43 protein-coding genes and 1 riboswitch are annotated in these 48,450 nt (G+C 40.8%); of the genes, 20 read left to right on the top strand and 23 right to left on the bottom strand.

Annotation, left to right across the window (positions count from 1 at the left end; all coding sequences use genetic code 11):
• Nucleotides 1-117: 117 nt before the first annotated feature.
• Nucleotides 118-396, bottom strand: a complete 279-nt coding sequence (gene purS, locus G1O98_RS11985; protein ID WP_012412776.1) for a phosphoribosylformylglycinamidine synthase subunit PurS — start codon at nt 394-396, stop codon at nt 118-120.
• 143 nt (nt 397-539) lie between these two features.
• On the opposite strand from purS, the gene G1O98_RS11990 reads away from it, so the two are divergent.
• A complete protein-coding gene (locus tag G1O98_RS11990; RefSeq protein ID WP_163929027.1) occupies nt 540-944 on the top strand; it encodes a Fur family transcriptional regulator in 405 nt (134 codons plus the stop codon).
• Between the two features lie 256 nt (nt 945-1,200).
• On the opposite strand, the gene G1O98_RS11995 is transcribed toward G1O98_RS11990, so the two are convergent.
• Both G1O98_RS11995 and G1O98_RS12000 read right to left on the bottom strand, forming a co-directional pair.
• A complete protein-coding gene (locus G1O98_RS11995; RefSeq protein ID WP_163929028.1) occupies nt 1,201-2,208 on the bottom strand; it encodes an SPFH domain-containing protein in 1,008 nt (335 codons plus the stop codon).
• Between the two features lie 120 nt (nt 2,209-2,328).
• Entirely contained in the window at nt 2,329-2,763 is a 435-nt protein-coding gene (locus tag G1O98_RS12000; RefSeq protein ID WP_163929029.1) for an NfeD family protein, read from the bottom strand.
• Between the two features lie 232 nt (nt 2,764-2,995).
• On the opposite strand from G1O98_RS12000, the gene G1O98_RS12005 reads away from it, so the two are divergent.
• Nucleotides 2,996-5,032 (top strand): protein phosphatase 2C domain-containing protein, encoded by a 2,037-nt coding sequence (locus G1O98_RS12005; RefSeq protein WP_163929030.1) that lies wholly within the window; start codon nt 2,996-2,998, stop codon nt 5,030-5,032.
• A 247-nt stretch (nt 5,033-5,279) separates the two neighbouring features.
• On the opposite strand, the gene G1O98_RS12010 is transcribed toward G1O98_RS12005, so the two are convergent.
• The 7 genes from G1O98_RS12010 to G1O98_RS12040 form a co-directional block, all read right to left on the bottom strand.
• Nucleotides 5,280-5,993 (bottom strand): rubrerythrin family protein, encoded by a 714-nt coding sequence (locus G1O98_RS12010; RefSeq protein WP_163929031.1) that lies wholly within the window; start codon nt 5,991-5,993, stop codon nt 5,280-5,282.
• A gap of 402 nt (nt 5,994-6,395) precedes the next feature.
• A complete protein-coding gene (locus G1O98_RS12015) occupies nt 6,396-7,136 on the bottom strand; it encodes an SDR family oxidoreductase (protein ID WP_163929032.1) in 741 nt (246 codons plus the stop codon).
• A gap of 181 nt (nt 7,137-7,317) precedes the next feature.
• Nucleotides 7,318-8,628, bottom strand: a complete 1,311-nt coding sequence (locus G1O98_RS12020) for an efflux RND transporter periplasmic adaptor subunit (RefSeq protein ID WP_163929033.1) — start codon at nt 8,626-8,628, stop codon at nt 7,318-7,320.
• 337 nt (nt 8,629-8,965) lie between these two features.
• The gene (locus tag G1O98_RS12025) at nt 8,966-11,062 is read right to left on the bottom strand and encodes a family 10 glycosylhydrolase (protein ID WP_163929034.1); all 2,097 of its coding nucleotides are present in this window, start codon (nt 11,060-11,062) and stop codon (nt 8,966-8,968) included.
• 181 nt (nt 11,063-11,243) lie between these two features.
• Entirely contained in the window at nt 11,244-11,816 is a 573-nt protein-coding gene (locus G1O98_RS12030; RefSeq protein WP_163929035.1) for an HdeD family acid-resistance protein, read from the bottom strand.
• A 104-nt stretch (nt 11,817-11,920) separates the two neighbouring features.
• A complete protein-coding gene (locus G1O98_RS12035) occupies nt 11,921-12,472 on the bottom strand; it encodes an alpha/beta hydrolase (protein WP_163929036.1) in 552 nt (183 codons plus the stop codon).
• A gap of 146 nt (nt 12,473-12,618) precedes the next feature.
• Nucleotides 12,619-12,810 carry a hypothetical protein gene (locus G1O98_RS12040; RefSeq protein ID WP_041565802.1) on the bottom strand — a complete coding sequence of 64 codons (192 nt, stop codon included), beginning with the start codon at nt 12,808-12,810 and terminating at the stop codon, nt 12,619-12,621.
• 285 nt (nt 12,811-13,095) lie between these two features.
• Here G1O98_RS12040 and G1O98_RS12045 point away from each other — a divergent pair, with 285 nt between their 5' ends.
• Together G1O98_RS12045 and G1O98_RS12050 are read left to right on the top strand one after the other, a co-directional pair.
• Nucleotides 13,096-13,338, top strand: a complete 243-nt coding sequence (locus G1O98_RS12045) for a DUF2281 domain-containing protein (protein WP_175586646.1) — start codon at nt 13,096-13,098, stop codon at nt 13,336-13,338.
• A 90-nt stretch (nt 13,339-13,428) separates the two neighbouring features.
• Nucleotides 13,429-13,647 (top strand): hypothetical protein, encoded by a 219-nt coding sequence (locus G1O98_RS12050; protein ID WP_243458415.1) that lies wholly within the window; start codon nt 13,429-13,431, stop codon nt 13,645-13,647.
• Between the two features lie 50 nt (nt 13,648-13,697).
• Here the strand turns inward: G1O98_RS12050 and G1O98_RS39920 are convergent, their stop codons facing one another.
• Nucleotides 13,698-15,935 (bottom strand): caspase family protein, encoded by a 2,238-nt coding sequence (locus tag G1O98_RS39920; RefSeq protein ID WP_243458416.1) that lies wholly within the window; start codon nt 15,933-15,935, stop codon nt 13,698-13,700.
• A 10-nt stretch (nt 15,936-15,945) separates the two neighbouring features.
• The gene (locus G1O98_RS12065; protein ID WP_163929037.1) at nt 15,946-16,323 is read right to left on the bottom strand and encodes a hypothetical protein; all 378 of its coding nucleotides are present in this window, start codon (nt 16,321-16,323) and stop codon (nt 15,946-15,948) included.
• A 1,353-nt stretch (nt 16,324-17,676) separates the two neighbouring features.
• Here G1O98_RS12065 and G1O98_RS12070 point away from each other — a divergent pair.
• The 3 genes from G1O98_RS12070 (at nt 17,677) to G1O98_RS12080 (ending at nt 19,223) form a co-directional block, all read left to right on the top strand.
• The gene (locus G1O98_RS12070) at nt 17,677-18,120 is read left to right on the top strand and encodes a pyridoxamine 5'-phosphate oxidase family protein (RefSeq protein WP_163929038.1); all 444 of its coding nucleotides are present in this window, start codon (nt 17,677-17,679) and stop codon (nt 18,118-18,120) included.
• Nucleotides 18,121-18,420: 300 nt separating this feature from the next.
• On the top strand, nt 18,421-18,624 hold the full coding sequence (locus G1O98_RS12075; protein WP_163929039.1) for a ChaB family protein: 204 nt from the start codon (nt 18,421-18,423) through the stop codon (nt 18,622-18,624).
• 65 nt (nt 18,625-18,689) lie between these two features.
• Nucleotides 18,690-19,223: a hypothetical protein gene (locus G1O98_RS12080; RefSeq protein ID WP_163929040.1), complete on the top strand. Its 534-nt coding sequence runs from the start codon at nt 18,690-18,692 to the stop codon at nt 19,221-19,223.
• Here the strand turns inward: G1O98_RS12080 and G1O98_RS12085 are convergent.
• The 3 genes from G1O98_RS12085 to G1O98_RS12095 all read right to left on the bottom strand — a co-directional run bounded on the left by G1O98_RS12085 (nt 19,220) and on the right by G1O98_RS12095 (nt 21,944).
• Nucleotides 19,220-20,011, bottom strand: coding sequence for a Uma2 family endonuclease (locus G1O98_RS12085; protein WP_163929062.1), 792 nt, complete (start codon nt 20,009-20,011; stop codon nt 19,220-19,222). The genes G1O98_RS12080 and G1O98_RS12085 overlap by 4 nt on opposite strands.
• A gap of 64 nt (nt 20,012-20,075) precedes the next feature.
• The gene (locus G1O98_RS12090) at nt 20,076-20,951 is read right to left on the bottom strand and encodes a GNAT family N-acetyltransferase (RefSeq protein WP_163929041.1); all 876 of its coding nucleotides are present in this window, start codon (nt 20,949-20,951) and stop codon (nt 20,076-20,078) included.
• Between the two features lie 120 nt (nt 20,952-21,071).
• Nucleotides 21,072-21,944: a GNAT family N-acetyltransferase gene (locus G1O98_RS12095; RefSeq protein ID WP_167306189.1), complete on the bottom strand. Its 873-nt coding sequence runs from the start codon at nt 21,942-21,944 to the stop codon at nt 21,072-21,074.
• Nucleotides 21,945-22,703: 759 nt separating this feature from the next.
• Between G1O98_RS12095 and G1O98_RS12100 the strand changes: the two genes are divergently transcribed.
• The 5 genes from G1O98_RS12100 (at nt 22,704) to G1O98_RS12120 (ending at nt 27,265) form a co-directional block, all read left to right on the top strand.
• On the top strand, nt 22,704-24,119 hold the full coding sequence (locus G1O98_RS12100; protein ID WP_163929042.1) for a hypothetical protein: 1,416 nt from the start codon (nt 22,704-22,706) through the stop codon (nt 24,117-24,119).
• A 261-nt stretch (nt 24,120-24,380) separates the two neighbouring features.
• Nucleotides 24,381-25,163, top strand: a complete 783-nt coding sequence (locus G1O98_RS12105; protein ID WP_163929043.1) for a nucleoside phosphorylase — start codon at nt 24,381-24,383, stop codon at nt 25,161-25,163.
• A gap of 268 nt (nt 25,164-25,431) precedes the next feature.
• Nucleotides 25,432-25,980 (top strand): retropepsin-like aspartic protease, encoded by a 549-nt coding sequence (locus tag G1O98_RS12110; protein WP_243458417.1) that lies wholly within the window; start codon nt 25,432-25,434, stop codon nt 25,978-25,980.
• Nucleotides 25,981-26,005: 25 nt separating this feature from the next.
• Complete coding sequence (locus tag G1O98_RS12115) at nt 26,006-26,398, top strand: carboxymuconolactone decarboxylase family protein (RefSeq protein WP_012412753.1); 393 nt, start codon at nt 26,006-26,008, stop codon at nt 26,396-26,398.
• A 54-nt stretch (nt 26,399-26,452) separates the two neighbouring features.
• Nucleotides 26,453-27,265 carry an alpha/beta hydrolase gene (locus G1O98_RS12120; RefSeq protein ID WP_163929045.1) on the top strand — a complete coding sequence of 271 codons (813 nt, stop codon included), beginning with the start codon at nt 26,453-26,455 and terminating at the stop codon, nt 27,263-27,265.
• 404 nt (nt 27,266-27,669) lie between these two features.
• Here the strand turns inward: G1O98_RS12120 and G1O98_RS12125 are convergent, their stop codons facing one another.
• The gene (locus G1O98_RS12125; RefSeq protein WP_163929046.1) at nt 27,670-30,111 is read right to left on the bottom strand and encodes a dynamin-like GTPase family protein; all 2,442 of its coding nucleotides are present in this window, start codon (nt 30,109-30,111) and stop codon (nt 27,670-27,672) included.
• A 553-nt stretch (nt 30,112-30,664) separates the two neighbouring features.
• Here G1O98_RS12125 and G1O98_RS12130 point away from each other — a divergent pair.
• Entirely contained in the window at nt 30,665-31,222 is a 558-nt protein-coding gene (locus G1O98_RS12130; protein WP_163929047.1) for an HPP family protein, read from the top strand.
• Between the two features lie 81 nt (nt 31,223-31,303).
• On the opposite strand, the gene G1O98_RS12135 is transcribed toward G1O98_RS12130, so the two are convergent.
• Nucleotides 31,304-33,526 (bottom strand): ATP-binding protein, encoded by a 2,223-nt coding sequence (locus G1O98_RS12135; protein ID WP_163929048.1) that lies wholly within the window; start codon nt 33,524-33,526, stop codon nt 31,304-31,306.
• 460 nt (nt 33,527-33,986) lie between these two features.
• Between G1O98_RS12135 and G1O98_RS12140 the strand changes: the two genes are divergently transcribed.
• Both G1O98_RS12140 and G1O98_RS12145 read left to right on the top strand, forming a co-directional pair.
• On the top strand, nt 33,987-34,718 hold the full coding sequence (locus tag G1O98_RS12140) for a DUF3865 domain-containing protein (protein WP_163929049.1): 732 nt from the start codon (nt 33,987-33,989) through the stop codon (nt 34,716-34,718).
• 19 nt (nt 34,719-34,737) lie between these two features.
• On the top strand, nt 34,738-35,841 hold the full coding sequence (locus G1O98_RS12145; RefSeq protein WP_163929050.1) for an aromatic ring-hydroxylating dioxygenase subunit alpha: 1,104 nt from the start codon (nt 34,738-34,740) through the stop codon (nt 35,839-35,841).
• 83 nt (nt 35,842-35,924) lie between these two features.
• On the opposite strand, the gene sppA is transcribed toward G1O98_RS12145, so the two are convergent.
• Nucleotides 35,925-37,760, bottom strand: coding sequence for a signal peptide peptidase SppA (gene sppA, locus G1O98_RS12150; protein ID WP_163929051.1), 1,836 nt, complete (start codon nt 37,758-37,760; stop codon nt 35,925-35,927).
• Nucleotides 37,761-37,815: 55 nt separating this feature from the next.
• Nucleotides 37,816-38,865, bottom strand: a complete 1,050-nt coding sequence (gene fni, locus G1O98_RS12155) for a type 2 isopentenyl-diphosphate Delta-isomerase (protein ID WP_163929052.1) — start codon at nt 38,863-38,865, stop codon at nt 37,816-37,818.
• Between the two features lie 153 nt (nt 38,866-39,018).
• Between fni and G1O98_RS12160 the strand changes: the two genes are divergently transcribed.
• Nucleotides 39,019-39,606: a Uma2 family endonuclease gene (locus G1O98_RS12160; RefSeq protein ID WP_163929053.1), complete on the top strand. Its 588-nt coding sequence runs from the start codon at nt 39,019-39,021 to the stop codon at nt 39,604-39,606.
• A 54-nt stretch (nt 39,607-39,660) separates the two neighbouring features.
• On the opposite strand, the gene G1O98_RS12165 is transcribed toward G1O98_RS12160, so the two are convergent.
• From G1O98_RS12165 to G1O98_RS12175, 3 genes are all read right to left on the bottom strand, one after another.
• Nucleotides 39,661-40,041, bottom strand: a complete 381-nt coding sequence (locus G1O98_RS12165) for a DUF6632 domain-containing protein (protein WP_163929054.1) — start codon at nt 40,039-40,041, stop codon at nt 39,661-39,663.
• 222 nt (nt 40,042-40,263) lie between these two features.
• Nucleotides 40,264-40,638: a group 1 truncated hemoglobin gene (locus G1O98_RS12170; RefSeq protein WP_163929055.1), complete on the bottom strand. Its 375-nt coding sequence runs from the start codon at nt 40,636-40,638 to the stop codon at nt 40,264-40,266.
• Nucleotides 40,639-41,005: 367 nt separating this feature from the next.
• Complete coding sequence (locus G1O98_RS12175; protein WP_163929026.1) at nt 41,006-41,236, bottom strand: hypothetical protein; 231 nt, start codon at nt 41,234-41,236, stop codon at nt 41,006-41,008.
• Between the two features lie 209 nt (nt 41,237-41,445).
• Nucleotides 41,446-41,521: riboswitch (Fluoride riboswitch) on the top strand.
• A gap of 71 nt (nt 41,522-41,592) precedes the next feature.
• On the opposite strand from G1O98_RS12175, the gene G1O98_RS12180 reads away from it, so the two are divergent.
• Both G1O98_RS12180 and G1O98_RS12185 read left to right on the top strand, forming a co-directional pair.
• Complete coding sequence (locus G1O98_RS12180) at nt 41,593-42,132, top strand: hypothetical protein (protein WP_163929056.1); 540 nt, start codon at nt 41,593-41,595, stop codon at nt 42,130-42,132.
• A 69-nt stretch (nt 42,133-42,201) separates the two neighbouring features.
• Nucleotides 42,202-43,926, top strand: coding sequence for a voltage-gated chloride channel family protein (locus G1O98_RS12185; protein ID WP_163929057.1), 1,725 nt, complete (start codon nt 42,202-42,204; stop codon nt 43,924-43,926).
• A gap of 68 nt (nt 43,927-43,994) precedes the next feature.
• On the opposite strand, the gene G1O98_RS12190 is transcribed toward G1O98_RS12185, so the two are convergent.
• Nucleotides 43,995-45,509 carry a phenylacetate--CoA ligase family protein gene (locus G1O98_RS12190; protein WP_163929058.1) on the bottom strand — a complete coding sequence of 505 codons (1,515 nt, stop codon included), beginning with the start codon at nt 45,507-45,509 and terminating at the stop codon, nt 43,995-43,997.
• Nucleotides 45,510-45,719: 210 nt separating this feature from the next.
• Between G1O98_RS12190 and G1O98_RS12195 the strand changes: the two genes are divergently transcribed.
• Nucleotides 45,720-47,414: a serine/threonine-protein kinase gene (locus G1O98_RS12195; RefSeq protein WP_163929059.1), complete on the top strand. Its 1,695-nt coding sequence runs from the start codon at nt 45,720-45,722 to the stop codon at nt 47,412-47,414.
• A gap of 57 nt (nt 47,415-47,471) precedes the next feature.
• Nucleotides 47,472-48,450 (top strand): serine/threonine-protein kinase (locus tag G1O98_RS12200; RefSeq protein ID WP_163929060.1); only part of this gene is annotated, 979 nt, incomplete at its 3' end.

Raw genomic sequence — 48,450 nt, forward strand, 5'->3', positions numbered from 1 at the left:
GATGGGGAATGGGGAATGGAGAATTATTGAACAAGTCTTCCCCCTCTGACTTGTCTCTTCTTTATTCCCAATGCTTAATGCCCCATGCCCAATGCCCAATGCCCTATTCCCAATGCCCTAAAAGACTCCCGTTTGGGTTTCGACTTCAATCAACTCAAAGCGGTAATTTTCAATTACGGGATTTGCTAGCATTTGGTCACAAATGCGATCAAGGTCTTGACGAGCTTTCTTTTCCTCAGTCGAGGTGATGGTGAGTTCAATGTACTTGCCAATCCGCACCTGGTCAACGTTATCGTATCCCAGTTGCTGAAGACCGGATTGTACAGCCACACCAGCAGGGTCTAAGACTGAAGGACGAAGTGTCACAAAAATTTTGGCTAGATACTTGGTTTGCACGGCTTTTGCTGAATGCTGCGATCGCTATACTATAACTTTCTGTTCCAACTGAGTGAAAATAAGATTACGAAGCAGTTAAAGTTAATTGATCAATTAGCCCATCTAACAGCTTCAACTACAGTGGCATATTTAAATAATTGTCTATGAGAGCTATACGCACCCGCAGTCAAGAGCGTATTTTCAACCTGCTGAAAACTATCAAAAAAGGCATTTCTGCCCAGGATATTTACGTAGAATTACGTAATACAAATCAGAGTATGGGTTTAGCAACAGTTTACCGTTCTTTAGAAGCCTTAAAACTCGAAGGCATAGTACAAGTACGGAATTTGGCTAATGGTGAAGCCCTCTATAGCCTAGCCCAGCAAGACAAACATCACCTTACCTGCTTGCAATGCGGTGTCTCAATTCCAATTCATCAATGCCCCGTGCATGATTTAGAAGAGCAGTTAGAATCTAGCCATAAGTTTAAAGTTTTTTACCACACCCTAGAGTTTTTTGGGTTGTGCAGCCAATGCCAAGTAAATCAAGCTACTGGGATTGGTCAATAATCATACCAATTCTATGAGAGGAATAAAGCGTATTTTACTTCCATCCTCATTATTGACCTTAGTGGTGCTATTTTGAGGAACGACTTCGATAATGCCGATTTTAGCGAAGTTAACCTCTATGGGGGAATTATCAGTCAGAATAGCTGAAAAAGGTTGTCAGTAGATAATTGTGATTGTCTCGTTCCCAGTCTGAGACTGGAAACGAAGTTTGAAAAGGGTTTTAAACTGAAGTTGACACCAATGCCACTCCTCACTCCTAACCAGGGCGGTTATTTTCTAATCCTGGTATTTGCTTAGAAAACAACTCGTTAGAGTCAACCTGACCATTTGAGATAACGGAACGCATACCTTCAAAAGCAGCAGGAATAGTACGCGGATCTATAAACAATACCTTGCTGCTATCGCTTCTACCAATTGTCGCGCCCATATCGAGATAGCCCAAAGCAAACAGAACTTCCACTGCTTTATTAGCATTGGGATTAGTCTGGAGTTTTTGGGCAATAATGTCTGCTGATTCTGCGATCGCCTGCGCTTTCAAAACTTGCTGCTGACGTTCCGCTTGAGCCTTCAAAATGATCGCCTTTTGTTCAGCTTCCGCTTGCAGAATTGTCGATTTTTGACGAGCTTCCGCATCCAGGAGTTGCGCGTCAGCTTTACCTCTGGCGCTATTGACAGCAGCTTCGCGTTCACCCTCAGAAGTTAAAATTGCTGCGCGTTTGCGTCGTTCTGCCGACATTTGCAATTCCATCGATTCTCGCACTGCCTGAGATGGAATAATATCTCGCAGTTCTACCCGTGTAACTTTCACTCCCCAAGGATCGGTAGCAACGTCCAAATCCCGTAGCAAAAGTTCACTAATGTGAGAACGAGCAGTAAAAGTTTGATCCAACTCCAGTTGCCCCATTTCAGCGCGAATTTGAGTTAGCACCATATTTATCATTGCAGCCTGGAGATTTTCTACCTTGTACCAGGCTTTTTCCATATCCACGATGCGCCAGTAAAACACTGCATCTACCTCAATGCCAACATTGTCGCGGGTGATACACTGTTGTGGAGGAATATCTAAGACTTTTTCGCGGATAGTTTCTTTGTAGACAATTTTATCTATGAAAGGAAAGATCACGTTTAGTCCTGGTTCCAGTTTTTTGTTATAACTACCCAATCTTTCCACCAAAGCTTCATTGCCCTGATTGACGACTTTCACAGATCCCGCGACGGCAGAACCACCAAGGGCTAAAAGTACGAGCAAAAAAAACTGTTCCATTGTGAATCTCCTGATTTTTTAAGTATTAAATGTCAAAGAGAGTAGGAAATGGACGAGATGGGGAAATAAAGAAAATAACCAATGCCCCATTCCCAATTCCCAATTCCCCATTCCCAATAATTAAGAATTCAACAAATTTTCTGGTATCACAATCAAAGTAGTACCCTCTCTCCTAACCACATAAACTCTTTGATGGGGTGCTACAGTAAATTTGTCATCGTCACATCGTGCTTGCCAGGAATTTCCCTCATACAACACCCGCCCTGTTTTACCAGGCAGAATTTCGGTTAAAGTTTCGGCTATGACTGCATCCTGAATTTTCGATTTGCGTCGTCGTGGTTGCAAAAACCGACGAGAAAGCATGATTAGAAATGTGGAAAGTAATAGCCAAACTACAACTTGCAACCATACATTTCCCAAACCCACTCCAGACAGCAGCGCCACCACAAAAGCGCTAATTCCCATCATGAAGGCGACAAACGCCGATGGTAAGAACAGTTCCATGAGACACAAAACTGCTCCCGCCAGAAGCCAGATTAAGGTCAAACTTGGCATAGTGCCATCCTAGACTCTACATTGACGTAAATCCATTTCTACGATTAGATACAGCCAGACGTAAGTTATTTACAGAAAGCAAAACTTGGTCTTTTTACCAATAATTTTGATTACTTTCAGTAACCAGATGTAGCTAGCGGTACACAAATCCAGTCTATTCTAGCCTTCAAGCCATTGCCAGCTAAATGTAATCGAAATTCATGAGTTGATTGGTTTTTAAATTTATACTTTTATGATTTCTACTCAACTGACAATTTATTGTATAAATCCAGGCTGTAATAGCCCCATTAATCCTATTGGAGATCGTGTTTGTGCAAGTTGCCAAACTCCCTTGGTTCACCGTTATCTTTGGGCTACTGGCTCATTGTCTGCTCAAATTACACCAGGCACAAAAGTAGCAGACAGATATGGAGTAATTACTCGCCAGATTTGGCTGGATACTCAACCAGGACTACCACCAGATGTCCCTGAAGAATTACCGAAGGAAGTAATTCCTTATCTACGGTTATATCAAGAACGGTTACATCTGCCCCAAGCTTATGGGTTTGCTAGTGATGGTGAGGAAGATACAACTGATATCTTGTTATTAGAAAATGTGCCGATAGATGACACAGGAAATATCTATCCAACTATTGTTGAGGCTTGGGAGCAAGCAACGGCGGTACGACAAGTTTATTGGCTGTGGCAAATTCTCCAACTTTGGACACCTTTATCAGAATTAGGACTTAGCCGCAGTTTACTGGTAGTAGACAACTTGAGAGTCCAAGGTTGGTGTGTGCGACTGTTGGAACTCTACCAAACATCAGAAGATGAGAAGCTGAGTTTAAAAAATCTGGGGGAGTGTTGGCAGTTTTGGGTAGCTTCTGCAAAGACATCAGTAGCTAAAGGGTTGCAGAACATAGTCCAGGAGATGTGTGAAACGGAAATTGAGTTGGATGATGTTGCTACTCAACTCAATGGTTTATTACTAGCATCTGCGGCAGAATTACCACTAGTTTTTAAAGTGGCAGGCTCTACAGATATTGGGCCGATTATGGCGCAAAATGAAGATGCTTGCTACCCGAATACTTTGAATGACTTAGATGAGCCTTTATTGTCCCACTTGTCAATTGTTTGTGATGGCATTGGTGGGCACGAAGGCGGCGAGGTTGCCAGTAAATTGGCAGTGCAGTCTGTAAAGTTGCAAATTCGCGCCTTACTAGCGGAGGTTACAGAACAAGCTGCACTTGTATCACCAGAGTTATTGCAAGAACAATTAGAAGCAAGCTTACGGGTGGTAAATAATGTGATTTGTGCCCGCAATAACGAACAAAAACGTCAAGGTAAAGAACGTATGGCTACAACCATTGTCATGGCGTTGCAAGTTCCACAACGAGTACAGACAAGTACTGGGTGGCAATCAAATAATACCCATGAACTTTACTTGGCTAATGTTGGCGATAGCCGTGCCTATTGGATTACTCGCAACTATTGTCAGCTACTCACAGTAGATGATGATGTGGCGACGCGAGAAGTCCGCTTTGCCAAAAGTTTGTATCGAAAAGCATTAATAAGAACAGATGCTACTGCCTTAACTCAAGCGTTGGGGACAAGAAATGCAGAATCTTTACGTCTCAAGATTCAGCGATTTATTGTGGAAGAAGATGGCATATTACTACTGTGTTCTGATGGTTTAAGTGATAATAACAGGGTGGAACAATATTGGCAAGATTACGCAATACCCGTGTTAAAAGGCCAGATGACAGTTGAAGATGCTGTCCGCAACTGGATTAACTTGGCAAACGAAAAAAATGGGCGTGATAATACGTCAGTTGTTCTCACTTATTGCCGTGTTTCTCCCGAATATTTAGTACCTGTGACTCCGGCGTTGCCAGAAGAGATTATAGAAGCAGAGATAAAAGAAGAACAAGAGGAATTAGAGGAATTAGAGGAACAACAGGAATTAGAGGAACAACAGGAATTAGAGGAACAACAGGAATTAATTTCCTTCACAGAAAGTTCGCAAACTTTGCTAGATTTGGATCTAGATTTGGATCTAGATTTAGATACTTCAGAGGAATCAGTTACAAGCCCAGAAATTCCACCAACCTTAATTACAAAACCTAATCGGGGTAAACGCTTGGTAATGCTGGGGGGAATTTTTGCGTTGCTTGTAGGGGGTACAAGTTTAGGATTATTTGCTTGGTGGCAAATTAATCCTCAAGGATTCCAGCAAATGTGTCGGCAACTTCCTCAAAAAGTGCAGCAATTGTGTCCACCTGGTAATTAGCTTGCTAATTTGAGAACATTGAAGAAGACTTCAGAAGTCAGAATTAATGAGTCAGAATTAAGATGCTCGTAAGCGTTGCAATATAATCTTTTTCGGTCACAATCCATTCTGTTAGCGGTGGCGGGGAATTTAACCCATTCTGAATCCTGACTCCTGAATTCTGTTGCGATAAATAATCGAAAACGCGAAGTATGCTTAAGACGCTTCGCGTTTATATGCTAAAAAGAGTGCCTAATTAATTGTCGTCCTAAGCTGCAACTTTTTCCTCAAATGGCTTAAAAGTTTTTTTGCTAGCGCCGCAAATTGGACATTTCCAATCATCAGGAATTTCTTCAAAAGGTGTACCAGGTGCAATCCCAGAATCGGGATCGCCAGCAACGGGATCGTAAATCATGCTGCATTGTCTACAAATCCATTTACGAGTTTTAGGATCTTCAGCTGCAACTCTGGTTGCTGTTTGTCCTCCATTTAATACTTCTAGAGCTTCAGCATAGCGATCGGCGTGGTAATTTTCGATGAATTTTAGCAAGCCAAAACGGTGTGCAGCTTCTCGAAATGTGTTGGCATGATCGGTAGATTCTTTAACTTGTTTGAGAAATTCTTCAGCCGCAGGATTGTCGCGATCGCGTTGAGCATCGGCAGCAAACTCTGGATACATTGTAGTATATTCATAAGTCTCGCCTTCAATTGCCAAAGATAAACAGCGAGATATAATTTCCCGCTTTTGTTCATCAGTTAAAGCAGCCGCATTTTCTACCACTAGTTCTGGATGCAGCAACTTAAAATGTGCAAAAGCGTGTTCAGTTTCTTGGTCTGCTGTTTCTTTAAAAAGTTTTGCCAAGTCTGGAAACCCAAGTTGACGCGCTACGTCAGCAAAAAACAAATACTTGCGATTTGCCATCGATTCACCACCGAAGGCAGCTTCTAAGTTTTGAAGTGTAGTAAAGTTGGACAAATCCATAATTTTGGATGACAGGGAAGTGATATTTAGTACGAAAACACAGACTCTACAACCGGATAAACGAGCCGTTCTTTGTATAAGCTAGAAACGGTTTATACAAACTTTTTCAGCCCATATTTAGCAATCCGTTTTGTTAGCTGCTCTTGGACAATTATATTCGAGTAAAAAGCTCGAATGAATCGGAGTAGCAGTCTCATTTTCGCCTACCCTAACAGGACTAGCAATGCCCAGGTTACTAGCTAAGGTTTTGAAACGGAGAATATCGCGTTTATGAGGCAATACGCTTGGGTTAAGGGCTACTGGCAAAAATTTTGGGTTTTTGAGACGCGATAAATCGCCGTCCAGACAAGTGTTTTGGTCTTATCTGAACTGTATTGGTTTATGAGGAGAACTTTAATTATCTCAGGCGATTCCACCGTTTACACGGATGTTTTGCCCAGTAATCCATCTGGCTTCGTCGCTAGCGAGAAACGCTACGACATCGGCGATTTCTTGCACATCTCCCAGTTTGCCAAAAGCAGCCATTTGAGCTAAACGATCTATTTGTTCTTGGGTTTTGCCTTCTCGGAATAGTTCTGTATCGGTAGGGCCAGGAGAAATAACATTAACTGCGATCGCTTTTGCACCCAATTCTTTAGCTAATACCCGCGTGATTTGTTCAACAGCACCCTTAGTTCCGACATAAGCGCTATAAGTTGGCAGCATCATCACCGTAGTTGATGACGAAAAGTTGATAATCCTTCCGCCTTCTGATAGGTGTTGCGCGGCTTGTTGACAAGTAAAAAAAGTACCTTTGACGTTAATAGCAAAAATCGCATCGAAATCTTCTTCACTCACCTGAGTAATTGGTTTATAGAAGGCGATTCCGGCATTGTTGACCAAAATATCGACTTTACCAAAACGCTCAAGTGTTTGCTCAAACAGGCGTTGGATGTCGGGTACTTTGCTAATATCGGCTTGGATAGCGATCGCTTCTACTCCCAACTTTTCAATTTCTGCAACAACTTCCTCTGCTTTGGCTGCATTACCCGCATAGTTGACGACAATAGATGCGCCGTTACCAGCTAATTTTAGTGCGATCGCTCGTCCAATTCCCCGCGATGAACCAGTGATAATTGCAACTTTCCCTGATAAAGATGCCATAGATTAATCTAGTTTTATTTTGCTTCACCAAGGTGATTATCTGCTGTTAAAGTACTGTACTAAGGTTAAATTTTGTCATTTGTCTTTTGTCTTTTGTCATTCGGTTATTAATCTCATGTCCTCCACTTGCCAAATGCTTAGTAGAGACTCGATTAATCGCGTCTCTACCCACTCCCCTTAATTAAGATTCTGGAACGATCGCAGCGCCATCTCTAAGATTGAGCAACCCTGAGATAATAACTTTATCTTCTGGTTGTAATCCTTCAAGAACTTGGTAATTATTACCTTTGATTTCGCCTAGCTTCACGCGCTTTTGTCGAGCTACTTGTTGAGATACACCTTGGGGAGATGTTTCGGTTTCAACTACATACACGAAAGTGTCGCCACCTACACGAGTCATTGCAGTTGTGGGGATTAAAATTCCGGGGCGCTGATTCCAAAACACTCTAGCCCTTACCAATTGATCTGCACGTAGCTGACCGTTAGGATTGTCAAAAAGTGCTTTAATCAGTATCCCTTGTGTTTCGTTATTAGCAGTAGGCGCAATGAAAAATACTCTACTTCTACCCAGCTTTTGACCTTGTGTATTCATTACTTCCACTGGCATTCCCTTACGCAATTGCGGCCCTTGCTGTAGTGGCACAGAGATGTTGACTTCTAAAGGTCGATTTTGCGTGAGATTAACTAATTGTGTGGAAGTATTAACTAAATCACCTACTTTCACAGCCATGTTGCCAACAGTGCCGCTAAAGGGAGCGGTAATTTTGTCAGATTGGATTTGTTGTGTTTGAGTATTTACATTAGCTTGCTGTAAGGTTTTTTCAGCCTGCAATATATTGGCTCTTTGGGCTTGAATCCTGGAATCAATTGCATCAAGACTCGTTTTAGCATTGGCAAGTCGATCGGCAAACTGATTGCGAGTCTGTTGAGACACGGCTCCTTGTTCAGCTAGGATGGAATACTTTTCGTAGGTCTGTTGATACAATTGCACATTCGCAACGTAGGATGCTCGTTGGGCTTCTAGAGATTTGAGTACAGTGCGGGCAGTTTCCAGTTGCAATAAAAATCCTTGAGGCGCAGCATTGTTAGGAGCGATCGCTGCTTGTGATGTACGATCTACTTGGATAATTGCCGCCCCTTCGGCTACTGGATCTCCCGATTTCACAAATATTTGGGTAACTTGGCCCTGAATCCTCGGCTGGAGGATGACTGAGCGCTGGGATTTTAGGCTAGCAATAAAATCTGAACTTTCCTCAATTATGCCGCTTTGTACTGTGGATACTTTGACTCTTACCCCTTGAGGTTGAGCGTTAGTAGTTGAAGGCGCTGAATTTTGCGGAGTGAGCAAACGCCAAACGAGGGCTGTTCCGCCCCCTAACAATAGTAGTGCCGCTAAAAATAACCAAGGCCACCGCCGTTTTCCAGAAGGTGGCTCAAATGAGGTTTGTGGAGCTTTTTCTCCAAAATCAGTTTGAGGCTCAGGGGATGTCATGGCTTATGAGGATAAGGAACAAATTAACTAGAATTCAATCAAAATTTCATCTGTTTATCTTGAAATTACTGATTTAGCATGAGGTTTTGTGGCAAATTATGTGTTACCCCATCCAAATATACAGTTTTGATGATTCTGTCTTAATCTACCGAAAGGTTAATCCGTTCCTTAAAACCTATGCAAATCTCAATTGTTCCTCAAAAAGATAGATATCGCTATGCCTAAACTATGCAGATAGACTTGCACATAAGGGAACTCCAACAAATAAATTCTCGATAGGCACAATTGATGAATTGTGCCTACATCATTTTTTGAGATGTCTAAGCAGCACCTTTGTTCAACTCACTGTAATCACTGTTCCCGCACTCTCATTGGCCAATCTATCCACCGCACATACGGCATAAGTTCCCGCTTGTTGAACGGTAGCGAAGGTTGTGCCAGCAGACAAAATTCGCTGAATTGTCCAAGTATCCCCAGTTTGCCGATAAAGTGTCCAAGAACGAACTGGCTGATTATCTCCAGGCTGCCAACTCAGTTTGCGGTTATTGACTTGTAATCCAATGGGTGGAGGGGGTGGCGTTGTATCTTGCCAAGGCAAAGTTGGTGGTAGCGCAGGTTTGTTATAAAGCAGACTTTGGAATTTATCAGCAATGCCCTGACTATTTTGCGTCAAAACACCGAGATTAAAGAAGATATTGCCCAGCGATAACCGTCCTGCTTGGCTACGACTAATTTTCACCTGCTTTTCAATCTCATCACTCTCTCGACTCTTGTTGCTTGGTTCTGTCAAATTGTTACCAGCGTAAACGTGTCTTTGCTTTGTGTTTACCTGTGTCCACCACTGTAGCAATGCTGAATAACTTTGTTGTGTTTGATCTGTGCGCCAGTAAAGTTGAGGTGCAATATAATCAATCCACCCTTCTTCTAACCATTTTTTCGAGTCGGCATACAACACATTGTAAGCATCTAACCCAGTAATGCCAGCAGGTTGTCCGGGGCGATAAATCCCAAAGGGGCTGATACCAAATTTCACGTCGGGTTTAGCTGCTTTAATTCCCTGCCAGAGACGCTGTACCATTTTGTTAACATTGTCCCGTCGCCAGTCACCAAGGTTGAGTGAACCACCAGCTGCTTGATATGCAGCATAAGTTTTGTTATCGGGGAAAGGTTGCCCCTCGATGGGATATGGATAAAAATAATCATCTAAGTGAATGCCATCAACATCGTAGCGCTTCACTACATCAAGAATTACGTTGTAAGCTCTATCTTGAACTATTTTCAATCCTGGGTCCATCCAGCGTTGAGTTTTCCATAAATAAACGCTTTCTGGATTAGTCGCTGCTATGTGGGGACGTACTGTTTTAGCTGGGTCGGTGGAAGTGCTGGCGCGGTAAGGGTTGAACCAAGCATGGAGTTCAATATTACGCTTGTGACATTCTGCGATCGCAAACGCTAAAGGATCGTAAAATGGTTCTGGTGCTTTTCCCTGAGTTCCTGTAATCCAGGCACTCCAAGGCTCTAATTGCGATTCATATAAAGCGTCTCCCTCCGGCCGCACCTGAAAGATAAGGGCATTGAAGTTTAGCGCTTGTAATTTAGTAATAATCTCAGTGAGTTCAGCTTTCTGTTGAGCAACAGAAAGTCCCGCCTTAGAAGGCCAATCACCATTCCACACAGATACTACCCACGCCCCTCGGAATTCCCGACTATGATTTACCCTAACGCTACCGACAGGTGTGGGTGTCGGTATTGGAGTGGGTGTCGGTATTGGTGTGGGCGTTGGTATTGGTGTCGGTATTGGTGTGGGCGTAGGCGTTAGTGTTGGCGGCTGCACTAAGTAACTAGAGGCAATTTTTTCTGCTTTGCCTAAATACACCAAAGCTTGATAAATAATTACTGCTACATCTGCACGAGTAGCTGCAAGATTGGGATTGAGTAATTTGATATTTGGGAAACTAACCACTAATCCAGCACTAGTGGCAATAGCTACCTGATTTCTCCCATACGCAGGAATCTGAATAGAATCTTGATAAATTTGTGGGAGTGTTGAGAGGAGGTCTGGTTTTATCTTGGTGGCAATTTCTAAGCCCGCTACCAAAGAAATTAAAACTTCCGCCCTAGTAATTCGCTCGGCGGGGCGGAAACTTTTATCAGGAAACCCGCTAATAAATGCTTTTTCGTAAGCTGTTTGAATGGCAGCTGCTGCCCAATAATTTATGGGTACATCCACAAAAGGTACGTATTGCCGCTTCTTAGTAACTGTGCCAAATGCGTTGGCGATGATGGCGGCAAATTCAGCGCGAGTGAGTGAGTTATCGGGACGATATGTGCCATTCGGCGACCCACTGACAATACCACGTTGAGCTAAGGCTGTAATAAATAAGCGTGCCCAATGGTTTTGAATATCCGAGAAGGGAGTAGCAATAGATACCATCGTAGATTGCAGCTAGCTGGCCTTGATTTTGATTTCCTTAGTTAATTTAGCAATTTTCTTGGCGTAGGCGTAGCCCAACCTAGGCATCGCTGCTACAATCTCTTATTAAACTTTCACTACTCAACAAGTTTGGGAATGGGTCATTAGTAATCGTTTTTCCCCATTCCCCATACTCTATCTACTAAGTAGGATTTGCTGCTTGGTCAGGAGGATTTGAGGTAGAACGCGCATTCAATGACAGCATTACGCGTGAAATTCCAGTGAAAATAATGCTGACACCAACTAGTGTGCCAAGAAGCCAGGGCGCATTGAAGGGCCACTGGAACCAAATCATTGCACCTAAGACCAGTGTAATAATGCCATCACCTAGTATCCACGTCCAGTTCTCTTGGGGACGTAACCGGAATGCCAGAATTAACTCGAATGTGCCTTCAGTTACCAAAAAGGTACCAAGCAACAGAGTCAGTGTGAGAATACCTGTAAAAGGATAAACAAACAGCATTATACCCGTTGCGATATAGAGTCCGCTCAATAGAAGTTTCCAAATAAAACCTCCTTCGTGGCGGGTTTGAGTGGCATAAACTAGTTTTGTAAATCCAGCGAAAATCAAAATCACCGCAATCCAAGTCTCGGCGAATAGGGTGGTGAAATTAGGCGCTGCGATCGCAATCACCCCGAAAACACTTAGGAGAACACCACTTATCAGCGCTCCATTAACATCCTTGTTAATATTTCTAGAAACGTCAGTCGTCATATAAACTTTTCCCTAACTCTACAATTACGTTAGGGAATTTCTCAGTCACAGAATAGAACCCTAAGATAGACTCATGGGTATTAAATTTCAGCAGGAACTAGCTATCATAAGAGTTCTGCAAGACTGCTTAGGCGTTCATAAACAGAGATGAGGCGATCGCCTTCAAGTTCAACAGAAGTATTAGGATAATTCTGAATGGCTCCAAGGAGTGTAACTTCACCATTTTGTTGAATAGATGTACTTAAAGCACTTCGCAGCGCTTGCTGATCTAGTTGTCCTGCGGGGGGATGAACTACTTCACCAATTTGGTTAACTAAAATTGGCCCTGCCCAGCTTGACAGTAAGTTATTTAAAAAGGCAGGATCGGCTTTTATTGGTGCTTTCAGTGCTTTACGAGCTACTGCGGGATCTTGTTTGGCTGCCTCTAAATAAGCTTGTAATGTGGGGGTAGTCTTGCCTGTTTCTGTAAACTGACTTAATTCTTGAACAGAAACTTGCCCCTGAAAAGTACCATACTTTAAAACAACTTGCTCGGCGGCATTGGCATTACTAGTTGAGAGGAGAACAAAAGCACTTACGCCTAAAGCTACTGTTTGACTGAGTAACTTAGTAAATTTGCTATTGTTTAATCGATTAAAAATTTGAGAAATCTGCATTTTATCGAACTTCCTAATGGTGTGGAGCGTACATAGTGCTAGAGATACATAATTAGGGGTGTACATCTGTACGCCCCTATAGCCAGTTTATTTGTTGCAAAATCTTTTTTGGAAATGGCGTTATCAACCTTGTTCATTAGAAGAAGCTAATGAGGTAGTATTGACTGATCTTCGTCTATAGTTGGTGCAGGTATACCCAAATGCTTCCTTGCTGATTCTTCAGCTAGCTTTCGGTCTTGCTCGTTCTCGAACTGACTCTCATCTAACAAATGAGGGTTTTTTGCCGCTTCATCTCGGCTTGGTTTATAGCCATTTTTCCACTTATACTTCCAGTCCATAATTTAAAAGGCAGATATACTGCGATTTGATTACCTAGTTCTTCATCGTAGGCGCTTAATGGAACATGACACTCCTACTATAGGTTGAAGAGGCTCATTCTGAGGGTACAAATTTTACATCATCTTAAAGTAAGAATACTCTATAACCTTAATTTTAAAGCAATCAAGAGTTGCGATCGCAAATTTAATAACTATTGTCATCATCTGCGATCGCTATTGGAGTGTCATATAAAATTTTACACTCGCATAATTTGTTTGGTTTTATATTTTAATTCAAAACCCGATATGATAAATATTATTTTAGATATTGCCGAAACACAAAACAAGACAATTATGCTTAAAGAACAGATTACGCAAGAACTAGAGAAATTACCTGAACCTCTGTTACAGGAAATTTTAGATTTTGTTCAGTTTTTGCAAGCCAAGTACCAGAAAGATAAAACTTTAGAAATTACCATTATGAGTGAATCATCACTGCAAAAAGATTGGTTAATACCAGAGGAAGATTCAGCATGGCAGGATTTGTAAAAGGTGATGTTGTTATTGTTCCATTTCCATTTTCAGACTTAACTCAAACAAAACGTAGACCTGCTTTAGTTATTGCTACTCTTCAGGGAGATGATCCTTTGCCAAATTACAAGCCAAGCTGTTGGCGATATTTATGCTATTCAACTAGATAATAGTGATTTTAGTTACGGTCGATTAAATCAATCCAGTAATATCAGACCAAATCGGATTTTTACTGCTGATAAACAAATTGTTTTATATCAAGCAGGTCAAATAAAACTTGAAAAATTAACAGAGGTGATTAATAAAATTATTGAAATTCTACAGTAATCAAGACTGTAGTTATATCGAGTATTTGATTAAGTTGGACTGGTGTCAGCTTATGGAGTAGCTATAGCTGACGGTTGCGTGACGATTGCACATGGATTTGGTACATCTGATTGTAAAACAGAGACTCCAAAGCGTTTTAGTTTGGATAAGTCCATCAATACTATATTAGTTTGAGTTGGTGTACTTTTATTAGCACAGACTCGCATAGACACCAAAAAACTTCCAGAAGCAGGATTTGGATTTGATTTTTTCTCAATAACTTCTAAAAAAGCTCCACGGGGAAGTGATTGGTTGTTTCCCAAAGAGATGTCATTATTGGTTTTAATTACCCAACCAGGAGAAAGATTATCAAGCGATCGCGCTACGGGTGTCGCTTCGGCGGTAGGCTTTTGAGTTGGTGTGGGATTGGGAAGAAATGGAAATAAGCCTGATGGCGATCGCAGTTGCTTCACGAACAATCCTAGAGAACCTGTTGCTACCACAAATATTAGCGGAACTATCAACTGTAGCGGTAATTTAGGAGTTTTGACTGGCTTAGTCTCTGGAATTACCTGAGTTACTCGCTTTGATAAAAACTGAGTTGGTAATTCATCTGCTTTTACCTCTTCTAAAAACTTATCTACATCAATTGAATGTGATTGGTCTACTGGTGGTTCATAAGTATTTGATTGCTGAATTTGAGGTTGATTTGTGTTTCTTTGTCGAATAACTTTTTCTTCAATTTGTGCTACTTCTTCATCCCTAATTTCTAAAACGTGCTGATATCGCCTTAACTCTTCACGAATCTCTTCTGTAAACGGGTACTGATGCTCAATTGCTTGAGTTATTACTTGTTCATACTGCTGCAATTTTTGTTGATAGGCCTCTGCCTCTGCTATGATTCGGGCTGTAATTGGGTGAATATCTTCAGCTTTTAGACCTAAGAGTTGCTGCTGTTGCCACAGTTGATTATGGTTTGCTTGGCTCAAAGGATATTCCTGCTGCACAGCTCTTATAAATGCCTGCTCAAACTGCTGTAACTTTTGTCGATATGCCTCCACCTCTGCTCTAAGGCTATTTTCAATTGCAGCTAAATCCTCATCCTTAAGTTGCCATTCATGCTGCATTTGTTGCAATTGATGGCGAGTAGGTTGACTTAGGGGATACTCTTGTCGCATTGCTTTAGCTAACGACTGCCTGTACAGTTGCAGGTGTTGCTTATATGCTTCAATTCTGGCTTTAACCTGCGCCTCAATTGGCATTGTATCCTCATTCCTCAGCCCCAAAATTTGCTGAAGATTCTGTCGTAGCATATTGAGATCATCTTCACTGAGAGCTACTTGCTGCTGGAGTGCCTCACTAAAGTCCCGCTCATATTGCTGTAACTTTTGTTTAAATTCCTGACGAGCAACTGCTAACATCTCATCTTCAATTGCAGTTGCTTCAATCTCGGATAGTCCCAAGCGGCTTCTGAGGGCATCCAAAGTCTTGCGACCCACAAAAGAAACATCGCCACGGCTACTGTACCGCGCTACTTCTTTGCGATACTTCTGTTTGGGATCACCTTGCGGAACTTTTGTAAGTCGAATCTTAAAGCCTTCTCTACTTGTGTAGATTTCTGGCCTCATCGTCGGCTGTATTTCTCTAACTTTTCTGCTGGCATACTCATGCAGCTCGTCAATTGAGACAACCCCATCTTCATCTAGGTCTGCCGCCCCAGTTGTAATTCCTTCAATCAAATAACGAGTATAAATTGAGAGGTCTGACCCCTGCTGCTCAAAGGAATATTGAGTTGAACTGGATGAAGTGAGAACAGCCCGCCCCTCTCCTCCTAATTGCTCACGGATATTTACATTGCCGTCATCTTTGGCTGATAAACCCTCAGCAAAAGCACCACTAAAGCAACTATCCAAAATGACAACTTGCCGTTTAGAACGGCTGCGGCTCATGCTTTCATGGACAACACTGGCTGCTACTGCCGATGAGCGAATTAAATCACCTCTGGGAGTTTTGCGTGTGGTGCGGGTTGCTAAAAACAGTCTGCCAGTGTCATCCTTAATCCCATGACCAGAGAAAAAGAGAACTAACAGATCATCTTTTTGACGATGGGCAAATAGATTTTCGATAGCTTCCTCCATATCTTGGCGCTGGGGATTTTTTAGCACCATAATATCTGTCTCAGTAAAGCCACCCATTTCTGGGTGTAACAGCACTTGCTGCATCGCCTCAACATCTTTTACAGCACCAGGTAGTGGGTTTAACCCAGGCTCATACTCACTCACCCCAATCAGCAACGCTACCTTAACCATTTGAGATTCTCTATCCTGCTACAAATTTCTGTGCTGCCTCAATTGCTGCTTCTAACTCTTGCCGACTACTGGCTTTGACTTTGAGTTTCTTGCCATTAGACTCGATTTCTAGTTCAATAGTTTTGTTACCAAGGCGATCGCCTAAAAATCCCATCAGTGCTTTAATATTCTTGGCATTCACCTGCGTTGTTAGCCAACCCACAGCTAGCCCTGTAAGTGACTTGCTTCCTTCCGGTGCTTCTGCTTCACGGTAAAGACTAGCATCTTCCACTTCATCCAGTTCCAGCATCTGTTGCAATAGTCTCTGCGTTTGGTCTTGCAGTTCATCGTCATCTAAACCAGGCTCTTGCAAGGCGATAGTAATCTGGACGTTGGATGTACTCGCCATTCTCAACCTCTAATTGTGGTTAATGCTTAAATTATCATAAGTATCTTATACAATCCAACTAGTAATAATTCCGGTCTGGATTATCGTAAATACAAATTTTGCCAAAATGCATAGCGTGCGATGAATAAGAAGAGTACTGCAAAGTAAAAATATATACTATTTTTTGACCACAGCTAGCTAGGTTAGATTTTTATTTCCTTTGTTAATTTTGCAATACGAGAGCGATCGCTATTGCTGTGTCATATAAAATTCCAGACTTGCAGAATTTGTTTAGTTTTATATTTTCATTCAAAAACCGATGTACCCTTCTCTACGGGACGCAAGCTATGGACAACCGTAATTTTTAATCCTTACGTATATTTGCTAATTACTTTATCAAAAAGGCTAATTGCTTTATCAAAAAGCTTGTTTACTTTCTCAAAATACTTAAATGCTTTCTCAAAAGAAGCTTTTGCTTTCTCAAACCCCAGTTTGCTTAATCATTTTGGTGTTTTCCGCAAGTAAAAGAAGCTTTTGCTTTCTCAAACTCCAGTTTGCTTAATCATTTTGGTGTTTTCCGCAAGTAAAAGAAGCTTTTGCTTTCTCAAACCCCAGTTTGCTTAATCATTTTAGTGTTTTCCGCAAGTAAAAGAAGCTCTTGCTTTCTAGTAAGTAATACCATTTACAAAAATTTTTCTACTAAATGAATCGGCTGTAAGAGCGTACAACTGTCATTGGTGTCAACTTAACGTGAAAGCCTTTTCAAATCTCGTTTCCAGCCAGAGAGTAGTAAGGGACTTCCAAAAAAAAATACTTAACTACTTCTTGTGGGGTGGGGTGGGCGACGCGAGCGCCCGTAGCTAAAGGCAGACAAGATATCCACTCCACAAGATTGGATAATTTCTTCGTTAGAAGTCCCTAATGCTGCTACTTGATCTGCTGCCGCCAGTAAGTGAAGCGAAGCCTAGTACGCTACGGCGCAAATAGAGAAACTATTTAAAATCTCTAAAAAGCTGATTCCATAATACTTTTGACTTTTGACTTTTGACTTCCGACTTGCGATACTAGCCTGTTGACTTTGTACCTTTTTATGGGCTAAAAATTCATGCAAAATTTATAAGATTTATGTCTAAAGAAATAAGCGCACAATTCATATTTATATCTCCAAAAGCTATATATGTACATAATAATCACTATCAACCAATCTCTCTAAAGATATAACTAAAAAAGCTAATTTTAGGATAACTCCATCTGTAGGCTCACGCAATTTCAACAAAAAACGTTAATACTGGAAAGTAACTTTACCAGCACGAAACCTGATTGTAATCAAAAATTACAGTCTAGGAAAAGCAAATAGAGAAAATAGTACAAACAATGGCAATTTCTACAGACCGCACTCAAGAGATTCAAAAGCTGCATGAACTAATCAAAAATATTGATTATGGTATGTTTACCACAGTCGATGATGATGGAAGTTTGCATAGTTACCCCATGTCAAAAAGTGGTCAGATTAACTCTGAAGCCACACTCTGGTTCTTTACTTATGCTGGTTCCCATAAGGTTACTGAGATTGAACACCATGAGCAGGTCAATGTTAGTTTCTCGTCACCCGAACAGCAGCGATACGTTTCTATCTCAGGTACATCACAACTCGTAAAAGACCGCAATAAGATGCGAGAGTTATGGAAGCCAGAACTTCAAACCTGGTTTCCTAAAGGATTGGACGAACCCGATATTGCTTTACTCAAGGTGAATATTAACCAGGTCAATTATTGGGATAGTACATCGAGTTTTAAGCCACAAACAATTAGTTTTTAACATCATCACGAATTTAAATAATTTGTAGTTAATAATTACGAATTATTTAAAGTCGTGTAATTGTTGGACGAAATTGGCAAAGACTAAATATTTTAAATTACGAAAAATATAATGACAGATAAAAATAATGATGAATCCGTGCAAAACCATCTGTCTTTAGAGGTAAAGCGGCGGCATTTTTTAAAAGGTACATCATAGCCCCCTCCTAGCTTGCTCTTAGGGGGTTTGGGTTCTTGTACCTTACAAGGGCGGAGAACCGCTATATTTAACATTACTCCATCAAGTAAGGAAAAGAAGTTTATGCCTTACCAAGAGATTGCAGACTTACCTGATTCAGTCAAAACTCACTTACCCAAGCACGCCCAAGAAATTTTTCGGGCTGCATTTAACAATGCTCAAGAAGAATATGATGAAGAGGAGCGTGCCTTTCGTGTTGCTTGGAGTGCTGTGAAACGCGATTACGAAAAAGGCAGTGATGGGCAATGGCATAAAAAGCCAGAATAGCTCGATTCGTATTAAGCAGTTTTATTAATTTTGCACAAAAAATCTTTGTTAAAAAGGAAATCCTTATGAATTACCTTGTTGCAGTTTTACCAGATCGAATACAAGTAGAAGCCGCTTACTCTGCTCTGGAAGAAGCAGGCTTGCCAACTTCACAAGTTAATATTTTAGGCGATGGTTATTTAAGTGCTGATGAATTTGGAATGATTGATCCCGACAAGCAAGCCCGCAAGCAATCAACTCAGCTCTTTTGGTGGCTTGTACCCTTTGGATTTGTTGCAGGTTATGCCTTTAACTATCTCACACAAATTGAAATATTTCCCCAGTTTGCTCGATTTGGCAATGAATTTCTTGCTGGTATATTAGGAGCGATAGCCGGCGCTTTGGGGGCTGGTTTAATCGGTCGAGGAACTGGCATAACAGTTGGGAGTGGCGATGCTTTACCCTATCGTAACCGTCTGAATGCTGGTAAATACCTAATTGTAGTTACCGGAAATGAGGATTTAACACGCGAAGCTACGCGTGTACTGCGTCAATTTGAACCAGAGAATATTCAAGGCTATACAGACTATTCACAAAAGAGCAAACTTGTGAGGAATTAAGTATCTACATCGGGTTCAACGCCGAGCGAGCGTAGTTGTGCAATCAACCGTTCAGCCCGTTGTCTTTCTTGTTCAGCTCGTTGTCTTTCTTGTTCAGCTCGTTGTCTCTCTTGTTCAGCTCGTTGGCTTTCTTGTTCTGTAGAAGTCAATACCCAGTTGAGAGTCCCATCATACCAACGTAACCAGGGCTGTTCTACATTTTGATAGTATCCCCGCCACACGCCCAAGCCTAATTCTAATTCCGGTATCCAAAAACGTGAATCCGACAATGCTATCTCAGCATAACGACCTCCATCTAATTTAAATACCCTAAACTCATATTTGTACCGATCAAATACTACATAATAAGGAACACGTAGAATCCGTTCATATACTTCCCATTTTCCTGGTGGTTGCTTGATATCCCGCAATATCTGTCCCAAGTCTTCCTTTTCAGTACCTGGAGACAGCAATTCAACCACAATAAAAGGATGAACTCCCTCTTGCCAAACAACATAACTTAAACGTAAATCTCGTTGTTCGTAGAGACGAGAAACACCTAAAACAGCAAACCAATCTGGTCGCTTATGCCACAGTGGATGGCGCGGATCGTAATAAAGATTCAGATCGCTAGCAACAAATATCTCATCACTAGGATAATTCTGTGGACGAAAGGTTTCGTCTAACAGACGAGGTTGCAATAAATGAAACTGATCGGGCAAACCAGGCTCCTCTGGATCTTCACTAGGAAGATCGTACATGGTCGGCAATACATCTTTTGGCGATCGCGGCGGGTCAGTTTGATACATCATAAAGCAGTCGTAATGATGAAACTCTCAGTTCTATTATGATTCAATTGTTTTTTTGAGTAACTTAACACCTTGCAGAACGAGGCAGCATAAATTTCTCACCTTCTGCTGCGAATTTACCACGAACCATCAGCACAGTTTCGTCAAACGTATGAGGGAATGATTCCACATCTTTAACATCTAAAAGTTCTGGACTAAAGTAAATCACTACTTCTTCAATGGGTTGAGATATCTTAGCAAGAATATTCTTCAAAGAGCATATCTGCGGTGCTACAAGATCAAAAAGATGAAGTCGGGTATCTTCTATCTCCATGCAGGCGATTAAATCTAAATCTTCTGCATAGTATAAAGTACGACTTCCTTCATTGACACAGAACACAGGTTTTTCCTTGACTACGCCAACTATGTTAGAGACAGGGGCGCGTGTTTCTAAAAGTCTGTGTAGCAATGTGTAATCTTTGGTATCTGTAAAATCCAGTGTTCTGAAGCCATCAGTGCTAGCTGTAGAGTCACATTTAACTTTGAAAATATGTTCTTCGATTACACGAAAGCCAAAAGGTAAGTAAAATTCTGGCTGTGGTGTTGTTAGTACCAAAGTTTCGTAAATGCGATCGCAATATCCTAGCACTTCCTCCATCACTTCCCGGTAATACCCTCTCCGGCGAAATTCTGCACGGGTAGCTACTCCATGAACTCCTCCCACAGTGAGCTTTTCTCCCATAATTTGCATGGGAATTTCTAACACTCCCACATGAGTAATAGCTATATCATCATGAAAGCGAATAAACGGAGTTGAAGCTGTTTCCCAGGATGCTCCTAGTTTTCTTGCACATTCTGCTAAACTCGTGAGTCCAGGAAATGTGACTTCCATCAAGTCAAAAAGCTTATCGCTAATGCTGGGTTCAGCAGAGAATGACTGTTTGAAACGATACTGGCTCATAGTTCAAGTATTACGATCAATTCGGTAAAGACTACAAAATCAATTCCAGCAAATCCAGAAAAAGGGAAATATAAATGGATCGCAAGGGCGTAATATCTCCAAGGTTTAACCCAATATTTCTTAAGCCTGAGTCTCTTCAAATAGGACTAAGCCATACTTCTCGCCAGTAGGCAAAAAGCCAATTTGTTGATAAACTGCTTGGGCTGCTTGGTTACTATGACTTGTAAATAGGATGGCACGTTTTACTAAGAGCGATCGCGCTTCTAACAACGAGCCTGCTACCACACTTTTGGCATAGCCTTTCCCCCGCAACGCTGGCGGTGTCCACACTCCACCAATTTGCACAATATCAGGTAGACTGGCATTGAAAGCAGAGTAAGAAACTAGAGTATCTCCTGCTACCAAAACCCAATGCATACCCATATCTTGATGTGCTTCAATTATGCGATCGCAAGCAAGTCTTAAACTTGGAGTATCGGTTTTTCCTAAAGCTTCCACGTTATAAGCAACGCACCATTCGCTAAGTAATTCCAATTCTTCTGGATGTGGCAAACGACACTGCACTTTTGCCGATGCTAAAGCTTCAGGTATTTGTAAGTCTTGTAGTGCTAGAGAAAACAATATCTCATGTTCATCAAGCTGAGTTGGTGTGTTGCTAAGTCCCAAAATGCTTTTTGTCGCTTCAACTTGTGCTGCTGGGCCACTAATTCCAGAAATAGCACGTCCAGATTGTGCCACAACTGCTTGCACCACCTCTGGCAAATATACAGGTGCTTGGACTATTATCATCCCATTCCAAAAATGGGCTGCAACTGCCACTATACTTTCATCTAAGTAGGCTGCTACGTAAGTTCCTTGAAATCTTGCACCTTCATCAAGCAGTCCCGCAGTTCGCCAATTAGAGCGCAAAAACATAGAAGTATCAGCGTGTTGCAAGAGAAATGCTTCTAGCGATACTTCATCTCCAGGTTGCAGAGTTCTCAAAATAGCCACAAAAAACTCCTGAATATCCAATTCAGTTTACAGAATAAGCGGTTTCGGCAATAGTAGTAATGCCCTTGTGAAGTTTGTTCTAACTCTGACAATTCAGGTCATCTCTAAAAGTTTACGAAAAATCTAACCCCCTTCCCAACACAGAAAGGGGAAAATTCAAAGTCTCTCTCCTAAAAGGAGAGAGATTTAGAGAGAGGTTTTCTAGATACTGTAAAAAGCCAGGTTCTAGTTATACAGCAGATTGTAGCTTGGTGAGGCACAGATAATCGTAGGGGCAATTCATGAATCATTGGTGTCAACTTAAGCTCAAACACTCAATTTACCGGAGTTTTAGATCCCCCAACCCCCTTAAAAAGGGGGCAAAAAACTCTAGTTCCCACCTTTTTAAGGGGGGTTAGGGGGGATCAAAAATCTAGGTGGTACATCGAAAATTTTTGAAATGCTTATCAGACTCGGCTTTCACGTTAAGTTGACACCAATGTTCATGAATTGCCCCTACCCATGTACTTCATTTACCTGAAATACGTTGTATATAGTACGCAGAAAAGATCCCCCTAAGTTCTAACCGCAGCGATATCTGATGACAAAAAGTACTATTGAGTGTACTATTTGCTGCACAATCGTATATTCCATGCTAAAAAGTGAATGATAAATACAGGTACGAGGTTGAGTATCTTGGCAAATTTCCTCAAAGCAATTCATAGATATTCACTACTCCTATTCAACAGCTATAAACATTAGAAAAAAATTGGAGATAAAATGGTTTTTAATCAAAAAACAACTGATAACGATTGGAATTTCGATGAGAGTAGGACACTGATACAGGCACTTATAAAAGATTTTTATAAAAATAATTTAAATAATTTTGCAGATCCAACTAAACAAGAAGAATTAGTTTCAGCAGGTAAAGAAATATCCCAAATAATTATCTTGTTTAATAGACTTCAAAAACTCATTAATAGAAACGCACCACAAAAAATTTGGTGGGACGAAATACCGAGAATATTGATACCTGATAATAGGAATACAATTCAAAGAGAACTGACTGAACTCTCGAAAGCTTTAATATTTGCCATAGAAGCTTTACGTGAATCTTCATCGAATATAAATATTGCCCAGGCAATTAGATTTGATGTTGAACAAATTGTTTGCAAATATGAACATCCTATAACAGGATTTATCATCAATCCATTTCTATCAGTTCATCGTTCACCATCAACGACGACTAAAGTAATTTTTGGACTTATAAGTGCTGTGTTTATATATGGAGGAATTACTTCTTCTTCTATCGCAGGACTTTGGATGTTTTCAGAAATGATTAATTATTATAATAACAATAATTATAATATCAACAAGAATTCTTTACAAAGCGAAATCAAAGAAATTCAAAAATATACAGATAACCGAGTAGAAGAAATTCAAAATCAAGCTGAAACGAAAAATAAATCTGACAACACAAATTCTGCATCGGCAGATGATGTTAGTAAATTAAAAACAACCAAAGAAGAAATTAAAGAGTTAAATACAATATCACAAAAAAATGCAGAGTTCAAGAGTACAGAATTGACAATTCTAAATAGTAACCTTGCCGAATTAAATGCACAATATAGCAAAAGGCAATCTGTAAATCAGAAGTATAATGAATTTCTTCTCCAACTCAGTTTAGCCATTTCGGCAGGAACATTAGGTAGTATTATCAGTATTTTAATTAGAATTGAAGAATTTCAAAAAAAGAAATATTCCGAGCCACTAACTCCATTTCTTGTTGGTGCTTTTAAACCAATGATTGGAGGAGCTTTTGCTGTTTTATTTTTAGCCTTAATTAACTCTGGGCTAATATCAATGTTTATTAATCCCAGCATCTTCAAGCTAAATCCAACTACGAATCAAGAATCATCTCAAGACCAACAAAGGTCTTTGATTTTTGTAATAGCATTTGTTGTTGGTTTTAGTGAACGACTTGCAAAAGATTTTATCGGTAAAGCAGAAGAAATAGCAAGTGGAAACCGAGAAAATCCTGAATATAAACCAGTTACTAATGAATTATCAATTGATGTAGATAGTTTAAATATGCCAGAAAAGAAATCAGCTATAAATACACTACCGCAGCAAGTAGATAGTAGTGATTCGCTAAATGGTGCAGATGATTTAGACCTTAGCAAAGGCGATCGCTAATCTCAACAAAATCAAGGATTCTTGGTGTTGGGTTTCGTTCCTCAATCCAATCTATGCTTATAAGTATGAGGAAGTTCATGAACTTATCTTTGAGAGTGGTTATTTGATGCAAAGTATTAATCGCTTCGAAGAAATGGCAGAAATTCGCCAAAAAATTATTCTACCGTTTAATTTATATGACCAATGGCATCTTACATGGAGAGGTAAAGACGGTTCGTAAGTAAGATAATCCCAAATCTAAAATTTAAAATCCAAAATTGAATGGCAAATAAACGCTTCTATCACATTGGCTTTGGACAAGATGATTTAGGTTCATCACCTCCCAGCATTGCTCTATTATCTGGCGATCCAGAGCGAGCGCATCTAATTGCCCAAACTTATTTCCAAAACGTCCGCTTATTATCAGAAAATCGCGGTCTAAATAGCTACGTAGGATACTTAGCAAATGGCCGCAGCATCTTATCAGCTACTAGTGGTATGGGTGCGCCTTCATTAAGTATTGTGGTGAATGAATTAATACAAGTAGGAATTCGGCAAATTATTCGCATTGGAACTTGTGGAGCAATTCAACCTTATATACCAGTCGGTAGCGTTGTTATTAGTAGTGCAGCATTATGTCGTCAGGGTGCAGCAAATGACATTGCACCTGTGGAGTATCCAGCCGCAGCCGATCCTTTTTTGACAGTAGCTTTGGTTAAAGCTGCGCGAGAGTTAAAGGTTGAACATTACATAGGAATCACGGCATCAGTTGATACTTTTTACGAAGGACAAGAACGCACTGATTCAGCAAATCCAAATTTAATGCGATCGCTGCATGGCATCACAGAAGAATATCAGCGCTTGAATATCTTGAATTATGAGATGGAATCCGGCACACTATTCAAAATGGCAGGTGTGTATAATTTTGCTGCTGCTGCTGTTTGCGGTGTAGTTGCTGGGCGTACTGTGAGTGAAAATATCATCTTAGAACAAAGTGATATTGCTGTGAGAAATGCGATCGCAATTGCTGTAAATGCAGCAGCAACCTTTGAGTCAGACAATTAATATTTACTTGATAAGTTAACTCTCAGTAGTTTCATCATGTCTTCACCCAATCTTTAATTTTTCACTCAGTAATTATAGCTAATATAGCTTACATAACAGTAATCTCATATTCTAAAAAAAGATAAAAAATCACCAAAACTATCCTAAAAATAAACACTTATTTAAGCTATTAAAAGTAAATATTGTAAGTAATTTAGATTTTAATAAATATTGAAAAAATGGAGTGAAAGCTAATATGAATAATATTTTTAGGTATGGGATTAAAACCATGACTTCAACTGTGATGTCTACGACGAGCTACGCCTACGTACTAATCCCAACGCTGATATTTTTAGCATTCTCTCATCGAGCAACAGCAGACGATCCAGGAGCATGTTACATGGTAACGTCCTCTGGTAAAACCGTTGGATTAGAAAGGCTTTGTGGCAATATAGCCGCACCTTCAGACGACAAAGTTTTTCGAGTTTCAATTAAACGCCGCTTTGGTAGAACTCCTGTGATTGACGTTACCTTCAATGACAAAAAAACCTTTGAAATGATTGTAGATACTGGTGCTAGCGGGACTATTATTACTCAAAGTATGGCGAATACACTTAAACTCCAGACTACAGGTACAATGCAAGCCCAAATTGCCGATGGTAGCGAAGTAGAATTTCCAACCAGTAAGGTAAAATCTATTGCAGCAGGTGGAGTTACAGCCAATAATCTTCAGGTAGCGATCGCACCCAAAGCCAGCATCGGCTTACTGGGCCACGATTTCTTCGGCAACTATGATATTAAGATTCTGGAGAGAGAGGTCGAATTTCATCACCGCTAATGGTTGGAAGTAAAAACATAGAAACATGACTAAGCTGATTGAATACGAAGAAGCCAGCGATGAAATCCGGGCAGTATATGACGACATCCGCGTCACCCGCCAGAATGACTATATCAATAACTTTTGGAAAGCCATAGCTAATCATCCCCCTACCTTGCAACGAACTTGGCAAGCGGTGAAAGAAGTGATGACTAGCCCTGGTGAAATTGATCCACTGATGCGAGAACTAATTTATATCGCCGTGAGTGCGACAAATGGCTGTGAGTATTGTATTGCCTCGCACACAGCAGGAGCGCGGGCCAAGGGAATGAATGATACCATGTTCGGGGAACTCATGGCGATCGCAGCTACTGCCAACATGACCAATCGCCTCGCTAACGGCTATCAAATTCCGGTGGACGAGAGATTTAAGACGTAGGAATGTAGCGTTGTCGATTCCTGCTTCAGATCGGGTTTAGCAGAATTATTGACTATGCCAAAGCTTCAGGTTAACGGGATTGATTTGTTCTACGACATTAAGGGAACGGGTGAGCCTTTGCTATTAATAGCTGGCTTCCTTTGCGATCATGCCTATTGGTCGTTGATTATGCCATCGCTGATTTCGCAGTATCAAGTTATTCGCTTAGATAACCGAGGTATGGGGCGAAGTTCCGCTCCCGAAACCCCCTATAGTCTGAAGCAGATGGCTAATGATGTAGCAGCATTGCTCAATCATCTTGCGATCGATAAGGTGCATCTAGTTGGTCATTCAATGGGTGGTCAGATAGCTCAAGAATTAGTGTTAGCACATCCTGAAAAAGTGCAAAGTCTAATGCTGCTTTCGTCACTGGCAAAGGGTGATGAATTATTCAACAGCATCATTGAGACTTGGGGCGAACTCTGCGCTAATGTAGACCTGAAACTTTATGAAAAAGTCGTATTACCCTGGATATTTACAGATACCTTCTACTCGATTCCTGGTATGATCGAAAGTCTGATCGAATTTGCAATCAGATATCCTTTCCCGCCAGCGACTCATTCACTCCATCATCACAGCCAAGCCATGCTTGACTTTGACACAATAGATCGACTTCAAAAAATTCATTGTCCTACCCTAGTTCTAGTTGGCAAACAAGACATTCTCACCCCCCTCAAGTTTTCCCAGCAACTTGCTCAAGGCATTCCCGACGCTGAACTTGTAGTTCTCGAAGGTGGTGGTCATGGCTTCTTAATTGAGTCGCCGGATACTGTGATTTCAGCTATGCTTAACTTCCTGCGGAAATTGAAGCCAGCCTACACTATTTAACACTCCCGAAAAATTGTCACGACAACAAAAAATTTAAGGGTAGGGAATCGCGATCGCTTTTTTAGTTAATTCCTCAACATCACCATCTTTACACTCTATTATCTTGAATCCATCTTCCATATCAGTCAATACAGTTCAGTTAAGCATTTCTTCCTTCTGTTTTTTCTCTTCCTTCGTGTCCTTCTCTACGAGACGCTACGCGAACGTGTCCTTCTCTAACGAAACGCTGCACGAACGCGGTTCGTTAAAAAATAACTTTGACAAAAGGTTTTAGCATTAACTGAACCGTATTGCCATATCAGTCTCACTTCTTTAAATATTTCTACTTTACAAAAAAAAGCTGTAGATTAGTGAGTTATTTAGCACTCCCTAAGCTACAGTTATCTCAATATTTGGGATTAAAATTAAACCTCTCGTACCGCGTCTGAAACCACAAATCCATTATTAGCGAACTTATCATCAGTATCAAAATACTCACCAATTACAGGCAAGAAGTGATCATATAGTTTCATTGACTGTAAACAACTATTGATACTAGAAGCTGCTAAATTGTATACTGCAATATTTTCTTCAACAACACTCAATAATCGGCGATTATTAGCGATTTTCTCTTCAGCTTCTTGTTGCAGTGTTTTCTCTAAATAAGCACGCGCCTGTGGATATTGCTGCAAAATTTCATCTGCTTGCTGATCTGCCATTGGTAACAACTGAGTTTTGAGCGTTTGGTTAATAGTTTGACGGAAAGATTTACGAATAGTTTGCGAAACTTTTGGCTCAAAATCTAACTTCAATAATTGCCTAATTGCTGGTTCTGCTTCTACGATACTTTCAGCATCGTAGCTTTGAGAAGTTTGTAATAAAGTTTGGCGAAATTGATATATAGAAAAAGTGCCTTCATCATAAAATCTCGGACTTTCTCGCACGAAGCGATCGCACTCTACACTAGCTGCACTCACTAATGCTTGAGTAACCTGCTTTTCTATAGTTCTGATCTCTTGTTCAATGCCGCCATCATTATCTAATAAACGATACAACTGGCGATAATATTCTGACTTGCGAATTTTTTCAATTAATCGCTGAAAATAATTCGCAACAACTTGCTGAGATGACTCAATCAAAATATCTTCTAACTGATTTGCTAAGTAATAAAATGCCTCTACTAAAATAGCAATTAAAGGTGCGGTAGCATTTCGAGGATGGCTAATTGTTGCACGTTGATAAGCAGAAGCTACAGAAAAAGTATCTAGCAATTCATCTAAACGGCGAATCATTCGTGATTGCAATTGTCTAAAATCTGCTTCAAAAGCATCACAAGAATTATTAATTATTTGGTTAACTTCTTTTGTGATATGCTCACTAAATTCTCTGCCGATTTGCTGGAGTTGCTGATTTAGGCGTTGCAACTCTTGCTGCTTCATACTCTCAATTTCTTGGGGTTGACTATCTAAATTACGTTGTACACTCTGATAATGTTTTGTCAGTTTAATACAAATATATTCCAAATCATCAGCAAGATTCTTAAATAGTTGGGGACGCTTCTCTTCTGTAAGATAGCGAGTAATAGCTGTACGAAATTCTTCAGTACCACTATCTTGAATTAGCTTTTCTATCAGTTCATTTCCCCAATCTCCCAAAATCCGCACATAATTTTGATTTGGAGTTTCATAGCCGTTAACAGAGACACGGAATTTAGTGGTAGATAACTTTCCTGAATTTACGCAGTAGTTGTTAAACGCATAGACAAATTGTGGTGTTTCTTCTTGACCATCTAAACCTTTAATGCTTTCTGCAAAAACAGAATCTAAACCAAATCTATCTAGTTGATTTGTCTGTTTAATCTGACTACCGTAAAATCCTAATAATCCACTGGTTTTATAGACCTTGTTTGAATTACCAAATTGCCCGCTAATTAAATCGTCTAATCGTAGTCGTAGTTGGGTATTGTACCAAGTCTCATCGATGCGGTTGAAGACATAAAAAACGCGATCGCGTACTCCCCCATTTTGCCGCATTAATTCCAAAAGTTCTGTTTCTTCTTTTGTCATGTCACCCGCCGAAGCAGGTTTTAGCACACACACTACCGCCGAAGTATCAGGATGTTGAATTTTGGCATAAGTTAGTTGTGCATCTTTCTCTACTGGTGCATCTATACCAGGTGTGTCAATAATTACGTTGCCGTCTTGTAGCAGAGGATGATTACAGTAATATTCTATTCGCTTCAATACTGCACTATTGCTACCACGACGGGCATATCCAGCCGCTTCCTTGAGATTAGAAAAGTTAAATTGCTCCATTGAGTATGTAGCATTATTAACCGTGTTGATGCGATCGCGGTTTGCCATATATCCCTCTAGCAACAATATTAACGCCTTCGCCTGTTTTGCACGTTCTGATTTACTCTCGCCACCCTCCTGCTGAATAATTGCTTCAGAACCTTGACGTAGCAAAGTAATTACATCAGCTTGGTTAATATTAGTTACTGTTGTAAATCCTAGCTGCTGACACAAGTAAACGGCTTGTTCTCGAATTTCTACTTCACTTAAAAACGTCAAAACAACACGTTCTTTATCTAATTCTGCATACTCAATTTTGCATTCTGTACCTGTAGCGTGTCCTTCTGCACTGTAAAGTAGTTCTCTCTCCAATAGGGCATTGATTAGCATTGATTTACCAGCACTAAATGCACCTGCAAACACAATCTCAAACTTGGGAGAAATCGCTTTAGTTAAGGAAGTTTGTACAGGTGTAATATCTTGAGAATGTAGCGTTGATTCTTGCTGTAAAAGTTGTAATATCGACTCAACTTGCTCTTTCAAATTTTTGCACTGAAGTGGTAAATCTGACATATTCAGCATCCTGACAATATTTATGTATATGTTAGTTACATTTGTTGTCTTGATGGTTCAGTAGTATTTCTGAGATATTTGATGCGATTTAGTGACTGGGTATCACCTAACGCACAAAGATTGTGTCTGGTTAAAAACTTATTAGGCTGACGTGAAGAGAATTGTGATTACGACGTTGGCGAGGCTAACTCATCCGCCTCGCTGTAGTCAATTTTAACTAAGCTAATCGTCAAGCATTTTTCCCGAATGATTAGCTTGTAGTAAAGGCTACTTTATGGTGATGCTTCGCGCCCTACTGTTATGGCAATACGGTTCATAAGGGCTACTGGCAAAAATTTTGGGTTTTTGAGACGCGATAAATCGCCGTTTCTACAAGTGTATTGACTTTTATGCAACTTAAATTGAGCTGTTTAGCCTGAATTTCAATAAAATCAAAAAAATCTGTATATTTGAATACTTTTTAGGAATTTTTTGGCAAATGTCATGTTATTGTAACTTTAGCAAAGCCTTGCTCAGTCAATTCAGGGAGTCATGATTATCGAGTGGTTCATTCATGATCGATGGTAAAAAAGTTCGGTTGAGATTACAAAATTATTGGTTTAAAACCTTTGGTAGATGGCGCTCTTGTCCGCTAACCTGTCCAATAGACAGACCTCATCATCGGCATGTTTTTTGGAGTTGGATCGGTAGTTTTTTAGCCATCACAGCAACATCTTACCTTGCTGTTAAAACTAATTCTCCTTTACTGATGGCTCCTTTTGGTGCTACAAGTGTCTTGATATTTGGTGTCCCTGACAGTCCTTTAGCTCAACCCCGCAATGTTGTTGGGGGTAATCTTTTAGCTGCTATGGTGAGTCTGATAATTCTGCATTTTCTCGGTGCTTCTCCCTTGGCAATGGGAATGGCTGTTTCTAGTGCGATCGCAATTATGCAGTTTACCGGAACTGTACATCCACCTTCAGGTGCTGTTGCATTAGTTGTCATGATGACAAAACCGGACTGGCAATTTCTGCTAACACCTGCCTTTGAGGGATCGATGATTCTAGTGCTATGCGCTGTGATCTTCAATAATTTAGCGGAGGAAAGGACGTATCCGAAACACTGGTTATAGCATTGTCTCGGGAGCATCTCACTTTTATTGAATATCACTCCAGTCGTTGGTTTAACAATTCGAATAAATGATGCGATCGCTCTATACTTTGAGGACGGGTTCAGGAGCTTTTTGGCGGATAGGCACTTGAATTATGAAATTAGTGCCTTGCCCAAGGCTAGAAAAACATAGCAATTTCCCACCATGTTTTTCCGTAATGATTTGGTAGCTGATTGCCATACCCATACCTGTTCCTTTGCCTACAGGTTTGGTAGTGAAAAATGGATCGAAGATCCGATTTTGAACCGATTCTGGCATTCCTTGTGCGTTATCAGCGATCGCAATTTCTATTGATTGTGAATCAACTACTGAAGTGCGAATAGTAATTTGACTGGGATTTTCCTTTATTTGTTGAGAGGTACGCTTGATATCCAACTCATCAAGGGCATCCATTGCATTTACCAGAACATTCATTAATACTTGGTTGAGTTGACCAGGATAGCATTCCACTTGCGGCAAGTTGCCATAATTTTTAACAACTTCAATTGCTGGACAATCTGGTTTATCTTTGAGGCGATGTTGCAGAATTAAAAGCGTACTTTCGATGCCTTCATGAATATCAACTGCCTTAAATTCTGCTTCATCCATACGCGAAAAATTCCGCAGCGATCGCACAATATTACGAATCCTCTCTGTTCCCATTTTCATTGAAGGCAGTATCTTTTGTAAATCTTCAATGAGAAATTCTAGATCGATTTCCTCTGCTAATGCTTGAATTTCTGGGTCATGATTAGAATAGCGTTCTTGGTAGAGATAAATCATCTGTAACAAGTTTTGAGTATATTCATCCAAGTGAGTAATATTGCCGTGAATAAAGTTGACTGGGTTATTGATTTCATGGGCAATACCTGCTACTAGTTGACCCAGACTAGACATTTTTTCACTTTGAACTACTTGTGCTTGGGTACGCTGCAATTCACCCATCGCTGTTTTAAGTTCAACAGTCCGTTGTTCGACTCGCGCTTCTAGTTCGGCATTACTATTTTCTAAAGCAATAAAGGATTCCCGCAATTGCCCTGCCATGTGATTAAAAGAGTGAGCAAGAGTGTTGAGTTCATGGATATTCCCCTCTGGGAGTGTCTGTTCTAAATCACCAAATGCTATTGCTTTGGTGGTCTGATTTAAACGCAAGATAGGATCTGCAATCCGACGCGAGGTAAATATGCCAATCGTCGTTGCTACTATCAGTGCCCCAAAACACAGCAGGATGCTAATTTGGGTATTGGTATGGATTTGCGACATGTAAGTTTTTTCCGGAGTACCAACTACCACTAACCAGTCCAAACCATGTTGGTCACGCCAAGGTACAACATGCACGTAGAAATTTTCTCCTTGAACATTAACTTTCAGTTTTTGGGTATTGGTAATGGACTGGAAATCTGGAATGCGCTGCTGAAGCTGCTTGGCAATGCTTTGTAGCACCGGATTGGGGCTGTCGATCGCTTTAAGACGTTTAATTTCGTTATTGACTACGGTAAAAGGCTTTTCTTGAGCAGAATTGGCAACCAACATACCATCACGCTCCATAATAAAAACTTGTCCGAAGCTGCTGACATTTAATTTTTGTAAAAATTCACTGAGTTTCAACAGGTGAATTTCAGCCCCCACAACACCAATCAGTTTTTTGCTGGCATCATAAATCGGACGACCTGCCGATGCCACAATATAAGGGGGATAAGCAGGATCGTAGTAAGTATAAATGCGAACCCAGACAGGTTTCCCCGCTTTCACAGGTTCAGTGTAGGCAAGTTCATTGACGGTATCCCAAGTACTGGTCGTCATCACTTGGGTCGGGTTGCCATCATTATCTGTTAAGTAAGTTTTCGTATTTTTCGGCAGGCTTGGCGTTTTGATCGCATTATCATCGATTGTCACCGTTTTGCCATCGTAACGGCCGGCTCCAGTTCCTTCTCCAGTTGCTAGGTTCAAGCTGATAAAGGTTAGGTCATAGGCTTGCATTTGGTGCCAGAAGTACTTGCCAACCTTGAGGCGATCGCGCACATTCAGCAATCCCATGCGAATTGCATCCGCATTTAACTGGATAACTTTATGAGGAATCGACAGGTAAGCATCTAAATGTTGATTTACCTCACCACTGGTTCGTTCCATCAACTGATCCGCTAGATCGTTCACTGCTTTCTCGCCATTTTTAAACGACAGATACCCGACCAGCCCCACGATGCTAAAAAGTTGCAATACGAAAGGAAGGATCAGAACAAGCTGTAATGAAAATGCACGGACTTTGCCAGATGGATGTATCTTCATGAGTGGTAAATCTTGGTTCGCGCAGGTCTTTGCTTAACCTAGATTACCCATGAGCAACTTCGGACTATCAAAATAATGTTGTGTTTAATTAAGAAACGAGTAAATAATAGGCAATATCTCTATTTACAACTCGTCAAATGATTACTATTGGGCTTAATCTCACAACATAGTATTTTTACAACAATTTCATTATTCAAATATTTTTAATAAATTTAATTCTGTAATATAGTATATTTCCAATATTCCAGTTTTTAAATAGTTCTGATTTAACATATTTTCGGGTAAAAATACTAATTTTAATCAACTTAATTATTTAGTTATTTCCAGTGCCCTTACTCAAGATTTATCAATTTAAGGAAGCTATTCTGTCCATATAAGATGTCAATTGCATGTTAATTGCTGGCAACTTTTAAAGCTAGATTGGCATTCAGAAAATCTATAACAGAGGACTAAAATTTTAATGGAATTTAATCACTTAACAAAGCAGCTTAATCAACTGCTCGCTCAGGATTATGTGGCATTTAGCATTACAGAAAATCCTGTTGTACAAATGCTGAGTCAAGCAAGCCTTGCTCAGATTGCTTATGTCATGCAGCAATATTCGATTTTTCCAAAGGAGTTGGTGGGTTTCACAGAGTTAGCAAGACGGAAAGCCCTAGATGCAGGATGGAGCGGTGTAGCTCAAGAACTCCAAGAAAACATAGATGAAGAAATGGGTAACACAACTCAAGGCATCTCTCATTACACGCTTTTAGCTGACGGGCTGGAAGAAGGGCTGGGTGTTGCTGTGAAGAATACAATGCCGTCGGTTGCTACATCCAAACTGCTAAGAACTGTGTTATCGCTATTCGACCGCCAAGTAGACTATGTGCTTGGGGCAACCTATGCGATCGAGGCAACCTCAATTCCTGAGTTGACTTTGATTGTGAAACTTGTAAACTGGCTGCACGAAGGAGCAATGCCCAAAGATTTGCAATATTTCTTTAGCAAACATTTAGATGAGTGGGAAATTGAGCATGAAGCGGGCTTAAGAACATCTGTGGCAGCCTACATACAACCCGAAGAATTTGGAGAGTTTGCAGCAGGGTTCCGAGCAATGATCGATGCAATGCAGGTCTGGTGGCAGGAATTAGCGCAAGAGGCAATCTCATCTGAGATTGTTCTGAGTACAGCGATCGCTCAACACCATTGATTAAATAGAACTTAATACTATGAATATCTTCACCCATCCATCATTTGTGGATGAAACTCCTAATACTAATAAACCAAAATTTGGACTACCTGGTGATTACTACTTTAGCGAGCAAATTTTTGCTTATGAGCAGCAAACTATCTGGCGTAACACCTGGCAATTTGTAGGGCGTGAATCCGATCTACCTAATACTGGGGATTATTTAACTTGCCAAGTTGGCGATCAACCCATGTTCGTCATTCGAGATCATAATGGCATATTGCGAGGGATGCACAATGTTTGTCCGCATCGCGGAGCGCAGATGTTGCAAGGGCAGGGTCATTGTCAACGGGTGCGTTGTCCATATCATGGTTGGAACTTCAATTATGAAGGCAATCTTAAAGGTTTACCTCGCGCTGAGTGTTTTCCCAATTTAGATAAGTCGGCTGTCTATCTAGCTAAAGGACGAGTGGAGGCATGGGGCGGCTTTATCTTTGTTCATTCAGAAGCAGAAGGGGAATCTCTAGTAAGTTATTTGGCTGGATTTTCAGCTTACTTAGAGCAGTATCAGCACCGTTGGCAGGAACTTCAGCAGGTTGACCACTGGTTTTATGAAGAGCCAGCCAATTGGAAATTTCCCATTGAGAATTATCTAGAGTGTTATCACTTGTCAGTTGTTCATACCCAAAGTTTAAAGTGTTTCGATCCGAAGAATATTATTTACACTCCAACTGGGCGACACTATCAGATATTTGTTCCTTTTACAGATGATGAATTCGTGAAAGATCACCCGGCTTTTTCAGGAGAACCAAGGGGACAATCTTACCAGGGCTTCATCTTTCCCAATATGATGATTAATACTGCAAGAGACAAAGTTTCAGTTTTTCGGCTGACTCCTTTATCTCCCACAAGAACTAAGTTTGAGGTTTTTATTTATCAAACAAAAGCACAGATTGAAGCATTTCCTTATAAGCAGGATGAATTTCGACCTGAATTTGAGCGGGTGTTAAATGAAGACTTTGGGGTAGTGCGATCGCTACAAGCAAGTGTTCGTTCCAAAGCTTATGGTGTACTTCAGCTTGCAGACATTGAATATGGAATTTCTCACTTCCATCAAGTTTTGTTGAAGTACTACCAACCCTAATACACAGAAAGAGCGTCAAAAGAAGCAGGGGAGCAGGGATTTCGCGCCCCGCTCCCTGCCCCTCTGCGTCTTCAGTGGAGATGTCAATCAATCTTCAAGTTGAAAGGCAAACGGGCATAAACCCCCTGTGGATCGTTCATTTTTTGTAGAATCTCTACTTCCTGTTGCAGTTTCTGAAATTCAGTAGTCAAGGGATTGGATGGTTTGAGTTGTGCCGCCTCAATTCCTAAAGCAGTCCGCGCCTCTTCAGTTGCACGTCCAAAAAAGCGTTCTCCGAAACTGCTAGTGCGAGGATATTCTTGCACTTCCCAGTCTTCTCCTAGTTTCGCCTCTTTGACAGCGTAAGCGATCGCACTATTCAAACCACCAATTTCATCCACTAAACCAATTTCCTTCGCCGCCACACCAGACCAAACCCTTCCTTGGGCAATTTCTGCAACTTTTTGTTCCGGGAGTTTCCGACCTTGAGAAACTTTATTCAGAAACATATTATAAATGCGGTTAACACTACGTTGATAAAGTGCCAACTCTTGAGGCGATTTCGGACGCGAAACTGTTTGACTATCAGCATAAGTTCCAGTTTTCACCGAATCCCAGGTGATGCCGTTATCATTGGCCAGCTTTTCACCATTAAATAGCAACCCAAATACACCTATGGAACCTGTAATGGTATTTGGTTCAGCGAAAATGCGATTAGAGTCGCTAGCAATCCAATAACCCCCAGAGGCGGCTACATCACCCATTGACACTACAACCGGTTTGGCTTCACGGGTTAATTTCACTTCTCGCTGCATAACTTCGGCTGCGGTAGCACTACCACCAGGACTATTAATCCGCAATACAACAGCCTTCACATCCTTATCTTGTCGGAGTTTGCTGAAGATTTTGGCAAAGCGATCGCCTCCTACTTGTCCACCATCACCTTTACCATCGACAATTTCACCCTCAGCATAAACAACGGCAATTTGATTTTTTGAGCTACGTTCTACACCCAAAGATTTGCCAGAAACTTCTGCGTAGCTATTCAGGTTAATTTGTCGGAATGTTTTGTCGTCTTTATCGCTATTTGTCAACTTTTTGAGGTCACTCACCACTTCATCAGGGTATGCTACTCGATCGACTAAACCGTTAGTTTTAGCTTGTGTGGCTTCCAGTACTGCCTGACTATCTGCGATCGCTTGCAACTGGTTAGGTTCAATTTTCCGACTTGCACCTACAGCAGTGCGCCATTCTCCCCAAACATCATCTAACAATTTCTGAGTTTGTTCGCGGTTTTCTGGACTCAATTTTGTGAGGATAAACGGTTCTACAGCACCTTTGAATTTACCCACCCGCACGACTTGCACACCAATACCGTACTTCTGTAATGCACCCGCTAAGAACATCGGTTGTGAACTCAAACCGTTGACTTCCATCATTCCCAAAGGATTAAGCACAATGGAATCTGCCACTGAACTCAGGTAATATTCTTTTTCACTCCAATCACTGCCATAAGCCACAATCTTTTTCCCAGAAGCGCGAAACTCCTCCAGCGCTTTTCGAATTTCTTTAAGGGAGGCATAGCCGACGTTACCAGCTTGGCTAGCGCTAGTTGAATCGAGGTAGATCCCAACAATTCGCGGATCGCGTCGTGCTTTTTCCAAAGTTTCTACAACTTTGCGGAGTGCCATCCTTTCATCATCCACACCTGATATTGTGTTTTGAAACAGTTCGTCAGAACTAGGTTCGCTATCAGTAATTTTCATTGACAAGTCAAAAACCAACACTGACTTATTTTTTACATTTGGCCCTGTATCTTTAGACGAGCTAGCAGCGAATATTAGCAACAATAGTCCAGTGGTTCCTAGACCACCAAAAATAATTAGTCCTAATAATGTGCCAACTAAACTAGCAAAAGTTTGTTTGATAAAATTACGCATTAGTTATTAGTTATTGGGAATTGGGCATTGACAAAGGACAAATGACCTACTTAATTTATTCTATGCGCTGTAAACTGCCAGAGTGCTTTAAGTTATACAAGGTGGTGTTGCCAGTGCAGAATAAGGCTGTGGTGATTTCAGCGATTAATACTTCAGCAAGTTCCGCAACTGCTGTCTCTGATATTGCAGCTGCTTGCAAAAAAGGCATTGCTAAACCAGCTATATCTGCTCCCAAGGCGATCGCAGCTGCAACATCCAATCCATGACGCAAACCACCTGAAGCAATTAGGGGTACATTTGGAGCGATCGCTCTAATAGTTGTAATGCACTCTGCCGTCGGTAAACCCCAATCGGCAAAAGTCTTCCCTAAGCGACGTTGTAAGGGATTTTCTGCCCGTTCACTTTCTACCTTTGCCCAAGAAGTACCCCCTGCACCAGCGACATCAATTGCTGCTACTCCGGCGGCAATGAGTTTGTTAGCGATCGCTGCTGAAATGCCGTTACCAACTTCCTTTGCAATTACTGGCACTGGCAATTTAGAACATAATGTAGAAATCTTGTCAAGCAAACCCCGGAAATTAGTATCACCTTTGGGTTGAATACACTCTTGTAGAGGGTTAATGTGTAAAATTAGGGCATCAGCCTCTAGGATATCAACTACCCGCAGACATTCATCTAAGCCGTACTTATAGTTAAGTTGCACAGCCCCCAGATTCGCAAATAGCAGAACATCAGGCGCATACTTGCGGACAGCAAAAGTATCAGCCACCTGGGGTTTTTCCACCGCTACTCGCTGGGAACCAACACCCATTGCAATTTTGTAATGCTGCGCGACTTGGGCCAAACGTTGGTTAATCATTGCGGCTTGTTCTGTTCCACCAGTCATGGAAGAAATTAACAAAGGTGCGCCAAGGTGTTTCCCCAAGAAAGCTGTACTGATATCAATATCGTCATGGTTCAGTTCGGGTAAGCAAGAATGGGTGAAACGATAACGTTCCAGTCCATTGGTGATTTGATGAGACTGAACATCTTCCTCTAAACAGATCCGAATGTGATCGGCTTTGCGATTCTGAGTTTGTGCAGAGATGTTGGTAGGGGCGTTCACTGGTGGATATGGCTAAAAGTATTTGCTTGCGATCGCTATTGTTACATTGTCTGCAACCGTATTTTTATAACAAAAATATTTATTTTCCCTATCTTTAGGGTACGTTACGCTATTGATAACATATCCATTCCCTCATTTTATGAGTTAATTAATATGGTTTTACAAACAGAAAAGCACTACTACACCCCAGAAGAATATTTGGAATTGGAAGAAAAGGCTGAATATAAAAATGAATACAGAGACGGAGAAATTATACAGATGACAGGGGGAACAATTAACCACAACAAAATTGCACTTAATTTTTGTCGCAAGTTTCCCCTGACTGTGCAAGGACAAGATTATGAAATTTACATAGGCGATGTGAAATTATCAATACCTCGTCATCGCATTTATACTTATCCTGATATTATAGTCATCAAAGGTAAGCCTATTTATGAGGGAACAGGTACAACAATTATTACGAATCCCTTATTAATTGTTGAAGTCTTATCAAATTCAACTAAAAATTATGACAAAACAGATAAGTTTAAATATTATCGTTCAATTCCTGGTTTTCAGGAATATATTATGATTGACCAGTATAGTTTTGCTGTGGAACAATTTGCAAAGCAAGCAGAAGGGCAATGGATTTTTAAAGAGTATGAAGGTGAAGATGCAGTTTTAGTATTAGATTCTATCGAATTTCAAATTACCTTGCGTGATATTTACGAGCGAGTTAATTTTGAGTTGATTGAGGAATAAAGCCCCTTCTCGCATTGGAAAGGGGGAAAATTCAAATGATTTGTTATACCGCGCTCATTCATGCACTGACACTACTTCGCGTGACGCTAGGAAACCAAGGACAATTGCCACCAAGATCAATGCTGGAATGTCGCCAACAAGGTGTCCATGTTCCGCAGGGTCAATCACTGCCTGTACAGCCATGATCAATGCGTGAACAAAACTCGACCAGACGGTGAACCAGATTAAACTGAGATGCGCTTCTGGTTTTCGAGAAGCCCGTAGTAAAAATACACCGAGCGTCCCATAAATGCCGACGATCATCTGTTCGTATTCGTGTTGACCTGGTTGCCATGACCAGCCCGATGGCCAGATATTCATCAACGGATAGATCAGGAGAAAAGCAATTCCAACAACAACAAGGGCGATTTGCAAATACCGATGCTGCTCATCCATTACTTCAACCTCACACTATTTTTCCAGGATAGTTTCTACTAATGGAATACCTACTTTTAATAGTATTCTCACTAGTGACACTTCAACTTAGGAGTGTTATGAATCTTGATGTTTTTTGTGGTTTAAAGCTGATTCAACACTGAATCGTCTGCAAAGCAATGGGCATCATTCACCGTGAATAATGCCTATTTGTTGCTCATTACAGTCTCAGTTCTGACAAGCTTACCGATTTAAGACGTCATTCCGATGAGCAGTAGAGCCTACAATTTGCACTACCTCGTCAATTAAGGTTTGGGGAACTTCCATCTCAACCAGTGTCGCAACTAAATCTTCTGCGATCGCATTAAAATGGCTATCGGTTAAGCCCATCTCAGCCACTAATTCTTTATGCGCTTCTCTCATAGTACGACCATTCCAGTGCTGGGCACCACCAAAAGCATAGATCATAAAGTCTTTTTGATGCTGCTTCTGTTGCTGCATATTTGTATGAGCAAAAAAGTTTTGAACCCGCTTATCCGCTAAAACCTTTTCATAAAACTTTTCTACAGCTATATCAACTGCTGCTGCGCCACCAAGCTTGTCATACAGTGTACTCATTGAAAATTAATTACTCCACAATTGCATTGACTTCAAATTTGATATGAGGCAGATGGGAGAATCTGAAATTTCAAATTATTTAAAAGATTGGAGCATAAACAAATCAGCAATTTATCTGCTTTGATAGCTCACTTCATTAGAACGAGGGCGATGCCTAACTATTAATTATACGGAAAGGTTCCATATAATCTTTTTCTTAATGACGACAAATAGAGGATTACAGCCCCTTTCTGTCATATATATATACATAAAGTTTTAGCATAACACCCTATGCAACAGTGTCCAAAAAAGCTGCTCAAACAAGTACAAGATGTTACCCGTCTTAACCACCATTCTTAGAAAACAGAAAAAACTTATATTTACTGGATTAGACGCTATATTCTTTTTTATGATAATCACCATCTTCAAGGATGCAATGCCTGCGGCAGGCTACGCCCACGCAGGCATCGCTCTTGCGTACTCTACCAGTCATTTCGTATTCCCGGCTGTCTTTGCCATACTTCAACACTACACCACTGACTAAGCGCTCTGAGGTTTCCCGAATGGTCTTATCGCTGCATCTATGCGAAATTTGGTGTACAGGGCTGAAACTTATCATTACCAAACGTATTGTCAATGCTCATGGTGAAGAATTATCCATTGAATCTGACACCGTGATAGGTACTAAAGTGAGTGTTCAATTACCTCTGGTTGTTCTTGGGAGCCTGTAAATGGATGGTATTTTTGACGGCTGGAGCAAATGAAGACAGAAGTTAAAGAGTTGACTGCTCTAATTCCTTGACAAATTAGTGAAGACTTTGGTATTACAAAGAAAGTGGTGATGAAACTCGCCTTCTGGAAAAACCAGAGAACCGCCCTCACGGCTGATAGTTTCTAGTTCAACGCTACATTAACCTTCTGTCAAAAGATAGGTAATTAGAGCTAAGAATTATCAGCCAAGATGAGGTAAGTAAGGTGGGTAAAATTTTTTTTAGAGTTATCAAAATAAGGCTAGAAACTCTCAAGAGTCTATTTTTAGAAAGACCCAGAGCAGCTTTAAATCAGGCTGATGGAGTATCTCTAATAATTAAGGTAATCAAGGATTGCTGCTTTAACAATAAAATTTTACTGAGTTACTTTCAAGCGAATATCAAAAAACACTTCAATATTGTCACATTCAAACTAGCAGAATTACTAGAGAACTCTCTTGCACAGAAATCGTTGCTTAAAAGCTCAGAGAGTCAGTTAGTATTGAATCTTGTAAATCAGAAATACATATTTGTAATACCAATTCTCTATAATCTCGCAACAGATCAACCTCCGCGTCTGCGTGTAAGAGCGTCATTATCCGTAGCCATCTTTTGGAGAATTGGTATAACCAGCATAAAACCAGCAAATAATTTATCTGTTTTTAACGTTATTAGGAAGATTTATTTAGTTTTAAAAAATCGTCAATTGATTGATAAAATTTTAGCTCGTTCTAGACTATATCAATCAGCCAATTTTATTAGCTGATTTTTGGGATATCTACTTCGGCTCATAAAGAGATAAAGCTAAACTTACAAAAATTAAGGTAATTTAAATATGAATAAATTACGCCAGTTAGAGCAGTTAATTGCCTTACCTCAACTCAGTAAATGGTTAATCATCTCCTTTGTAGTTGGTATTCTTTCCGGAATAGGTTCTGCTGCGCTTTTGGCATCATTGGAATGGTCAACAAATTGGCGAGAATCTCATCTTTGGATAATTGCATTATTACCACTGGGTGGCTTCTTAAGCGGTTGGATTTATCATCGGTTTGGCAAACGAGTAGAGGCAGGAAATAATCTTTTACTTGAAGAAATTCATAACCCCAAAGATATTATTCCCTTGCGGATGGCTCCTTTAGTTTTGCTAGGTACAGACCTAACTCATTTATTTGGGGGTTCAGCTGGTCGTGAAGGTACAGCTTTACAAATAGCAGCTTCACTCGCAGATCGGTTGACAAAGATATTCCACTTCAAACACGCAGATCGGCGAATTTTATTAATGGCTGGTTTAAGTGGAGGATTTGCTTCAGTTTTCGGGACTCCCTTAGCTGGAACCATCTTTGGTTTAGAAGTTTTAGCTATTGGCAAAATCCAACACGATGCACTTTTTCCCTGTTTAATTGCAGCAGTCGTAGGCGATCGCGTTACCTTAATGTTGGGTTTGCACCATACAGCATATCGTCACGCCCCCGTTGTCCCCACAGTCACAGTTATGGGGCTGATTTCAGCAATTATCGCTGGCGCAATCTTTGGAATTGTCGCGATGATTTTTGCCAAGCTGACTCACCGAATCAACCACATTTTTAAAGAAAAAATCTCCTACCCTCCTTTACGCCCTGCCATCGGCGGCTTAATTGTGGCATTGGCTGTTTGGGCAGTCGGAACTACAAAATACATTGGACTGGGTATTCCTACGATTGTTGATGCTTTTAACACCCAATTACCACCGTGGGATTTTGCTGAGAAAATAGCTTTCACCGCTCTAACTTTGGGAGCAGGTTTTAAAGGAGGGGAAGTAACCCCTCTATTTTATATTGGTGCAACATTAGGCAATGCTTTGTCCTTAATATTGGCGCTACCTGCACCTTTACTTGCAGGCATGGGATTTGTAGCTGTCTTTGGTGGAGCAGCAAATACACCAATAGCCTCAACTTTCATGGGAATTGAACTCTTTGGTTTAGAGTCGGGAGTCTTTATTGGTATCGCTTGTGTGGCGAGCTATATTTTTTCTGGTCATGCTGGTATTTATAATGCACAGCGCCTTGGCTCAGGCAAGTACCATTTTATGCCTGTGCAAGAAGGACTGAGTTTGGCTACTCAATCCCTAGAACCTGCTCGGACTTTGGAAAAAAAGATTGGAAAACAAATTCATTTATTCAATGATCTGCATTTTTGGGGATTTGTACACCAAGGAGAAGAAATTGAAATGCACAATTTGACAGTTTTGCGTTTGTATTTTCACTCTGGAGTTCGCGTACCCCAAAAAACATTTTGGCAAAAATTAATAGCACCCACTCTCACTTATTATTTAGCCTCCCGTGCCAAAGCTTTTGGCATTGAGCAAGTTGTAGTACACCCAGTTTCGGTGGGATTTTTAAAAGGAGATCATTTGCACAATGAGCATCATGAATTTCCTCATCATAAACTCCCCCAATGCCTGGAATTAGTTGATCAAGAGGATAAGCTGCGGCGTTTTCTAGATGAACATATCGATGAACTCAAAGAAGTAAGAGTTGTTTTATTACGATGTGAGGAATTACAGCGCTTCCTCCTGTTATGAGGTACAGTTAGTAAGAATAAAAATCTTATTTTTTTGTCAACTATTTTTACTGGACTGCCTCTCTAGTACTATTGACGCGTATAACGATGTTTCACCCCAATAGGGAAATATTCCGCATCCCCCATTGGCGCTAATGTAACCTGTGGTGTTTGATATTCTGCGGGAACATAATTAGCAAACTCGCTATTGAGGCGGAGCAGTTGTGAAAGAATAGAAGATGCGATCGCAAGTCTTCGCTCTTCACTACCCTCTACCCCTGGTGCTAACTCCACAACCACAGATAAAAATCGATTTTTATCTGCATCTTCCTTCACCTGCAAAACAAATTTACCAGTCACCCATTCTTGAATTCCTGGTTGCTCTAATCCCACCGTCACATTTTCAGGATAGATATTTGCACCAAAGTAAGAAACTGTAAAGTTAGAACGACCGAAAACATAAACGAAAGGTAGCTGATGAATACCTCTAGGTAATTCTTGAGTGTCAGAACGCAGATTTTCAAGCGGGTTAAATCCCCATTCTGCTAAAAATTGCAGCATGGCATCATAACTAATTATTCCGCCAGTATCTAAAATGTCATAACGCACTAAGGGAATACCGTTATCTCCCGAAAATAACAATCCGCCATCGTGAACTTCAAAAAAGCGAGTGAAAGGATCGTATTGTACTAGTGTGGGTAAACGCGATTCGCCAAATAAAGCTCTAGCTGCATCGGGATTTATTGCTAAAAAACGGCGAATGCAGATACTTAACGGTGTTTCATTACCCAAAACTCCTGCATCCGCAGTGCCGTAAAGTGATGCAAAATCATAGCAAGGATTTTGTGAACCAACTCGTTCCCCAACTAAACTCCGCCATTCTTCACTAAATACTTCTCCCGCCATGACTAATTTAATCTGATATTGCTGCCACTCCACACCACGATCGATACCAGTATCAATCACATCTTTCAAAAATGGCGGGTATCCCAACAGCACCACTTGTTCAAATGCTAAACCTAGTTCTTGGACAACTCGCAAGATTTCATCTTTGTTGTTACCAGGAGTAATTACGGTGATGAGATAACCTTTGCTAGCAAGATAACGACAGCAATTAGTGGTAAACATCCCACCTACCCAAGTGCCTAAAGTGAAACAAATCACTGCTAGGGTACGTCTAGTGTCTGAATGAAAACTATCGTGAAAAATTTGTTCAAAACGTGTGGCGATTTGGAGTTCATCTGTGAAAAAACGAGGCCAAAATGTCGGTTTACCACTAGAACCCGATGAAGCGGCGATCATATCGCACCCTTCTAGTTGTCCGTTGCGGCACAAGTCAGCTAAGGGATAACTCAGTATATAATTTTGTTTAGCGATCGCTGGGAGTTTTTGAAACTCCTCCAAGGTTTGAATAGTCGCGGGATTAATTTCCCTTTCTGCTAAAAAAGCTTTGTAGGCAGGTACATTAGCCGCCACATCATGAAATAAAGTTAAAGCTGTCGAAGTTTGAGTGGTGAGATGCCGTTGCAGTATCGTTTCTAGGGGAGTAGACAAAAAATCTTCAAATGCTTTAATTACTCGCTGCTGTCGTGGTTTGCAGTTCATAACGCTTGTTGTTTATCCTGAAAATAGAACCAACACTATTATTTGCTGTGAGTATTCTAGCCGTTATCTGATACCGCAAAACTCCAGTGATTCTCACCAACATAGATTTACTATAGGAACACCCATCTCCTAATGTTTGGTAGGATATCCGAAAATGAGGGTATGCCCGTTGTAGTCATCCAATAAAACATTAATTTATCCTTCAGCACCATGCAACTCTATTGCAGTAGACAACACACAAATAATGGTAGTAACCGCTTTTGTACCCATTGTGGTGAACCATTACCTCTTGCTGTGGGACAGGTTGTGGATAATCGCTATCAAATTATCCGTCATTTAGGGCAGGGCGGCTTTGGACGCACCTATTTGGCCGAGGATATAAGTCAATCCCATCGAACCTGTGTGCTGAAGGAATTTGCACCCCAAGTACAAGAACATCAAGATTTACAAAAAGCTAAAGAGTTATTTGAGCGAGAAGCCAATGTTCTGAAAAAACTCCAGCATCCACAGATTCCGCGTTTTCACGCCTCGCTACAAGTGAAAATAGGCACTAAAGATTTTTTCTTTCTAGTACAAGATTATGTAGATGGTGACAATTACTACCAATTATTAGAACAACGCGAGAGCCAAGGAAAGACTTTCAGTGAAGAGGAAGTAATCACCCTACTGCAACAGATTTTACCTGTATTAGCCTACATCCACTCACAAGATGTTGTTCACCGTGATATTTCTCCTGATAATTTAATTTGGCGGCGTTCTGATAATCTACCCGTGCTGATTGATTTTGGTGGTGTCAAGCAATTGCCTGCTTCTCAAGGTTTTTGGCAGACTAAGTTGGTTGGGAATAATACTTTGCTGGGTAAAAAAGGCTACGCTCCAGAAGAGCAGCTACGGCAAGGCAAAGCATTTTTTAGTAGTGATTTATACTCTTTGGCGGTTACGTCACTGGTGTTGCTTACAGGGCAAGAACCGCAAAAATTATACGACAGCTACCAGGGAATTTGGGGTTGGGGAAAACAAATCCGAGTTAGTCCCAAACTAGAAGCGGTGTTAAAAAAGATGGTAGCTTATAAACCTAGCGATCGCTATCAACGAGCCGAGCAAATCCTCAAAGATTTACCATCGTCAAGTGCGATTAAATCAACTGGTAATTCGATTACCACCAAGATTAAAACGATGGTAGTTGCTCCAGGAAGACAACGCGCCAGCGCTATTGTGAGTAGATTCCAGAACAGAACGCAAGCAATCGCTAAACCGATATCTTTCCCTCTTTGGATTCGTCCTTTTATGATGAGTTTAGGGGGAACAGCTTTAGTTGTCTTAACCGGCGCAGGTGCTTGGGGAGTAGTAAATGCAGTCATTCGCAGCGTATCTTCAATCACTATCCCATCAATTTCGTTACCGCAAATTCCTCACTTCCCAAGCGGTAAACCAGGTAGTGACAAAGGAAAAAACCCTAATCTCCAAGAAATTATCAGTCGTCGCCAACAGCTAGAAATTACTGAAGGATTTTTTATTCCCTTCGTAGATGATTTATTTTATACAAAAAAACCAGAATTAAAAGGACGTAGCCTAACATCTAAACCTGAAGACGCGGGTTTACGAGATGAATGGTCTGGTATCGCTGACAATTTATTGAATAAAATAGAACAGGCAAAGCTCAGTACAGAAGCTCGTCAAAAATTAGGTAAATATAGTCAAAAAGATTACGATACATGGAGACGACAAGTGCGATCCGGCCAATTGGGGAACTATACACTTGAGCAACTGAACAAAGACACAAATGAAAAATTTGATCGGTTGTTTCCTGGTCAGGAGCGTGGGAAACTGAATCAAAAGACCTTCGGTCAAATTTGGTATGCGATCGCTGCCGATCAAGTCAGTAAAGTACAATCTGGCAAGTAAGGAGACTGGCGACTAGGGAAGAATAACAAATGACCAATGACAAATGACCAATGACAAATGACCAAAATATATTGTTATAAAGGACATGAAAATTCCCCAGGTAGTCGCTTTTGTCTCCAGTGTGGTGAAAAATTGTCGGGTGCGCCCATGAGTTATAGTATCCAACCGGGACTAACTTTAGGCGATCGCTATGTAATTGTGCGTCAAATTGGCCAAGGTGGCTTTGGACGGACTTATTTAGCCGAAGATGTCAACCGTTTCCGCGAACTTTGTGTTTTAAAAGAATTTTCCCCCCAAGTTCAAACCGCTTACGTTGTTCAAAAAGCAGAAGAACTGTTTGAGAGAGAAGCGAGTGTTCTCTATAAACTGCAACATCCGCAAATTCCCCGCTTCCGGGAACTGCTGCGGCTAAACTTAGGGGGCAAAGAATATCTGTTTTTGGTACAAGATTATGTAGAAGGGGAAACTTACAATTCTTTGTTAAATGCGCGGTTACAGCAGGGTTTGCGCTTTACAGAGGCAGAAGTACGCCAATTGTTGCAGCAAATTTTGCCAGTGTTGGAATACATCCACTCACTGGGAGTAATTCATCGAGATATTTCTCCAGATAACTTAATGCTTCGTACTGTTGACAAACTGCCAGTTTTAATTGATTTTGGCGGTGTCAAACAAGTAGTAGCAACCGTAGCTTCCGAATATTACCAACCCGGTATGGTTGCATCTTCCCCATCACCAACCCTATTAGGTAAGGTTGGATTTGCACCCCCAGAACAGATGCAAACTGGGTTAGTATCTCCCCACAGCGACTTATATGCTTTGGCTGCAACAATGTTGGTTTTACTGACAGGGAAACAGCCACAAGAATTAATTGATACCTACAATCTTACCTGGCAGTGGCGACGCGAAGTAAACGTGAGTCCGATTTTGGCACAGGTATTAGATAAAATGCTATCTGCCAGACCAAGCGATCGCTATCAATCAGTTCGTCAAGTAATCGAAGCCCTCAACCCGCCCCCTGCAAACTATCCCCCAACTC

This window comes from Nostoc sp. UIC 10630 (genome assembly GCF_010747425.1).
GTDB lineage: Bacteria > Cyanobacteriota > Cyanobacteriia > Cyanobacteriales > Nostocaceae > Nostoc.

Bases quoted from the DNA above. Each gene is read 5' to 3' on its own strand.
- G1O98_RS12000 (WP_163929029.1), bottom strand. From the start codon at position 2,763: ATGCCAAGTTTGACCTTAATCTGGCTTCTGGCGGGAGCAGTTTTGTGT.
- G1O98_RS12100 (WP_163929042.1), top strand. From the start codon at position 22,704: ATGGTTTTTAATCAAAAAACAACTGATAACGATTGGAATTTCGATGAG.
- G1O98_RS12125 (WP_163929046.1), bottom strand. From the start codon at position 30,111: ATGTCAGATTTACCACTTCAGTGCAAAAATTTGAAAGAGCAAGTTGAG.
- G1O98_RS12075 (WP_163929039.1), top strand. From the start codon at position 18,421: ATGCCTTACCAAGAGATTGCAGACTTACCTGATTCAGTCAAAACTCAC.
- G1O98_RS12170 (WP_163929055.1), bottom strand. From the start codon at position 40,638: ATGAGTACACTGTATGACAAGCTTGGTGGCGCAGCAGCAGTTGATATA.
- G1O98_RS12045 (WP_175586646.1), top strand. From the start codon at position 13,096: ATGATAAATATTATTTTAGATATTGCCGAAACACAAAACAAGACAATT.
- G1O98_RS12035 (WP_163929036.1), bottom strand. From the start codon at position 12,472: ATGCAGATTTCTCAAATTTTTAATCGATTAAACAATAGCAAATTTACT.
- G1O98_RS12040 (WP_041565802.1), bottom strand. From the start codon at position 12,810: ATGGACTGGAAGTATAAGTGGAAAAATGGCTATAAACCAAGCCGAGAT.
- G1O98_RS12190 (WP_163929058.1), bottom strand. From the start codon at position 45,509: ATGAACTGCAAACCACGACAGCAGCGAGTAATTAAAGCATTTGAAGAT.
- G1O98_RS12140 (WP_163929049.1), top strand. From the start codon at position 33,987: ATGGAATTTAATCACTTAACAAAGCAGCTTAATCAACTGCTCGCTCAG.
- G1O98_RS12065 (WP_163929037.1), bottom strand. From the start codon at position 16,323: ATGGCGAGTACATCCAACGTCCAGATTACTATCGCCTTGCAAGAGCCT.
- G1O98_RS12120 (WP_163929045.1), top strand. From the start codon at position 26,453: ATGCCAAAGCTTCAGGTTAACGGGATTGATTTGTTCTACGACATTAAG.
- G1O98_RS12015 (WP_163929032.1), bottom strand. From the start codon at position 7,136: ATGGCATCTTTATCAGGGAAAGTTGCAATTATCACTGGTTCATCGCGG.
- G1O98_RS12010 (WP_163929031.1), bottom strand. From the start codon at position 5,993: ATGGATTTGTCCAACTTTACTACACTTCAAAACTTAGAAGCTGCCTTC.
- G1O98_RS12050 (WP_243458415.1), top strand. From the start codon at position 13,429: ATGATCCTTTGCCAAATTACAAGCCAAGCTGTTGGCGATATTTATGCT.
- G1O98_RS39920 (WP_243458416.1), bottom strand. From the start codon at position 15,935: ATGGTTAAGGTAGCGTTGCTGATTGGGGTGAGTGAGTATGAGCCTGGG.
- G1O98_RS12165 (WP_163929054.1), bottom strand. From the start codon at position 40,041: ATGGATGAGCAGCATCGGTATTTGCAAATCGCCCTTGTTGTTGTTGGA.
- G1O98_RS12080 (WP_163929040.1), top strand. From the start codon at position 18,690: ATGAATTACCTTGTTGCAGTTTTACCAGATCGAATACAAGTAGAAGCC.
- G1O98_RS11995 (WP_163929028.1), bottom strand. From the start codon at position 2,208: ATGGAACAGTTTTTTTTGCTCGTACTTTTAGCCCTTGGTGGTTCTGCC.
- G1O98_RS12085 (WP_163929062.1), bottom strand. From the start codon at position 20,011: ATGTATCAAACTGACCCGCCGCGATCGCCAAAAGATGTATTGCCGACC.
- G1O98_RS12115 (WP_012412753.1), top strand. From the start codon at position 26,006: ATGACTAAGCTGATTGAATACGAAGAAGCCAGCGATGAAATCCGGGCA.
- G1O98_RS12070 (WP_163929038.1), top strand. From the start codon at position 17,677: ATGGCAATTTCTACAGACCGCACTCAAGAGATTCAAAAGCTGCATGAA.
- G1O98_RS12090 (WP_163929041.1), bottom strand. From the start codon at position 20,951: ATGAGCCAGTATCGTTTCAAACAGTCATTCTCTGCTGAACCCAGCATT.
- G1O98_RS12105 (WP_163929043.1), top strand. From the start codon at position 24,381: ATGGCAAATAAACGCTTCTATCACATTGGCTTTGGACAAGATGATTTA.
- G1O98_RS12185 (WP_163929057.1), top strand. From the start codon at position 42,202: ATGAATAAATTACGCCAGTTAGAGCAGTTAATTGCCTTACCTCAACTC.
- G1O98_RS12025 (WP_163929034.1), bottom strand. From the start codon at position 11,062: ATGGTATCTATTGCTACTCCCTTCTCGGATATTCAAAACCATTGGGCA.
- G1O98_RS12005 (WP_163929030.1), top strand. From the start codon at position 2,996: ATGATTTCTACTCAACTGACAATTTATTGTATAAATCCAGGCTGTAAT.
- G1O98_RS12175 (WP_163929026.1), bottom strand. From the start codon at position 41,236: ATGATAAGTTTCAGCCCTGTACACCAAATTTCGCATAGATGCAGCGAT.
- G1O98_RS12160 (WP_163929053.1), top strand. From the start codon at position 39,019: ATGGTTTTACAAACAGAAAAGCACTACTACACCCCAGAAGAATATTTG.
- G1O98_RS12195 (WP_163929059.1), top strand. From the start codon at position 45,720: ATGCAACTCTATTGCAGTAGACAACACACAAATAATGGTAGTAACCGC.
- G1O98_RS12030 (WP_163929035.1), bottom strand. From the start codon at position 11,816: ATGACGACTGACGTTTCTAGAAATATTAACAAGGATGTTAATGGAGCG.
- G1O98_RS12110 (WP_243458417.1), top strand. From the start codon at position 25,432: ATGACTTCAACTGTGATGTCTACGACGAGCTACGCCTACGTACTAATC.
- G1O98_RS11990 (WP_163929027.1), top strand. From the start codon at position 540: ATGAGAGCTATACGCACCCGCAGTCAAGAGCGTATTTTCAACCTGCTG.
- G1O98_RS12020 (WP_163929033.1), bottom strand. From the start codon at position 8,628: ATGACATCCCCTGAGCCTCAAACTGATTTTGGAGAAAAAGCTCCACAA.
- G1O98_RS12135 (WP_163929048.1), bottom strand. From the start codon at position 33,526: ATGAAGATACATCCATCTGGCAAAGTCCGTGCATTTTCATTACAGCTT.
- G1O98_RS12130 (WP_163929047.1), top strand. From the start codon at position 30,665: ATGATCGATGGTAAAAAAGTTCGGTTGAGATTACAAAATTATTGGTTT.
- G1O98_RS12145 (WP_163929050.1), top strand. From the start codon at position 34,738: ATGAATATCTTCACCCATCCATCATTTGTGGATGAAACTCCTAATACT.
- sppA (WP_163929051.1), bottom strand. From the start codon at position 37,760: ATGCGTAATTTTATCAAACAAACTTTTGCTAGTTTAGTTGGCACATTA.